This window comes from Alcanivorax xiamenensis, assembly GCF_009846745.1.
GTDB classification, from domain to species: Bacteria; Pseudomonadota; Gammaproteobacteria; order Pseudomonadales; family Alcanivoracaceae; genus Alloalcanivorax; species Alloalcanivorax xiamenensis.
Map to the genome: position 1 here is coordinate 171,684 of NZ_AQPF01000001.1, position 57,671 is coordinate 229,354.

Genomic DNA, 57,671 nt, shown 5'->3' on the forward strand with positions numbered 1-57,671 from the left:
GCAGTGTCATACTCCGTGGTCTTTTGTATCGAATGTAAGTGCTCCTGAACCCCGAACGGGTTCCCGGGTCCGATCCACGGAGTAACGCTCAAGCCCTGGAAGGCCAAGAGCAGCCATTACGGAATACAGAACAATCCTTCCTTACCGGCCTGTAGCAGAGCCGGTACCTTCGGTTGCCTGATCTTTTTATGGGCGCCGGCCCGGTTGCGGTTCCCACCGTGACGGTGTAGTTGCTCGGAGAACAAGATGGTGCGTGTGGGCGCCTTTGTGGTGGTGATCGTGGTGGCAGCGGTGGCGCTGTTCTGGTGGTGGCGGGCTGAAGAGCCAGTGACGGCGGGGACCCGGCCGGCGACTACGGTCAATGTAATTGCGGCTCTGGTACGTCCTCTGACGGAAAAGGTGGAGGTGGTGGGCAATGCCCGTGCTACCCGGGCCGTGGTGCTGTCCGCTGAAGTCGAGGGCCGGGTAATGCAGCTGCATTTCCGGGAAGGGCAGGCCGTTGACGCCGGTGACCTGCTGGTGGAGTTGGATGACCGCCAGGCGAAAGGCGAGCGCGACCGGTTGCGCGCCGAATACCAGCGGGCGCTGTCCGATTATCAGCGTGCTTCCCGCCTGATCAACAGCCGCGCTATTTCCCAGGCCGAGGTGGACAATCTGAAGAATGGCATGGAGGCGGCCCAGGCGGCCTTGCGGGTAGCACGGGCGACCCACGAAAAGCATCAGATTCGCGCGCCCTTCGAAGGCGTGGTCGGGTTGCGCCAGGTTGACCCCGGAGCCTATCTGCAACCCGGCACACCGGTGGTCACCCTGGACAGCGTGCGTAATCTGGAGGTGACCTTCGAGGTGCCGGAGCGGTATCTGGCCCGGGTGAAGCCTGGGCTGGTGCTGATGGTGTCCAGCGACAGCTACCCGGAACGCCTTTTCCAGGGCAAGGTCACGCTGCTGGATTCCCGCGTCAATGCCGCCAGCCGGACGCTGTCGGTAAAAGGCAGCCTGGACAACAGTGACGGTCTGTTGCGACCAGGGCAGTTGCTGCAGATCGATATCCTGCTCAGTCAGCATCAGGCCCTGCTGGTTCCGGAACAGGCGATTGTCGCCCAGGGCGCGCAGAACTTCGTGTTCGTGGTGGCTGAGGACGACACCGCTCTGCGGTTGCCGGTGGAGCTGGGCGGGCGCCGGGATGGCTGGGTTGAAGTGGTACAGGGACTCAGCGATGACGACGCGGTGATCGTTAACGGGCACAGCCGGCTTGGCAGCGGCGCGCCGGTGAAAGTGGTCGAGGATGAGGGGGCGCTGCTGCCGGCCCAGCGGGTTCTGATGGAGACCAGTGCCTGATGATCCTCAGCGATGTCTCCATCAAGCGCCCGGTGTTCGCCACCGTGATCAGTTTGCTGATCGTGGTGTTTGGCATCAGCGCCCTGATGAAACTGCCAGTGCGGGAATATCCGGACATCGATCCCCCCGAGGTGTCGGTGGCGGTGGAATACCCGGGAGCGGCGCCGGAGGTCATTGATACCCAGATCATCCAGGTCATCGAAGGGGCCATCGCGGGCGTGGAAGGGGTCCGCCGCATTGAATCCCGTTCCCGCCGGGGTTCCGCCCGCACCTCGGTGGAGTTCAACCTGGACCGGGATCTGGATGTCGCCGCCAACGATGTCCGCGACGCGGTGTCGCGGGTGCTCAATCGTTTGCCGGAGGAAGCGGAAGCACCGGTTATCGCCAAGACCGACGCTGATGCCCGGCCCATCATGTGGGTCACACTCAGTAGCGACAGTCTGGCGCCGCAGGAACTGACCGATTTCGCTGAACGCTCGCTGGTGGACCGTTTCGCCGTTCTGGGTGGGGTGTCCGAAGTCATTATCGGCGGTGAGCGTCGCTATGCCATGCGGGTATGGCTGGATCGCCAGCGCATGGCCGCCAACGATGTCACCGTCACCGACATCTATAACGCTTTGCGCGCCAACAACGTGGAATTACCGGCCGGCCGCCTGGATTCCGACAGCCGCAGTTTTACCGTTCGCGCCGACAGCCGGCTCGGCTCGGTGGAAGAGTTCAACCACATGGTGGTGCACCGCCAGGGTGATTATCTGTTGCGGTTGGGGGATGTGGCGCGGGTGGCGCTGGGCGTGGAGAACGACGACACCGTGTTGCGCGCCAACGGCAAGACCGCCATTGGGCTCGGGGTGGTGCGCCAATCCAAGGCCAACACGGTGACCGTTTCCAACAATGTCCGCGAAGAAATCGAGGCGGTCCGCAATAACCTGCCCGATGACATCCGCCTGGACGTGAATCACGACGAATCCCTGTTTATCCGCGCGTCCATCAAGGAAGTGCTGGTGACCCTGGCGATGAGCGTGACGCTGGTGATCCTGGTCATTTTTGTTTTCCTGGGCAATCTGCGCGCCACACTGATCCCGGCGGTCACGATTCCGGTATCCATCGTGGGAGCGTTCATTGGTCTGGGGATTCTCGGATTTTCCATCAACGTGCTGACGTTGCTGGCGCTGATTCTGGCCATCGGTCTGGTGGTGGACGATGCCATCGTCATGCTCGAGAACATCCAGAGGCGTATCGACGAAGGTGAAAGTCGTCTGGTGGCCGCTTTTTTGGGGGCTCGGCAGGTGGCCTTCGCGGTCATCGCCACCACCGCCACTCTGGTGGCGGTCTTTGTACCGATCTCTTTCATGGGGGGCGATGTCGGACGTCTGTTTGGCGAGTTCGGTTTTACCCTGGCGGTGGCGGTGATCATTTCCAGCATAGTGGCGTTGTCCCTGGCTCCGATGCTGTGCTCCCGCTGGTTGCACGCGCACACCCCTGAGCAGGAAAAGCAGGAACAGAACAACCTGCTCAACCGGGCGCTGAATGGACTCAACCAGGCCTACGGGACGAGATTGGCTAAGACTCTGCGGCGACCCGCTCCCATTGTGGTGATCTCGGTGCTGATCTGCGTGGCCGCGGGGGGGGTATTCAGCCAGCTGTCCCGGGAACTGGCCCCCACCGAGGATCGGGGTGTGTTCATCGTGTCGGCGAACGCCCCCCAGGGATCCAGTACCGCATACGCCAGTCACCATATTCAGAAAGTGGAGGAAAGGCTGCTTCCTTTGATCGAGGACGGGGTGGCGGTTCGGGTGTTATCCATTGTCGGTTTTCGCGGGCAGACCGAGCGTGGTTTCAGCATCGTGCGTCTGGAGCAGTGGGAAGATCGGGACCGGAGACAGCAAGACATCGTTAACGACATTCGCGGCGAAGTCACCACCGTGCCCGGTCTGCGCGTATTTGCCGTTAATCCACCGGGATTGGGGCAAAGCGGTTTCGATCAGGAGCTGGAGGTGGTGATCGGGGGGCAGGATTACGAATCCGTGGTGGGCTGGAGCGAGACCCTGCGCGCCGCCATGGCCGCCAATCCTCAACTGTTGAGCGTGGACACGGATTACGAGGAAACCCAGCCCCAGATTGAAGTGGTGATCAATCGGGACCGGGCCGCGGACTTCGGCATTTCCGCCGCCGAAGTGGGCCAGACCCTGCAAGCCATGTTCGCCACCCTGACCGCGTCGACCTATATCGATCGTGGCCGCGAGTACGACGTCCTGCTGGAAGCGCGGGAACAGGATGCGCGTATTCCGGATGACGTTAACGCGGTCTATGTTCGCACCGCCGCTGGCGCTCTGGTTCCGCTGTCCGCTCTGGTGGAGCTGCGCACCCTGGGGGCGGCGCCGGAGCTGAGAAGGCTGGACCGTCTGCCGGCGGTGACGTTGTCGGCGAATCTGGCCCCCGGCTATGATCTGGGCAGCGCGCTGGATTTCATCGAACGGACCGTTCAGGAAAGCCTGCCGCTGGAAGCGCGCCTGAGCTATAAAGGTGTGGCCCAGGAATTCACCGAGGCTTCCGCGGCAATCCTGATCACGTTCCTGCTGGCTCTGGTGATCGTCTTCCTGGTATTGGCGGCGCAATTCGAAAGCTGGATCCATCCGCTGATCATTATGCTGACGGTGCCCCTGGCGATCGCCGGCGCCATTCTGGCGTTGCGTGTGACCGGCAACAGCCTGAATATCTACAGTCAGATCGGTATGGTGATGCTGGTGGGACTGATGGCCAAGAATGGTATTCTTATCGTCGAATTCGCCAATCAGCTGCGCGACCAGGGGCTGGCGGTACGTGAGGCGGTCTATCAAGGTGCTATTCTACGCTTCCGGCCCGTATTGATGACGGGTATTTCCACCATCTTTGGCGCGGTCCCCCTGGTGCTGGCCACCGGTGCCGGAGCGGAAAGCCGCATGACCATAGGGGTGGTGATTCTCGGTGGCCTGTTGTTCGCCACTGTGCTGACCCTGTTCATTATTCCCGTGCTCTATCTGTGGCTGGCCCCCTACGCCCGCCCGGCGGACGCGGTGGCTCAGCAGCTGGCGTCGCAAATGCGGCGGGAAACGGATCGCTGATCCGGCCCCGTCCCGCACCGGATATCTCCAGGTAACCCGCATGGATTATCAACTGGTTCGCTCCAAGCGACGTACACTGGCTTTACGAGTGGCGGCCGATGGCCAGGTCGAAGTCCGCGCGCCGTTACGTCTCGGCCGCCGGCACATCGATGACTTCGTGCACGAACACCGGGACTGGATCCGGCGCCAGCAGGCCTATTGGCGCGCCCGGCCTCGCCAGCATTGGCGGGAAGGTGATACCGTGCCGCACCTGGGCCGCCCGGTGCGGTTGCGGGTTACCCATGCGGCCAGACCCCGGGTGGAGCTGGAAGGGGATATTCTGACCGTGGCGGTGCCGCCGCCGGCGTTGGAGGAGACGGTCAGGGAAGCCGTGGAAGCCTGGTGGCGGCGACAGGCGCGCGACCAGTTCCAGCACAGTATCGAACGGCAATTCCACTGGTTTGCGGCCCGTGGCCATGAATTGCCGGTATTGAGGATCAAGAAAATGCGCACTCGCTGGGGATCTTTGTCCCAGCGGGGGTACATCAACCTGAACCTGGCGCTGATGCGCTACGACCTTGAGGTGATCGATTACGTGGTAATGCACGAACTTTGTCACTTGGAGTACGCCCATCATGGACCGCAATTCCATGACCTGATGGATAGACGCATGCCGGACTGGCGGCGTCGAAAACAACGATTGGATCAAGTATTGCCTGAATAAAAGGAGACGGCTTTGACTATAGACATCGATACCCTGATCAATGGACTGCGGGAAAAAGATCCCCATCAAACCTACTTCCACCAGGCGGCCGGTGGTCTGCTTGAAGGGCTGGCGCCGTTCCTGCGGAACCAGCCCCGCTACGCGGATCCGAGTTTGTTTGCGCGCCTGCTGGAGCCGGAGCGGGTGATCATTTTCCGTGTACCCTGGGTGGATGATCAGGGGAGGGTGCAGGTGAACCGTGGCTTCCGTGTGCAAATGAACGGTTCTCTCGGCCCTTATAAAGGCGGATTGCGCTTCCATCCGTCGGTGAATCTCGATGTCCTGCGTTTCCTGGCTCTGGAACAGACCATCAAGAATGCATTAACCGACCTGCCCCTGGGATCCGGTAAAGGGGGGGCGGATTTTGATCCCCATGGCCGTTCCGATGGCGAGATCATGCGATTCTGTCAGGCCTTTATGGCGGAACTGTTCGATCATATCGGTTCCGACGTCGACGTCCCGGCCGGAGATATTGGTGTCGGAGCCCGGGAAATCGGCTACTTGTTTGGTATGTACCGGAAACTGAACCGCTCCCACGACAGCGGTGCCATCACCGGCAAATCGCCGGTCTTCGGCGGCAGCCTGCTGCGCACCGAAGCCACCGGCTATGGGTTGGTGTATTTCCTTCAATACATGCTTCAGGAACAGCAAGAGTCCCTGGAGGGGCGGCGGATAGCGGTGTCCGGCGCTGGTAACGTGGCTCGCTACGCGGCGGAGAAAGCGTTGGCGGAAGGCGCCACGGTCATCACTTTGTCCGATTCCCGTGGTGCCTTGCATGCTCCCAACGGGCTGACTCAGGAACATCTGGAGACTCTTGATCGGCTCCAGGAGGAAGGTGGTCGTCTCCATCAACTGCCGGAACACCACGATGGTCTGACCTACGAAAGCGGCATCAAGCCCTGGCGGTTCCCCTGTGACATTGCCTTGCCCTGCGCCACCCAGAATGAACTGGATGAACAGGACGCCCGTGTTCTGGTGGAAAACGGCTGCCGCTGGGTGGCGGAGGGCGCCAATATGCCCACCACCACGGAGGCGATTGCCCATTTAGTGAGCCACGGTGTCGGTTACGGACCCGGCAAGGCCGCCAACGCCGGCGGTGTGGCGGTAAGCGGTCTGGAGATGAGTCAAAACAGCCTGCGTCATCCCTGGAGCCGTGAAGAAGTGGACCGGCGTTTGCACGACATCATGTCGCGCATCCACCATAAGTGCCTGGAATATGGTGGCCAGGGCAAGCGCCCGGATTATGTCCAGGGGGCCAGTGTGGCCGGCTTCGTGCGGGTGGCGGAGGCGATGCTGCGCCAGGGCGTGGTCTGATCCGCTAAAGGCAGGGCTGTCGCCGCTTGTACGGACGAGCGATTCGGCGGCCTTCAACTCCCGGCTGGTCGCACGGACAATTTGTCCCGGGCCAGTCTTGGCGGGTCTGGAAACTCAATCAAGGCGTCGGCGCCAATCGAACGTAAAAAGGCATCGGCCTGTTCCCGGGCCGCCGGCTCCATTCCCTTCAGGTGATCGCGAATCCGCTGCACCATCCACAGACTGTAGGGGCGCAGGATTCTTTCTCCGTGGCGGCCTTCCAGTTCAAACCCGTGCTTCCCGAGGGTTCGGGGCAGAGGCTCGCCGGGATGTTCCACCATCCAGGCGCTGACCTTGCCGGCGGCGTCCACCAAAGGCGGCAACTGTTCCCGGGCCATACGGCGCAGAACCGGCAGCAGCGTGGCGGGAATGTCATCGCCGTCGTCCAGCGGCTGCCTCAATCGCCGTGGCTGAAACTGCAGCTCCTCCACCCAGCGTGTCACGTTCGGCGCCAGCCCACGCATTAGCTTGCCAGGTGTGGGATCGCGGTAGAGATGGGCATAGAGCGGGCCAATCAGACCAAAGTCGGCCATGGTGGCCTGGTCCCCAAGCAGCGCCGGTGACGAGGCGAAATGGGCATCCAGCTCCGCCAGTAGCGCTTCATAGGCACTTTCCACCGCGGCCATCATGTCCGGCGTGGCGCCCAATAGTGATGCGGCGTTGGAGAAAGGCGTGGCCAGCTTGCTACCAATTTTGTACTGTTCTTCGGCGGAGGCCCGGGGCGCGTTGAGAGCGCCGAATTCTCCCATTGCCCATTCGCGATCATAGTGCCAGCGGTAGTGCATGGCCGGAATCACCAGCCATTCATCCCCGTAGGTTTCCAGCATCAGAGCGACCAGCTTGCGAATCGGAGTGGCGGGATAGACGGAAGGCGGGCTGGTGGCGCGGTCCTGGTCCAGGGTATCAATGATGACTGTGGTGTCTTGCAGGATCTCGCCGCTTTGGGTGCGCAGTACCGGAATCACCGGCACGCCCACGGACGGGAGAATGATCTGTCTGTAAACGTCGGCACTGGCGATCACTTCCTCGAACGGAAGATCCGCCCAGCGCAGGTAGGCGCGGACTTTGCCAGTGAAGTAGCTGACTTCACCGCCATACAGGGTAATCGTCATGGTCTCTGTCCGGCTTTGTCGATTGTCGTTGTTATACAGAGGGGCGTGGCAGGGCCGTCAAGTTGCCGCGGCGGACAGGTTGTCCGGAGCAAAGGAGAGATTGGAAAACAAAAAAGAAGAATCCGACGGTCCGGCTTTTGCCGTCGCCTTGAGTCCTTAATATGAAAACCCCGCGCGAGGCGGGGCTTTCCAGCGTACTAAGAAGCCTTAGCCGGCTTCTACGTTAGCTGCCTGAGGACCTTTCGGGCCCTGCTGGATATCGAAGGAAACTTTCTGACCTTCAGCCAGGGTACGGAACCCGGAGCCTTGGATCGCGCTGAAGTGAACGAATACGTCCGCACCACCGTCGTCCTGGGAGATGAAACCGAACCCTTTGGACTCGTTGAACCATTTAACGGTACCAGTAGCCATGTGAATCTATACCTCAAAACTTTACATAGGGTTTTGCTTGCAAACCGGAGGAGGGTGTTCGGAGACTTCTCAGCTTCGCGCGGGGGAAGGCAACTACCAAAACAAACCACCACTGCCTGAATCTGCAGCCCTTCCGACTCTACTCCCCTTTTCCAGCCGGCACCACTGATTTTTTTGTAACCGTGATCCCAGGCGGGAAGGCGGTTGGCGGCGGCGCCATGTTGGTTTCTATTTGAAACCGGCGGCGATCTCCAGTTCTCGCACGGAATTTTCCAGATAATCCAGCAGGCGCTGCATGGAAGGCAGGGTCCGGCGGCAGGCGATCAGGCCGAATTCCAGCTGATCCTGATAGCTGGTCAAGGTGATATTGAGGGCGATCCGATCCAGTACCACCGATACCGGGTACATGCCGCGCAGGCGGGCGCCGTTCCAATACAACGGCTCCCGTGGCCCGGGGACATTGGAGATAATCACATTGAACGCGCGCCACTTTGGTGCAAGACCGGTGAGCAGGTTGAGACCGGTGGGGGCCATGCTCAAGGCGGTGAAATTGAGAATTTCCTCCGGGCTCATTTGAGCGAAGCGCCGTTTGGCGTCTTTTACCGAGGCCTGGACGATACGGAGGCGATTGGCCGGATCACACACATGGGTGCCCAGATTGGCCAGAATCAAGCCGATCTGATTGCCGCCCGCGCTGTCGTCCTTACGCAAGGAGAGTGGCACCATGGCGATCAGCGGCTGGTCCGGCAGGGCGTTCTGGCCGATCAGATATTCACGCAATGCATGGCCGCACATGCTCAATACCAGATCGTTGATGGTGCAATTGAAGGTGCCGGCCAGCTTGCGCAGACGTGACAAGGGAAAGCTTTGCGCGGCGAAACGACGGGAGCCGGTAATGCACTGATTCAGCATGGTGTCCGGCGCCTGAAAGATGGAAACGTAGTTCGGATCGGTCTTGGCTTTCTGGCTGACCTTGTACAGTTCCCGCGCCAGCGCCGGCACCGTGGCCACCTGCTTGCTCACACCGGCGGTCAGGCGTGCCAGGCTGCTCATGGCGTCCACCGGATTGCTGGGCAGAGAGCGTTGTTTTTTCTCGGGTTTATAGGCCCACACTGGCGGCAGGTCCCGCTCATGCGGATCCTTGGACAGCGCCCGCATGCCCATGCGCATAGCGGAGATACCATCGACCACGGAGTGGTGCACCTTGGTGTAGAGGGCAAACTGGCGTCCGCGAATCCCTTCGATCAGATGGGCCTCCCACAGCGGCCGTTCCCGGTCCAGCAGGTTGGAGTGTTCGGCGGACACCAGTGACAACAGTTCACGAATTCGGCCCGGTTTGGGCAGCGCCTCGTGGCGGAAGTGGTGATCGATGTCGAACTGCTTGTCCTCGGTCCAGAAATACTGGCCGAAACGGCGGGTCAGACGCTGATTGAACGGGGGCTCGGGGCAGCAATAGTCGCGGATCGACTGGGCCAGTTCGCTAACGTACTTGGGCCCGGCATCCTCGGGAAACGAGAACAACTGCAACCCGGCCACGTGCATGGGTTGCTGGCGCTTCTCCAGCCACAGAAAGAGCTGGTCCACGGGACTCAGTGATTTCATGCCATCCCCTTTTTGTTATGCCAGGGCCGTCTGAAGGCGCGGTGATACCACATGGAAACTCGGATCGTTACTAAAAAGATAGTGCCTTAAAACCCGTTATGGATGCGATGCCCAAACCAAAGCGATGTGATGCCCGGTGGGCCAATGAGGAAAATGCAATAATCCTGCCATGCCAATGCCATGGGATGGTAATCGATTCCCCACAGGCTGTAGCAAATTTGTGTGGGAGCGCTAAATGAAACGCCTTTTTCTTAGCCTTGCCGGCGTGCTGGTGGCTCACGCCGCCCCAGCGGATCTGTTGATTAGTGAGTATGTGGAAGGCAGTTCCAATAACAAAGCCCTGGAACTGCACAATATTGGCGAAACCATACTCAATCTGGCTGATTACAAGCTGGAACTTTATTCCAATGGCAATAGCAGTCCCAATGCCTCCATGACCCTGAATGGAAGCCTGGAGCCGGGAGCCGTGTGGGTGATCGCCAATAGCGGAGCCGACCATGATGTGCTGGCTTTGGCGGATGAGACGAGCAACTCGGTGGTGAACCACAATGGTGACGATGCCTTTGTTCTGCGCCGGGACGGAGTCGTGGTGGACAGCTTCGGCCGTGTCGGCGAGGACCCCGGAGAGGCCTGGACCAGCGGTGACATCACCACCAAGGACCGCACGCTGAGACGTCGGGAAACCGTGACCACCGGGGATACCGTCATCGACGACGCCTTCAACCCGGCGGACCAATGGGCTGTTTTCAGTCAGAATGATTTCAGCGGTCTGGGCCTGCCCGGACAAGAGGGAACGGAGGAAGAAGAACCTCCGATGGTGGAACTGGGCAGCTGCGGCGATCCCGCCACCCTGATCTCGCAAATCCAGGGACAGGGAGAGGCCTCCCCTCTGGATGGTGAGGCGCATGTGGTGGAAGCGGTGGTCACCGGAATCTTCCCGGACCTCAGTGGCTTCTTTGTGATCGAGGAAGACAGCGACCGTGACGGGAATGACCTGACGTCCGAAGGTCTGTTTGTCTATACCGGAAACAATGAGGTTTCGGTACAGGCGGGCAATCAGGTCCGCGTCAGTGGCGCCATCAGTGAGTACTACGGTCAGACCCAGATTGCCTGGAACGAGGGTGCGGTGTGCGCCGATCAGCTGGCGGTGGCACCGGTGACACTGACCCTGCCGTTGACCGCGCCGGATCAGTTGGAAGCCCTGGAAAGCATGTGGGTAGTGAGCGATCAAACCCTGACGGTGAGCGAAGTCTATGATCTGGCCCGCTACGGTTCGGTGATGCTCAGCCACGGTCGCCGCATGATCCCCACCCACGCGGCCGAACCCGGAGAAGCCGCGGACGCGGTGGCCGAAATCAACGCCCTCAACCGGATCCTGCTGGACGATGGCAGCAATGACGAGAATCCCGCGACGGTGATTTATCCCGACGGCGGCCTGTCCGCCACCAATACCCTGCGGGTCGGGGACACCATTACCGGATTGGAAGGCATTGTCAGCTACGGCTTCAATGACTGGCGCATCCAGCCGATATTGGTACAGATCGAAGCCTCAAACCCGCGTCCGCAGCCGCCAGCGCGCACCGCTGGCAGCAACCTGCGGGTGGCTGCGTTCAACGTACTGAACTTCTTCAACGGTGACGGCAATGGCGGCGGGTTTGATGATCCAGACTACCGGGGCGCCAATAATCCAGCCGAATTCGAACGGCAAAAAGCGAAGATTCTTACCGCCCTGTCACAGCTGGACGCCGACGTCATCGGCCTGATGGAAATCGAGAACGACGGCTACGGAACCGACGCCGCCATCGCCGAACTGACGGAGGCTTTGGGAACGTCCTGGGCCTTTGTTGACCCGGGGCTGGAGCGGCTGGGCACCGATGTCATCGCCGTTGGTTTGCTCTACCGCACCGATGTGGTGGAGCCGGTGGGCCAGCCGGCCACGCTCGAAGGCGGGCCTTTCACCGACAAAAGCCGGCAACCGCTGGCGATGAGCTTCCGCCATCTCAACAGCGGGGAAGTGGTCACGGTGTCGGTGAACCATCTCAAGTCCAAGGGCAGCTGTCCCGACGACAGTAGCGACAATGCCGAACACGGCCAGGGTTGCTGGAACCCGCTACGCACCGAGTCCGCGCGGATGCTTTCCGACTGGCTGGCGAACAACCCCACCGGATTGCAGGAAGCCGCCGCCGGCACGCTGATCATTGGTGACCTCAACGCCTACGCCAAGGAAGATCCGATCCGCGCGCTGGAACAAGCGGGTTACCAGAACCTGCTGGCTCGCTTTAACGACGATGACGCTTACAGCTATATCTATAAGGGTGAAACCGGCTACCTGGACCACGCTCTGGCGGACGCAGGGCTGGAGAGTGCGATCCTCGGTGCCGGCGAATGGCACATCAATGCGGACGAACCGCGAGCCCTGGACTACAACACCGAGTACAAGAGCGACGATCAGATCGGCAGCTTCTACGCCGCCGACGCCTACCGCGCCAGCGATCATGACCCGGTGTGGGTGGACCTGGCCCTGGACGGTGATGAGGATGATTCCGGCAGTTCAGGCGGCGGTGCCCTGGGTGGCGTGATCACCCTGGCGTTGCTGGTGGGCCTGCGCCGTCGGGTACGCCGTTGAAGGACGATGGTATCGGTCGCTTTACAGTGCCGTCCTGGGTGCCAATAATCCGACATGGTGTGATGTCGGATTATTGCGGATCCGTTCTTCGTGGAGAGGCCGCTATTATGACCGGGGGACCGTTCGAGGCGGTATTGTTCGATCTGGACGGGACCTTGGTGGATACCCGGCTGGATTTCGCTGCTTTGCGGCGTGAACTGGGGTTTCCGGAGGGCGTCGGCGTGCTTGAGCATCTGGCGACCCTGGAAGACCCGGAGCAGGCAGCTTGGGCGAGTACGGTGATTGATCGCCATGAAATGAAAGGGGCGGCCGCTGCCACCTGGATCGACGGCGCCCAATCCCTGCTTGATACCCTTCATCGCCGTGGCGTGCCCACGGCCATTCTCACCCGTAACAGCCGGGCGGCGGTAGCACGGACCAATGAGTTATTGGGGTTGCCGGTGGACCTGATTTTGACTCGCGAGGATTGCGCGCCGAAGCCGGATCCCGAGGGGTTGTTGTTGCTTGCCGAGCGTCTCGGATTGCGACCAGCGACCACGGTGTATGTCGGGGACTTCGTCTTCGATCTCCAGGCCGCCCGCGATGCCGGTATGGCATCGGGGTTGTTGCGCAATGGAAAGAATCGGCATTTCGAGGACCAGGCGGATCTGGTGCTGAATCATCTGGGCGAGGTGCTGTACTGGCTGCACTCCGGCAATGATGCAAATGGCGAGTAACGCCGCACGGAAAGGCCATCACCGTTCTTTTCTGTATTGAAGAGGGCCGCTCCCACAGGTACAGCACAAGTTGCCTGTGGGAGCGGTCGATCGACCGCGCTCAATGCTGCGGGATCGCTTACTCGTAATCGAACGAGAAGTGCTCCGCGCTCATCTGCATGGTGCTGCGGGTGGGTTTGAGTGCCGCGTCGGCGTGGCCTTTGGCGGCGGGCAGCAGACGCTCGAAGTAGAACTCCGCGGTGGCGAGCTTGGCTTTGTAGAATTCCGCCGGCTCGTTACCGCCATGCTCCAGTTTGTCTCGGGCGGTGGCCGCCTGCAGAGCCCAGAAGTACGCCATCATGGCGTAGCCGGAATACATCAGGTAGTCGTAACTGGCGGTGGAGACGATGTCCCGGTCCTTGGTGGCGGCCAGCATGATGCGGGTGGTCAGATAGTTCCACTCGGCGGCGATTTTGAGCAGCTTCCAGGCGTAAGGGCGTAGTTTGGCGTCCTTGAGGTTTTGCCGCCCGAAGTCCACCAGATTCTTGGAGAAGCTACGCACACATTTGCCACGGCTGGTCAGCAGCACCTTGCGGCCGAGCAGGTCCAGTGCCTGGATGCCGGTGGTGCCTTCGTACAAGGTGGCAATGCGCGCGTCGCGGGCGATCTGCTCAATGCCGTGTTCCTTGATATAGCCGTGGCCGCCGAATACCTGCATGGCTTCGTTGGCGGCCTCCAGGCCTTTTTCAGTGAGGAAGCCTTTCAGGATCGGGGTGAGGAAGCCCAGCTCGCTATCCCACTTATCGTACTTCTTCTGATCGTTTTCCAACATGCCGGCGATCATGTGGTCCGCGTACATGGCGGTGAAGTATGCCATGGCACGGCCGCCTTCGGCGTAGGCTTTCTGCTTGAGCAGCATGCGACGCACGTCGCCATGATGAATCAGGGCATCAGCGACTTGTTCCGGATCCTTTTTGCCGGACAGGGCGCGCATGGAGCGACGCTCCTTGGCGTAGGGCAGGGACGCCTGATAGGCGCGTTCGGCGTGGGCCACACCTTGAATCGCGGTGCCGACACGGGCGCTGTTCATGAAGGTGAACATGCACTCCAGGCCCTGATTGGGCGGGCCGATCAGGAACCCGGTGGCCTGGTCAAAATTCATCACGCAGGTAGCCGAGGCCTTAATGCCCATTTTTTTCTCCAGGGCACCACAGCTCACGCCGTTGTCCTCGCCGATCTGACCCGGCAGGTACTTGGGTACGATGAACAGAGAAATACCCTTGGTGCCGGCGGGGGCGTCCGGCAGGCGCGCCAGTACAATGTGGACGATGTTCTCGGTGAGATCGTGGTCACCGGAGGAGATGAAAATCTTGGTGCCGGTGATTTTATAGGAACCGTCTTCCCCGGGTTCGGCCTTGGTTTTAACTTGCCCGAGGTCGGTGCCGCATTGCGGCTCGGTCAGGCACATGGTGCCGGCCCAGGTGCCTTCGGTCAGCCTGGTCAGATAGGTCTCTTTCTGCTCATCGGTGCCGTGCATCTGGATCGTGTTCATCGCTCCCAGGGACAGGCCCGGGTACATGGCGAAGGACCAGTTGGCGGTGCCGAGCATCTCATGCTTGATCAGGCCCAGGGACATGGGCAGGCCCTGGCCGCCGTATTCCACCGGATGGCTCAGGCCTTGCCAGCCGCCGGCGACGAATTCGCTATAGGCCTCGGGATAGCCCTTCGGCGTGAACACCTGCCCGTTTTCAAGGCGGCAGCCTTCCTCGTCGCCGCTCTGATACAGCGGGGCGACGGTGTTCTCGCACAGCTTGGCCATTTCCGACAGGATCGCTTCGACCATGTCCGGGGTGGCTTCTTCCCCGTTGGGCAGCGTCTTGTAGTGGCTTTCAAAATCAAACACTTCATTCATCAAAAAGCGCGTATCGCGCAGGGGAGCCTTGTAACTCGGCATAAACACACCTTCGGTTGGCAAACGGGCCGGATGCCGCATTGTTGGCGAACGGTCGTTGACAGACATTGACGGGAAGGCGTGTAGGGGTCGGCTTTAGGGTAAATAGGCGGGAAATTCCGAGGAAACGTTTATGCACAATATTATTTGCATGCCCTGCGCCTGAACACCGCTTCGCTGGCAAGCCAGCTTCCCGCGGAGGTAACTACGAAGCCGCTGTGGGAAGCTGGCTTGCCAGCGAATCAGTCCCGTTTACCCTTCCAGCTGTACATGGAAGTGGAAACGCCGGTGTATTTGGCTACCTGATCCCAGAGGCGGCGGGGCAGCACGCCTTTGAGCAGTTCCACGGACCGGGCCATGGGGGGCTCGATCACGAAGGGCTCACCAGTGGCGATACCCTTGAGAATGCTGGAAACCACCTTGTCCGGTGTCAGCATGGGGGAGAACAGGGGGGTTTTAACCCCTTTGAACATACCGGTGGCGATGTAGCTGGGGCAGACCGTGGTAACTTTCACATTACGCAGGCCGCGTTCGGCCAGTTCCAGGCGTAACGATTCAGAGAAACCCACCACCGCCCATTTGCTGGCGGCATAGCTGCTGCCGTAGGGCAGGCCGATGAAGGCGGAGGCGCTGGCGATATTCACCAGATGGCCGCGCGGTGCCTGTATCAGATCGTCAAGAAAAGCATGGGTGCAAGCCATCAGCCCTTCGCTGTTGACCTTGAAGGTCTGCAAATGCTGATCCAGAGAGACTTTCTCGAATTCGCCGCCGAACACCACGCCGGCATTGTTGATCAGCATGGTCAGCGGCCCGACTTCCTCATGGATCTTGTCGCGCAAGGTCGCGATCGAGCCGATCTTTCCCACATCCAGGGTATAGGCATGGGCGGTGCCGCCAGCGTTGACGATATGTTTCACCACCTCGCGGGCGGCGTCGATGCGGCGGGCGGTGACAATCACTTCCGCGCCACGGCCGGCCATCCGTTCCGCCATCAGCCGTCCAATGCCGGCCCCGGCGCCGGTGATCAAAACCCGGTGTCCTGAAAATCGCATCGAATCCCTCCAGGGTTCTTGCTCGCTTAAACGCCGATTCGCTGCCAGGGCGGCTTGCCACAGCGGCTCCGTAGCTCCCTCTGTGGGAAGCTGCCTTGGCAGCGATGACAGAGTGAATTCATACCTTCAAGCCCAATAGTTGGCCGCTACCATGGATTCAGTGCTCAAGCGCCCCGTGCTATTTATTGCGGCAGTTTGATCCCCGCCATGATTACCCGCCCTTTTTCCACGGTGCGGGCACGCAGTCTCAAGCCGCCCAGTTTAAGGGTGTCGCCCACCACCGCATGTTGGCCGAAACGATCCTCGAAGGCCGCTTCCACGGTCATGCCTTTCAGGCGCTCCTCCAGCTCATGGATACCGTATGCCGCCACCAACTGATCCACCGGTACGCTGCCGCGCACGATGAAGTCGCCGAAATAGCGCCTCTCCGCCACGGTGATCTTGTGGCACATGTCCGACAGATAGTCCTGCTCGCTCAACGGCGCCAGCCAACTGACCATGTCTCCGGCTTCGATCTGTGGATCCTCGGACAAGTTGAGGAACGCCTTGTCCCGAATGATCAGCACCGGAGTGATGCGCTGGGTGGTGATGGTGCCAAGCCGCTGCCCCTGGGCCTTGGCGCCTTCTTCCACCTCGAACTGCATCAGATAGCGGTTGGCGGAATGCGCCATGGGCACCATCTGTTTCGGCGACGCCGTCGCCGGTACCGAGACTTTCAACAATCGTGCCATGTAACGCAGGCTGGCTCCCTGGGCCAACAGCGAGATCAACACCACCACCAGGGTGATATCAAACAGCAGACGGGTTTCACCCACGCCGGCCAACAGCGGGAACACCGCCAGAACGATAGGTACCGCCCCGCGCAGGCCGGTCCAGGCGATGAACAGTTTCTCACGCCAGGTGAAGATAAAGGGGATCAGGCTCACCCACACCGACACTGGCCGTGCCACCAGCATCAGGAACAAGGCCACCATCAGGGCAGGCAGCAGGTGCTGGCCCAGCTCCGATGGCGTGATCAGCAGACCCAGCATCAGAAACATGCCGGATTGGGCCAGCCAGGCCATGCTGTCCATGGAGCGCAACACGTTGTCCCCGGTACCGCCACGCCGGTTACCGGTGACCAGGCCGGTGAGATAAATCGCCAGGAAGCCGCTGCCGCCGGCAAGGTTGGTGAGTGCGAACACCATGGCGCCGCCGCTGCACAGCAGCAAGGCGTGCAGACCCTCGTTACTGCGCACCCGCAGCAGGATTTCGCTGAGTACCGCGCCCAGCCCCAGTCCGATGATCGCGCCCAGGCCAAACTGCTGGATCAGGGTCAGGATCATGTTGAAACCAAAGGTGGCGTCCGGCTCCACCAGCACACCCACCAGCATCAGGGTGATGAAGATGGCCATCGGGTCGTTGAGACCGGATTCGATCTCCAGGGTGCTGGCCACCCGCTCATTGATGTTGACCCCGGCGCCTTTGATCACACTGAATACCGCCGCCGCGTCGGTGGAGCCGATAATGCCGCCCAGCAGCAGCCCCAGGCGCCAGTCCACGCCCATCAGCCAGGTGGTGAAGGCGCCGACCAGGGCGGCGGAGATGGCCACACCGAGGCTGGCCAGAGTCAGCGCCGGCTTCAGAGCCAAGCGAAAGGTGTCCATGCGGGTGCGCAGGCCGCCGTCCATGAGGATGACCGCCAGGGCGATGTTACTGATGACGTAAGCGGTGGAGAGGTCGTCGAATTGGATACCGCCGATGCCGTCCTCACCGGCGGCCATCCCCACCAGCAGGAACATCAACAGGGACGGCACGCCGATGCGGGTGCTCAGAGAGCCCAAAAGCAGCCCGATGAACATCAGCCCGGTGCCGATCAGCAGATACAGATTCAACGAATCCAAATGCACTCCTGGAATATAAAGGAGAATGGTAGGTCTGGTTCATCATAACAGACCGGTGGGCCTTTCATTTAATTCCCACGGCACTATACTAGCGCGCCCGGACTGATCATATTTTGCACAGCCCTGCATGGGCACGGCATTCTGAGCGAGACACTTCCATGGATTTTCCACAGCGATTTGGCGTGATCGTGATTGGCGGTGGCCACGCCGGCACCGAGGCGGCGCTGGCGGCGGCGCGCATGGGCGTGGAAACCCTGTTGCTCACCCATAATATCGAGACTCTGGGTCAGATGAGTTGCAATCCCGCCATTGGCGGCATTGGCAAGAGCCATCTGGTACGGGAAATCGATGCCCTGGGTGGGGCCATGGCCCGTGCCACCGATCAGGCCGGCATCCAGTTCCGGGTGCTCAATGCCCGCAAGGGACCGGCGGTTCGCGCCACTCGTGCCCAGGCCGACCGTATCCTTTATAAAGCCGCTATCCGCCATGCTCTGGAAAATCAGCCGCATCTCACCTTGTTCCAGCAGGCCGCCGATGATCTGATCGTCGAGCAGGGCCGCTGTGTGGGGGTGGTCACCAACATGGGGCTGCGTTTCCATGCCGATGCCGTGGTGCTGACCGCCGGGACCTTTCTTGGTGGGGTCATCCATGTTGGGATGGAGAATCACCAGGGTGGCCGGGCCGGTGATCAGCCTTCCAATGCCCTGGCCCGCCGGTTGCGCGAGTTGCCGTTCCGTGTCGACCGGTTAAAAACCGGCACGCCACCGCGAATTGACGGCCGTAGCGTGGATTTTTCCATTATGGAGGAACAATGGGGTGACACTCCGACCCCGGTGATGAGCTATCTGGGCCGGGTGGAGGATCATCCGCGCCAGGTGTGTTGTCATGTCACCCATACCAACGAGCGTACCCACGAGATCATTCGTTCCGGCTTCGATCGCAGCCCGATGTTCGCCGGCGTCATCGAAGGCGTGGGCCCGCGTTACTGCCCGTCCGTGGAAGACAAGGTCAACCGCTATCCGGACAAGACCAGCCACCAGGTGTTCGTGGAGCCGGAAGGGCTGAACACCCATGAGCTTTACCCCAACGGCATTTCCACCAGTCTGCCGTTCGATATCCAACTGGCGGCGGTACGTTCGATCCGTGGCTTCGAAAATGCCCACATCACCCGGCCGGGCTACGCCATCGAGTACGATTTCTTCAATCCCCAGGATCTCAAGCACAGCCTGGAGACCAAGCACATGCCGGGGCTGTTCTTCGCCGGCCAGATCAATGGCACCACCGGTTATGAAGAGGCGGGCGCCCAGGGCTTGCTGGCGGGTCTGAACGCGGCGCTGATGAGCCAGGAGAAAGCGCCATGGACGCCGCGCCGGGACGAAGCGTACCTGGGCGTGCTGGTGGACGATCTGATCACCATGGGCACCCGCGAGCCGTACCGTATGTTCACCAGCCGTGCCGAGTACCGCCTGTTGCTGCGGGAGGACAACGCCGACCTGCGTCTGACCGGGAAAGGTCGTGAGCTGGGGCTGGTGGATGATGAGCGCTGGGCCGCCTACAACGACAAACGTGAAGGGATGGCCCGCGAGCAGGCGCGTCTGAGCGCCACCTGGGTGCGTCCGGGAACGGCGGCGGCGGACAAGGTCAATGCCCTGGTGGATAAGCCGCTGCCCCATGAATACAGCCTGTTGGATCTGCTCAAGCGCCCGGAAATCGACTACCACGCCCTGGTTGATGCGGCGGGCCTGGAACCGGAAACGCCGCCGGTGGTGGAGCAGATGGAAATCCTCGCCAAGTACGCCGGTTACATCGACCGCCAGGAAGCGGAGATTGCCCGGCTGCGCGCCGCCGAGCATCAGCGCGTGCCCGTGGACTTCGATTTCGGCCAGGTGCAGGGGCTGTCCAATGAGGTCAAGCAGAAGCTCGCCGAGGTCCGGCCGGAGACCATCGGCCAGGCTGGCCGTATCCCTGGCGTGACGCCGGCGGCTATTTCCCTGTTGCTGATCTACCTGAAAAAGCACCAGCATCGGGCGGCCCGCCAGGCATGACCGAAGACCAACAGCGGTTGGCGCAAGGGCTGGCCGAGCTGAATATCGACCTGGACCGGGAGCAGCAGGAGCGTCTGTTGCTCTACCGGGATCTGCTGGTGCGGTGGAATCGCGCTTACAATCTTACCGCCGTGCGTGACCCGGCCGAGATGGTCACCCGCCACCTGCTCGATTCCCTGGCGGTGCTCCCCCATGTGGAACCAGTGGATACGCTGGATGTGGGCACGGGCGCCGGCCTGCCGGGCATTCCGCTGGCCCTGGCCCGCCCGGACCAGTCCTTCGTGCTGCTGGACAGCAATGGCAAGAAACTCCGTTTCATTCGCCAGGCGCGACGGGAACTGGGTTTGCATAACGTGGAGGTTGTGCACGCCCGCGTGGAACAGTACCGTAAGGCTCCATCACAGATTATCAGCCGCGCTTTCGCCGCCTTGCCGGACATGCTGGAGTTGCTCGGACCCCTGATGCAGGGGGATGTCCGGTTATTGGCGATGAAGGCCGCCGCCGCCGATCAGGAGATGGCTGCCCTGCCGGCCTGCTGGCGGGTGCAGCGCGAAACCCTGAGCGTGCCCGGTCTGGCGGAATCGAGGGTGTTGTTGATCGTGCATCGCCAATGATGCGCGTCGCCAATGAGAGGGAGCGTCGTGACCACCGTTTTTGCCATTGCCAACCAAAAGGGCGGGGTCGGCAAGACCACCAGTAGCGTCAATCTGGCGGCCTCCTTGGCGGCCACCCGCAAGAAGGTGCTGTTGGTGGATATCGATCCGCAGGGGAATGCCACCAGCGGCGCCGGCGTCGACAAGTACGAACCGGAGTACACCATTTTGGATGTGCTGCTCGGCGAAGCCGGGATGGCCGATGCGGTGGTGATTACGCCGGAACAATCCGGTTTTGATCTGGTCGCCGCCAACGGTGATCTGACCGCCGCGGAAGTGCAGCTGCTGGAACTGGATAGTAAAGAGTACCGGTTACGCGATGCCCTGGCCGCAATCCGCGAGCGCTATGACTACATCATCATCGATTGCCCGCCGTCGCTGAATATGCTGACGGTGAACTCCCTGGCGGCGGCGGATTCCGTGATCGTGCCGATCCAGTGCGAGTACTATGCGTTGGAGGGGCTGACCTCATTGATGAACACCATCGAGAAGATTCGCTCGGTACTGAACCCGAAGCTGCATATCGGTGGCCTGTTGCGGACCATGTATGATCCGCGCAACAGCCTGTCCAATGACGTTTCCAATCAGCTGATCAGCCACTTCGGCGACAAGGTTTACCGCACCATCATTCCGCGTAATGTGCGTTTGGCGGAGGCGCCCAGCCACGGCGCGCCGGTGATCACCTATGACCCCAAATCCCGGGGTGCGGTAAGCTATCTGGCGCTGGCCGGTGAAATCCTGCGGCGCGAGCAGACGGTGGCATCGGCGGCACCCTCCCAGCAGCCCCCCGAGACGCCGTGAAGGCGGTGACGTCGGGCGATAATCTCCGGTGGCGGAATGTCACCGTAACCGAACATGAGCGAGTTTGAATCATGGCGGCAAAGCGTAAACGCGGTCTCAGCAAAGGACTCGATGCCCTGCTCAGCACCAGTGCGAGCTATCAGCAACATCAGGAAGAAGTCGCCGTCGGCGCCGCCGCCGGTCCCGCCGAGCCTGCTCAGGAACAACGTCCGCCCCGCGATGGCGAACTGCGCCATCTGCCAGTGGAGTTCATGCAGCGCGGCCGTTACCAGCCCCGCAAGGACATGTCCGCCGATGCGCTGGAGGAACTGGCGGAATCGATCCGGGCCCAGGGTGTGATGCAGCCGATCGTGGTACGTCCGCTGGGCGAGAATCGTTACGAGATTATCGCCGGTGAGCGCCGCTGGCGTGCCGCGCAGATGGCGGAGTTGGAAGCCATTCCCGCGGTGATCCGTGATGTGCCGGACGAAGCCGCCATCGCCATGGCGCTGATCGAGAATATCCAGCGGGAAAACCTCAATCCCATGGAAGAAGCGCTGGCGTTGTCCCGGCTCAAGGACGAATTCGGGCTGACCCACCAGCAGGTGGCCGATGCCGTGGGCAAATCCCGGGCCATGGTCACCAACCTGCTGCGCCTGATGACACTGGAACCGGACGTGAAGAAGTTGCTTGAGCACGGTGACCTGGAAATGGGGCACGCCCGGGCGCTGTTGGCGCTGGGCGGCGACAAGCAGGTGGAAGCGGCCCGCGTGGTGGTGGCCAAGGGACTCTCCGTGCGCCAGACCGAAGTGCTGGTGCGGGAATTCGAGAAGCAGAAGCCGGCCAAGCCGGCACCGAAACGGGAAGACCCCAACGTTCGTTCCCTGATTACCGATCTGTCGGATCGTCTCGGCGCGCCAGTGCAAATCCAGCAGGGCTCAGGAGGAAAAGGCAAGCTGGTGATCAGCTATAACAATCTGGACGAACTTGACGGCATTCTGTCCCATATCAAGTAACTTGACGTTTACCGAAAAAAGGAGGAGGCTTTATTCGTCCTGGGTGGATACGAATAAAGCCTATTTGTATACAAAAGAGCAACCGTCTGTTTTTGGGGCTCTTTTTTATCAAATTGGGCCAAACTATCGCGCTCAGCCGGTTGATACCAGATAGCCTTCCCCATATACTTCCCGCGCCAAGATCAGGGGGTACCCGCGACCTTCGCCTGGTGGATCGTGTTTTTCACCAGCAGCCAAACACGGGAGCATGGTGATCAGTTTCGACTTACGAGCCCGCAGAACCTTGTTCTGGGGCTTGATGCGCGCCCAAATCATCACTTTGATGATTGTCGCCATACTGACCACGGTGCTGGCGGATGTCACCGCGGGCTTGTTCGCAGCCTGGGGTTCGGCCATCAGCCTGATCGCATACGCCTGGGGTGGCTACCAGGTATGGCTTCACCCGGGCAATATCAAGCCCGACCGCATGGCGGGTGCCGCCATTCGGGGCGAAGCCGGAAAAGTTTTGATAATGCTCGCGCTCTTCGGGCTGACCTTCGCCGAAGTGCGGCTTTCGCGCGAGTTCAGGAATGTAACGGTCCTGCTTCTGGGGTTTCTGCTGACGCAGATTGTCGGATGGATTCAGGTGATGCGCCTGGATCGTCGCCTGGGAGCGGAGCGGGACGGGCAAGACGACCAGACTGACGATTAGGTAGGTATCGATATGGCAGCGAGCTCCACCGGCGAGTATATCAAGCACCATTTGGGCAACCTTACCTATGGCCAATTGCCCGCCGGCTATGAACGTACCTGCCATGGTCATGAGCAGACGCTGACCGAATCCACCTGGACCTTCGCCTGTAACGGCCAGGAAGCTGTCGATATGGGCTTCATGGCGTTTCATGTGGATTCTCTGGCCTGGTCCGGAGGTCTCGGTATCCTGATGTGTCTTCTGTTCTGGCTGGGTGCCCGCAAAGCCAGCGCCGGCGTACCGTCCGGTTTCATGAATTTCGTCGAAGTCATCATCGGTTTCATCGATACTCAGGTGCGTGACTCTTTCCACGGCAAGAGCAAACTGATCGCCCCGCTTTCCCTGGTGATCTTCTGCTGGGTCTTCCTGATGAACCTGATGGACCTGATCCCGGTGGATTTTGTTCCCAAGACCTTCGAATGGGTAATGGTGACCTTCGCCGGTTGGGACGCGCATGAAGCTTACTTCAAGATCGTGCCGACCACGGACCCGAACATCACGCTGTCCATGTCGATCACGGTGTTTTTCCTGATTATTTTCTACAGCCTGAGATCAAAGGGCCTCGGTGGCTTCATCGGTGAACTGGCCCTGCACCCCTTCAACGCGCCGAACAAGCTGGCCATGGTGATCCTGATCCCGATCAACCTGGTACTGGAAACCGTATCCCTGCTGGCTAAGCCTGTTTCCCTGGGCATGCGGCTGTTCGGCAACATGTACGCTGGCGAATTCGTCTTTATTCTTGCCGCCGCCATGCTGGGTACCTGGCAGGCGGTGGGTGCCTGGCCCTGGGCCGTGTTCCACATTCTGGTTATCACGCTGCAGGCCTTCATCTTCATGGTGTTGACCATTGTTTATCTGAGCATGGCCACCGAAGAGCACTAAGCACTGTTTTTACCTTAACTGAAAAGCACTTAACGGGAGTGTAATGATGGAAGATATCAACCTTCTCGCTGCTGGCATCATGGCTGGCCTGGCCGCACTGGGCGCCGGTATCGGCTTTGGTCTGATGGGCGGTCGGTTCCTGGAATCCGTTGCGCGTCAACCCGAGCTGGGCCCGATGCTGCAAACCCGCATGTTCATCATCGCTGGTCTGTTGGACGCCGTGCCGATTATCGCAGTGGTACTGGGTATGTATCTGATGTTCGCGGCCTAAATCGATTGCTGCCGCACCCGATTTAAGGAGGCGCAATGAATATCAACCTGACACTGATCGGCCAGGCCATCTGGTTCGCTCTGTTCGTCGCCTTCTGCATGAAGTTCGTCTGGCCGCCCATTTCACGGGCGCTGGAAGAACGAAAACAGAAGATCGCCGAAGGCCTGAGTGCCGCTGATCGCGCCGAGCGTGATCTGGAACTGGCCCAGGAAAAAGCGACGGCTAATCTCAAGGAAGCAAAAGAGAAAGCGGCCGAAATCATTGAGCAGGCCAACCGTCGAGCAAATCAGATTGTGGAAGAAGCGAAAGATCAGGCCCGCACCGAAGGTGAGCGTCTGATTGCCAAAGCCCAGTCTGAGATTGAACAGGAAGTCAATCAGGCTCGCGAGCAGCTGCGTAAGGAAGTGTCCGCGCTGGCGTTGAACGGTGCCGAGAAAGTCCTCGGTGGCGAAATCAACCGCGACACTCACAAGCAGCTTCTGGACCAGTTGGCGGCTGAACTCTGAGTAAACGGGTAAACCATGGCTGAATTGACCACCATCGCACGCCCCTACGCCAAAGCGGCTTTTTTGTACGCTAAGGAAGCAGGGGGCCTGGACAAGTGGGAACAGATGCTGACCACGATGGCGGCTGTGGCGCAGGACGCCACCATGCACGCCTTTCTGGATCGGCCCCAACTGGACGACGCCGCTAAAGTCGACGCTTTTGCCCAGGTTTGCGGCGATGTGTTGGACCAAAGCGGCCGTAACTTCATTGCCCAACTGGCGCGTTACAAGCGCCTGTCGCTTCTGCCGCTGATTTTGGCGTTGTTCCACGAACTGCTGGCTGAACAGCAAGCGTTCACGGATGTGGAACTCATCTCCGCTTACGAGATGGAAGACGCCGATATCAGCCGACTGGTCGATGCTCTGAAAAGACGTCTCGGCGGCGAAGTGAAAATCAGCACTTCCGTGGACCCCGCCCTGATTGGCGGCGTGCTGGTTCGAGCCGGTGATACCGTAATTGATGGCAGTGTGCGTGGCCGACTGAACCGTCTGGCAGAGCAACTGAACTCTTGAGTTTGAGGGACTAGAGATGCAGCAACTCAACCCGTCCGAAATCAGCGAGATTATCAAGTCCCGCATTGAAAAACTTGATACCTCCACCGAGGCACGCAACGAAGGTACGGTGGTATCCGTATCCGATGGTATTGTGCGCATTCATGGTCTTGCCGACGTGATGTTCGGTGAGATGATCGAGTTTGAAGGCGGCATCTACGGCATGGCCCTTAACCTTGAGCAGGACTCTGTCGGTGCCGTGGTCCTGGGTGACTACCTGGGTTTGGCCGAAGGCCAGAAGGTCCGTTGTACCGGCCGTATTCTGGAAGTGCCCACTGGTCCGGAACTGCTGGGTCGCGTGGTGGATGCCCTGGGTAACCCGATCGATGGCAAGGGCCCGATCAATGCAGCCCAGACCGACGCGGTGGAAAAAGTAGCTCCCGGCGTTATCTGGCGGAAAGAGGTGAACGAACCGGTGCAGACCGGTTATAAGTCCATCGACTCCATGGTGCCGATTGGCCGTGGTCAGCGTGAGCTGATCATCGGTGACCGTCAGATTGGTAAGACCGCTGTGGCGGTTGATGCCATCATCAACCAGAGAGACTCCGGCGTCCGCTGTGTCTATGTGGCGGTTGGTCAGAAGCAGTCCACCATCGCCAACGTGGTGCGCAAACTGGAAGAACACGGAGCGATGCAAAACACCATCGTGGTGGCGGCTTCCGCCTCCGATCCGGCTTCCATGCAATTCCTGGCGCCGTTCGCCGGTTGTGCCATGGGCGAGTACTTCCGTGATCGCGGTGAAGATGCCCTGATCGTCTATGATGACCTGACCAAGCAAGCCTGGGCGTATCGTCAGATCTCCCTGCTGCTGCGTCGTCCGCCGGGTCGTGAAGCTTATCCTGGTGACGTGTTCTACCTGCACTCCCGTCTGCTGGAGCGCGCCGCCAAGGTAAACGAAGAATACGTGGAAAAATTCACCAACGGTGAAGTGAAAGGCAAGACCGGGTCTCTGACCGCGCTGCCGATCATTGAAACCCAGGGTGGTGACGTTTCCGCGTTCGTACCGACCAACGTGATTTCCATCACCGACGGTCAGATCTTCCTGGAAACCGACCTGTTCAACTCCGGCATCCGTCCGGCGATGAACGCCGGTGTGTCCGTATCCCGTGTGGGCGGCGCGGCCCAGACCAAGATCATCAAGAAGCTGGGCGGCGGTATTCGTCTGGCACTGGCTCAGTATCGTGAACTGGCGGCTTTCGCCCAGTTCGCTTCCGACCTGGACGACGCTACCCGCGAGCAGCTGGAGCATGGTCAGGCGGTTACCGAGCTGATGAAACAAAACCAGTACAGCCCGATGAGCATCGCCGAAATGGGCGTGGTGCTGTACGCCGCCAACGAAGGCTACCTGAAAGGTATCGAAGTCGAGAAAATCGGCGCCTTTGAAGCGGCTCTGCTGGACTATATGAACAGCGAACAGAAAGCGTTGATGGACAGAATCAACGAGAAGGGTGACTACAACGACGAAATCGAAGCCGGCATCAAAGAAGGCATCGAACAGTTCAAGGCCACCCAAACCTGGTAATTCGCTAAAAAAGGATTAGTCCTATGGCTAGCGGTAAAGAGATCAAAGGCAAGATCTCTAGCGTCCAGAGCACGAAGAAGATCACCCGTGCAATGGAGATGGTGGCGGCCAGCAAAATGCGCAAGGCGCAGGACCGCATGGCTGCCAGCAAGCCCTACGCCACCCGCATTCGTCAGGTGGTGGCGCATCTTGCCAACGCTGATCTGGAATACCGGCACACCTACCTGCAAGAGCGGGAAGTGAAAAGCGTGGGCTACATCGTGGTGACCTCTGATCGGGGTTTGTGCGGTGGCCTGAACGTGAACCTGCTCAAGAAAGTGGTGCAGGGCGCCCGTGAATGGCAGGAGCAAGGTGCCAAGGTGAGCTATTGCCTGGTGGGTTCCAAGGGGATCAGCTTCTTCAAGAGCATGGGCGGTGACGTGCAAGCCACCGTCAACGGTCTGGGCGATACCCCGCATCTGGAAGACCTGGTGGGCTCCATCAAGGTCATGCTGGAAGCCTATGAGTCCGGTGAGATCGACCGTCTGTACATCATGTACAACGAATTCGTGAACACCATGACCCAGCAGGCCAAGCAGATCCAGTTGTTGCCGCTGGAGCCGGGCGACGATGAAGAGCTCAAACGCCATTGGGACTACATCTATGAGCCGGCGCCCAAGGAGCTGCTTGATGAACTGCTGGTGCGGTTCATCGAGTCCCAGGTATACCAGGGTGTGGTAGAGAACAATGCCTGCGAACAGGCGGCGCGGATGGTGGCGATGAAGGCGGCCAGTGATAACGCCGGTGACATCATTCGTGATCTGCAACTGGTGTACAACAAAGCGCGCCAGGCAGCCATTACGCAGGAAATTTCCGAAATCGTTGGTGGTGCCGCCGCGGTATAACGGCTTGGCGACAATACCGGTAAACGCGGCGAAAAACGCAAGTTTAAGAGGATGCAAGCATGAGTAGCGGTCGTATTGTTCAGATCATCGGTGCTGTGATCGACGTCGAATTTCCGCGCGATAATGTACCCAAGGTGTATGACGCGCTCACCGTGGACGGCACCGAAACCACGCTGGAAGTTCAACAGCAGTTGGGCGACGGTGTGGTGCGCTCCATCGCCATGGGCTCCACCGAAGGTCTGAAACGGGGTCTACCCGTGACCGATACCGGAGAAGCGATTCAGGTTCCGGTCGGCACCAAGACCCTGGGCCGGATCATGGACGTGCTGGGGCGCCCCATCGACGAGGCGGGCCCGATCGGTGAAGAGGAGCGCATGCCCATTCACCGTAAAGCACCTACTTATGCGGATCAGGCAGCCACCAACGAACTGCTGGAAACCGGTATCAAGGTTATCGACCTGGTTTGCCCCTTCGCCAAGGGCGGCAAGGTCGGCCTGTTCGGCGGTGCCGGCGTGGGCAAGACCGTGAACATGATGGAACTGATCCGGAACATCGCTATCGAGCACTCCGGTTTCTCCGTGTTCGCCGGTGTGGGGGAGCGTACCCGTGAAGGTAACGACTTCTACCACGAAATGAAGGACTCCAACGTTCTCGACAAAGTATCCCTGGTTTACGGTCAGATGAACGAGCCGCCGGGTAACCGTCTGCGTGTGGCACTGACTGGTCTGACCATGGCCGAGAAGTTCCGTGACGAAGGTCGCGACGTGCTGTTCTTCGTCGATAACATCTACCGTTACACGCTGGCCGGTACCGAGGTATCCGCACTGCTGGGCCGGATGCCCTCCGCGGTGGGTTACCAGCCGACTCTGGCGGAAGAGATGGGCGTTCTGCAGGAACGGATCACCTCCACCAAGACCGGTTCCATCACCTCCGTGCAGGCGGTATACGTGCCCGCGGATGACTTGACCGACCCGTCTCCGGCCACCACCTTCGCCCACTTGGACGCGACCGTGGTACTTAGCCGTGACATCGCCTCCAAGGGTATTTACCCGGCGATCGATCCGCTGGACTCCACCTCCCGTCAGCTGGATCCGCTGGTGATCGGTCACGAGCACTACGAAGCCGCCCGTGGCGTGCAGACAGTGCTGCAGCGCTACAAGGAGCTCAAGGACATCATCGCCATTCTGGGGATGGACGAACTGTCCGAGGAAGACAAGCTCACCGTGGCCCGGGCCCGTAAGATCGAGCGTTTCCTGTCTCAACCGTTCTTCGTGGCGGAAGTGTTTACCGGCTCTCCGGGTAAATATGTATCCCTGAAGGATACTATTCGCTCCTTTACCGGTATCCTGAAGGGCGACTATGACCATATCCCCGAGCAGGACTTCTACATGAAGGGGTCCATCGACGAAGTTGTAGAGGCATACAACAGTCGCGGTGGCAAATAACCTGCACGGGGAGGAACCGAAATGGCGATGACCGTGCATTGCGATATTGTAAGCGCTGAAAGACAGCTCTTCTCCGGTCTGGTGGAGATGGTGGTAGCGGCGGGTATCGAAGGTGACCTGGGTGTTCTACCCGGCCACGCTCCGTTGCTGACCCGCCTCAAGCCAGGCCCGGTGAGAGTGAAGCTGCAGAACGGTGAGGAAGAAGTGTTCTACGTGTCCGGTGGCTTCCTGGAAGTCCAGCCGAAATTGGTGACGGTGCTGGCCGACACCGCCGAGCGCGCCCAGGATATGGACGGTGCCCAGGCGGAGCAAGCCAGACAGCGTGCCAAGGAAGCGCTGGAAGGGAAGAACTCGGAAATGGATTACACGCGTGCCGCCGCTGTTCTGGCGGAGGCCTCCGCCCGCCTGCGGACCATTGAGCAGATCAAGAAAATGGCCAAGCGCTGACGCTTGCGTTGGCACCATTTTCAAAGAGATGTAAAAAAGGGTGGCCCTGTGCCGCCCTTTTTTTATTTGCAATGGTCGAGGGATAGGATAAATACCCTTTCGACCCTGTTATGGAGCCCGGAACAGACATGAACCTAGCGGTAGTGATCCTTGCCGCGGGTAAAGGAACCCGCATGAAGTCCGCCCTCCCCAAAGTGCTTCACGGCATCGCCGGGCGGCCGATGGTACAGCATGTTGTCGACGCGGCGGCGGCACTTGACCCGTTGAATACCGTGCTGGTGTATGGCCACGGTGGCGAGAAGGTGCGCGAAGCGGTGCAGGGAATCAATCTGCGCTGGGCGGAACAAGCCGAACAGCTCGGTACTGGCCATGCCGTGGCCCAGGCGCTGCCTTATCTGGAAGAGGACGTGGTATTGGTCCTCTACGGCGACGTTCCGCTGATCCGCCCGGAAACCCTGCGGGAGTTTGTCGCCCGGGTGAACGATCGGACCCTGGCGTTGATGACCCTGACCATGGATGACCCTTCAGGTTACGGACGTATCGTTCGTGGCGAGGACGGTAAGGTGCGGCGTATTGTTGAGCAAAAAGACGCCAGCGAAGACGAAAAACGCATCTCGGAGATCAACACCGGTATCCTCGCCTGTACCCGCCAGTTTCTGGCGGAAAGTCTGCCGGCGCTGTCCAACAACAACGCTCAGGGCGAATATTACCTGACCGACCTGATCGCCATGGCGGTGGAGAAGGGAATGATGGTGGAAGCCGCCCAACCCGCTTTTCCGTGGGAAGTGGATGGCGTCAATGACCGCGTGCAGCTGGCGCGGCTGGAACGGGTCTATCAACTGAACCAGGCCGAGGCGCTGATGCATGCCGGCGTCACGCTGATGGACCCGGCCCGTCTTGACGTGCGCGGTGATGTTCAAGTGGCCGGTGACGTGATGATGGATGTCAACGTGGTCCTGGAAGGCAAGGTCACCATCGAGCCCGGCGTGCGTATCGGCCCCAATTGTTTGATTCGGGATGCCCATCTCGGCGCTCACACCGTGGTGGAAGCCAACTCCGTCATCGACGGCGCACGGGTGGGTGAGCATTGCCAGGTGGGGCCGTTTGCCCGCCTGCGCCCGGGCACGGAACTGGCGGCCAAAGCGAAGGTCGGGAATTTCGTCGAGACCAAGAAAGCGGCCATCGGCGAAGGGTCGAAGGTAAATCACCTGACCTACATCGGTGACAGCCGGATCGGCAAAGGCGTGAATGTCGGCGCGGGTACCATTACCTGCAATTATGACGGCGTTAACAAATACCAAACGATCATGAAGGATGGCGCATTCATCGGCTCCAATTCTTCACTGGTCGCGCCGGTCACCATTGGCGAAAATGCCACCATCGGCGCGGGCAGCACCATTACCCGGGATGTGGAAGACAACGCTCTGGCAGTGGCGCGCGGTAAACAGCGCAACATTATGGATTGGCAGCGTCCTGTAAAAAAACAGGATCAGTGAAGCAAGGAGTAAGACCGTTATGTGCGGAATTGTCGGAGCTGTGGCTCAGCGCAACGTCAGCAACATTTTGATCACCGGCCTGAAACGCCTGGAATACCGGGGCTACGACAGTGCCGGTGTGGCTCTGATCAATGATCAGGGTTTGCAGCGCGTGCGTCGCCAGGGGAAAGTGGCCGGATTGGAGCAGGCGGTCCGTGAAACCAATGCCAACGGCTTCACCGGTATTGCGCACACCCGTTGGGCTACTCATGGCCGCCCTTCCGAAAAAAATGCCCACCCTCACCTGTCCGGTGAGGAACTGGCCCTGGTGCATAACGGTATCATCGAGAACTTCCAGGAATTGCGCGAGGAGCTGGAAAGCGAAGGCTATCAATTCGCTTCCGACACCGATACCGAGGTGGTGGTGCACTTGGTACACCGCGCCATGGCGGAAACCGGCGACCTGTTCGGGGCATTGCAAAGCGTGGTCAAGCGGCTGCGCGGCGCCTATGCCCTGGGCGTGGTCCATGCGCGGGAGCCCCATCGTCTGGTTGCGGTCCGCTCCGGCTCCCCGCTAGTGGTGGGGTTGGGGATCGATGAAAACTATGTGGCATCCGATCAATTGGCACTGCTGCCGGTGACCAACCGCTTCGTGTTCCTCGATGAAGGGGACATGGTGGATGTGACGCTTGAAGGCGTGCGCATCTTTGATGTGGACGGCAATGAAGTGAACCGTGAGGTGCACGAGTTGGACGGTGCGCACGAGGATGCGGAAAAGGGCGAATACCGCCATTACATGCAGAAGGAAATCTTCGAGCAGCCGGCGGCCATCCAGCGCACCCTGGAAGACCGCATCGACTCACCGCAAAGTGTGAGCGCCGCTTTTGGAGAGCGGGCGGCGGCGGTGTTCGACCAGGTGCGCACGGTGCAGATCGTTGCTTGCGGCACCAGCTACCACGCGGGGATGGTGGCCCGTTACTGGCTGGAAGCGCTCGCCGGTATCCCTTGCCAGGTGGAGGTGGCCAGTGAGTTCCGTTATCGTCAGCACGTGGTGCCGGAAGGCACGCTGTTCGTCACCATCTCCCAGAGCGGGGAAACCGCTGATACCCTGGCGGCTCTGCGTGATACCGACTCCAGTAACTATGTGGGCCGGCTGGCAATTTGCAATGTGGACGGTTCCTCCCTGGTGCGTGAATCCGAATTGGCGTTCCTGACCAAGGCCGGCCCGGAAATCGGGGTGGCTTCCACCAAGGCGTTCACCACCCAGCTGGCTGCCCTGTTGATGCTGGTGATGGCTTTGGGCCGTCGTAAAGGCCTGGACGATGAGAAGGTCGAGAGTATTCTCAACGAACTGCGTCAGCTACCGAACCTGATCGAACAAGCCTCGGCTCTGGACAAGCCGATCGAGCAACTCTCCCGGGCCTTTGTGGAAAAACATCACACCCTGTTCCTTGGGCGCGGTGTCCAGTTCCCCGTGGCCATGGAAGGGGCGCTCAAGCTCAAGGAAATTTCCTACATCCATGCCGAAGCTTACCCGGCCGGTGAATTGAAGCATGGGCCACTGGCGCTGGTGGACAAAGACATGCCGGTGGTGGCGGTGGCGCCCAACGATGAGTTGCTGGAAAAACTGAAATCCAACCTGCAGGAAGTGCGCGCCCGCGGTGGAGAGCTGTATCTGTTCGCGGATAAGAACGCGCGTGTAAAAGAGGGCGAAGGGATCCACGTGCTCAATCTGCCGGCGGTGCCGGAAATCATCGCTCCCATCGTCTATACCGTGCCGTTGCAGCTGCTCAGCTATCATGTGGCGGTGCTGCGGGGGACCGATGTGGACCAGCCACGCAACCTGGCCAAGTCGGTAACGGTGGAGTAATAACGCCGGCAGCCCGCCGCCCGGACCAAGCTCCTATATAGCATAGCGGCTTCGTGGCCCATTACTGTGGGAAGCGGCCTGGGCCGCGAATACCCCCCGGGCCGTTGGCCATTCGCTTGCAAGCAAGCTCCCACAGCGGCTTCGTAGCATTATCCGTGGGAGTCAGCCTGCTGGCGAGTGGTGTACTAGCATGGCGGAGTGAGCGGTGACGGTTATCCGTCGCCGTCCTTGTTTAAGCGGAATGGCGCGCTGCCGTTTTCGTTATTGGCTTCCACCAGTCTGATCAACTGCAACATGAAGACATCACGCTGATCTTTCGGGATGGCCTCGATGGTGCGCTCATGTGCCCGTTGCACGGCGGCCTCCATCTTCTTCAGCAAATACACCCCTTTGCGGCTCAGCTTGACAAGCTTGAAACGCCGGTCTTCGTCGCTCTGCCGGCGTTTAAGCAAACCACGGGCTTCCAAACGGGGAATCACCTCCGCCACGCTGGTGCGCTCCAGCCCGATTTCGTGCGCCAGGCTGTTCTGATCCATTTCTCCATGGGTGCTCAGCGTGGTCATCAGGCTGTACTGAACCGGCGTGATGTTGTGCTCCCGGGTTTCATCCAGAAACAGCCCGCAGTGGATCTGGTGCAGACGGCGAATGAGAAAACCCGGACGGCCAAGCAAGGCGGACCGTTCGACCGCGGTGGCCAGTTGAGCGGCGGCCACTTTCCTGGATGTCTTAGAGGAATTACCCATAAAAAATGTGGAGAAATATCCAGTGAGAATAAGAAGAAGTAAAGACCAGCGCCCTTCAGCTTGTCAACCAGGGTTGCAGCGTGACGGGAGAATGGAAAGGAGGGCGTGATGATAGCCTTTTTTTCATGCTCAACTAAGAGGCATACCACATAAAGATGCCTTGCCCCGTGGCACGCTTCACCTTCGACCTCGCATTTTCATGGCCGTTATATGAACGCAGGATTTATCTAGTATGAACAAGGAAATCAGTAACTTAAGTCAAGGCGGGAAGGGGCTGGAAAGGCCGAGGGTGATTTGCAAAAGGGTGGCATACAACTTGCTTTTCAAAGGTATTAATCCGGCCGCTGTAATCGAGGAAGATACCGATGAACTGCAGAGAACAGCTGAACCAGCAGGACTTTACCCTGGAGCCCGCCTTGTTGAACGACTGGCACGTGGTGGCGGCTTCCGACGAAATAACGGAAGGTAATTTGATACCCTCCACCCTGTTTGAGCGCGATCTGGTGATCTGGCGTGATTCCAGTGGCCAGGCCCATGTTTGGGAAGACCTGTGTATCCACCGGGGAGCAAGGCTCTCCAAAGGGTTTATCGCCAGCGACCGGGTGGTGTGTCCTTACCATGGCTGGAACTACGATGGCACGGCTCAGTGCCGGCTGATCCCCGCTTCCCCGGGGGAAACACCGATGAAAAAGGCCAAGGCCATCAGTCATCACGTCAGGGAAGCTTATGGCTTCATCTGGACCAGCCTGGGCGAACCGGAGCACGATATTCCGGAATTTCCCGAGTGGTACGATGACAGCTACAAGAAAGTGGTGTGCGGGCCGTATCGCTTCAAATCCGGCTACCGGGCAGTGGAAAACTTTATTGATCCCACTCATTTCCCGTTTGTGCACGCGGGTGTGAATGGTCTGATGGACGATCCGGATCCGATCGGCGCCTACGATGTTTGGGAGGAGAATGGTGGTCTGGCCTCTTCCGAAGTGCAGGTGACCCAGCCTTATGGTGATCCGCGTAATGTCCCGGTGATGGCTTTTTACGCCTACAAGTGTCTGCGCCCGTTGGTGGCCTACTTTAAAAAGCGGGTTCTGATCACGGATCCGGACCGTGCCCACGAAGGTAATCCCAGCGACCGATTCTGCACTTATCTGGCGGTTCAACAGGTGAGTGAAACCGAGAGTATTGTCCGAATCTGTTGCGCTATGAACTTTGATCCCATGCCGACGGACGAGGAGGTTCGTCAGCGTCAGGATCTGGTTTACGCACAGGACAGTGATATCGTTGATACCCAGCGTCCGGAGCGGATCCCCACGGATCTACGCCAGGAACTCCACCATCGCACTGATCTGCTCGGTATGAAGTACCGTTCCTGGCTGCAGAAGATGGGAGTGCGATATGGCACGGTCTGAACCCTCGACCTTGCCAGTTCGTCTTCAGGCCATTCGTTATGGTGCCGAGGAAATCGTTCTCTATGAATTTGAACCGACGACACCGGCGGCATTACCGCCTGTGACCGCTGGATCACATGTGGATATTGGTCTGCCCGGCGGCCTGTTGCGACAGTACTCACTGATCACACCGCTGTGTTCGCGGCGGCGTTACGTGATCGCGGTAAAGCGCGAAGAACATGGCAGAGGCGGCTCGCGCTGGTTGCACGATAGTGCTCGCGTTGGCCAACTCTTTGAGCTGAGTTCACCTCGCAATCACTTCGAGGTGGCACCGGGAGATTCGCCTGTATTGTTACTGGCCGGGGGTATCGGTATTACCCCTATCTATTCCATGTACGAACAGACTCGCGCTTGTGGCCGCCCGGTGCATTTGCACTACTGGTGTCGTTCGCAAAAACACGGGTTGTTTCTGGAGGCGCTGGCTGATCGCGGCGACGTCACCGTGCATTACGCTGCTTCCGCGGAGGAAAGCGCGGGGCAGTTTGCCACGGTGGTTCAAGGTCTATCAAAACAAACCGAAATCTACTGCTGTGGCCCTCAGGGTATGCTCGATCATCTGGAGCAACTGGGAGAGGATCTGAATGTGATGCCTCGTATTCATCTGGAACGCTTCCAGGCCGCCCCCGCGTCAGCAGCGTCGAACAATGCATTCGAGGTGACTCTGGCGCGCTCGGGTACTCAGGTGAGGGTCGCCTCGGGGCAAACCATTCTCGACGCCCTGCGCGATGCGGGAGCCGACGTTATGTATTCCTGTGAACAGGGATTGTGCGGGGCCTGCGAAGTGAGGGTACTGGAAGGATGCCCGGACCATCGGGACACGGTGTGTTCCGCCGAAGAGCATGATCGTCGTGGCACTATGATCATCTGCTGCTCCTCAAGCCAGTCGGCCCGTTTGGTGCTGGATATCTGATCCTCCTCCGATGCTGTTATGGACGCCTTTCAGGCGCTTGTCCCAAGCACCTCGGCCAGGGTAGTGATGTGCCTGAAGTGATGTCGCCAAAGCCGAATACCGAGCTCGCCTGGGGGATCCAGTGATGAACCCACGGTCAAATCCGTAACCAGGGTCGGGCGCAGTCCCAGATCAAACAGTGCGAAGCCGGCGGCGAGCACACAGGTCTCGGTCTGGATGCCGCACACCAAGACCCTTTCCGGGACCAATCGGATAAGATGGTTCAGCACCTCGTCGGTGGGCCGGTAGCCGTGTTTGACGAATTGCCGGTCGGCTGCGATCAGACTGCGTTCCCGTTCCGGAGGTCGCCAACCCAATTGCGCCTGGAAGGGGGTAATCGCTTCGTCATGGCACTCGACGGTCGCTACGGTCGGCATATGGCCGAGCAGGCGGTCAATGTCCCGAAGAAGCCAGGTCGGCGGAGAAAACGAAGGTTGCACGTCGACAATCAAAAGAGCCTGTCGCATACCATAGTCTCCAGGCCGATAACGCGGTTCAGTCTGGCCGACGGTGGCGCCGTCTGACCTGACCATGGGGGCCTTATCCGCCCAGATAAGCTTTGCGGATATCCGGATTATCACGCATTTCCCGGGCGGTGCCTTGTAGTACCACCCGTCCGGTTTCCAGGAGATAGGACCGGTCACACAGTTCCAAAGCGGCGTAGGCGTTCTGTTCCACCATCAATACGGTGGTGCCGCTGGCGCGGATTTGCGCGGTCAGCTCAAAAACCTGCTCGACAAAGTTGGGTGCCAGACCCAGGGAAGGCTCATCGAACATAACCAACCGTGGACGGGACATCAGGGCCCGCGCAATGGCCAGCATTTGCTGTTCCCCGCCGGAAAGGGTGCCCGCGGGTTGTTCGATGCGTTCTCGCAGACGTGGGAAACGGTTCAGCATCGCTTCCAGATCGTCGCGGATGCCGACGTGATCGCTGCGGCAGTACGCGCCCATCTCCAGATTCTCGCGCACGTTCAACTGAGAAAATACACGGCGCCCCTCCGGACAATGGGCAATGCCATGCTCGACGATCTGCTGTGGCCTGGCGTTGGTAATGGGCCTGCCTTCAAAGCGGATTGAGCCGGAAACCACGGGCTCCAGGCCGCTGATGGCTCTGAGCGTGCTGGATTTGCCGGCACCGTTGGAACCGATGAGAGTGACGAACTCCCCTTCATTTACCTCCAGCGATACCCTATCCACCGCAACGGTGGCGCCATAGAGCACGGTAATATCATCAAGCTTCAGCACGTTGCAATCCTGATCCCAGATAGGCCCGAATCACCTCCGGGTCGCTTTGAATGTCGGCGGGGCCGCCGTCGGCGATGCGGTGTCCCTGGTTCAACACCATGATGTAATCGGAGATTGACATCACCATGTGCATGTCATGCTCCACCAGGAGAATGGTGATGCCGCTGTCGGCCACCCGTCGCACCATCTGCTTGAAGTCTTCGGTTTCCGATGGGTTCAATCCCGCGGCGGGTTCGTCCAGCAGCAACAGCTTGGGTCGGGCCGCCAGGGCGATACCGACGCCGAGCAGACGTTGTTCGCCGTAAGACAGATTGGCAGCGAGATCGTCAGCGCGATGTTCCAGTTCCAGAAAACAGAGCATTTCCCGTGTACGCGCCTGCAACGCTTGCTCTTCCCGCTGAAACGCGGGCAGCCTGAATATGGCGCCAAAGAGACCGCTACGACCTTGCATGTGGAAGGCGGTAAGCAGGTTTTCGAACACGGTGCAGTTACCGAAGATATTGGTTCTCTGGAAACTGCGGACCAGGCCCAGTTTGGCTATCTCATGGGGTTGCCTGCCGGTAATGTCCTGACCTAGAAAATGCACGGAACCGGCACTGGGCCGCATATAGCCGGAGATAATGTTGAATGCCGTGGTTTTGCCGGCGCCATTGGGGCCGATCAGACTGACGATGCGGCCGGGTTCAATCCGGAGATCCACGTCACTGAGAATCTGCAGGCCGGCAATGCGCAGACTGATACCGGACAAGGACAACAAGGTGTCCGGCTGTGTTGCCGCGGATACTGTCATGGGTTGACTCCTTGGGTAGCGGAGGGGCGGCGGCGCAAGGAAATCCTGTGGCGCTTGATTAATCCACCGAAGGCGGGAACGATGCCTTTGGGCATGAATAGAAGAATAAGAATCATCAGGGCGCCGTAGATGATCCATTGCACTTCCGGAGCCACCACGCCTCTAAGCACCTCCGGTAGGAGTCCGAAAATCAAGCCACCTACCACCGGGCCAGCGAGGGTGCCCTTGCCGCCCGCGATCACCATGATCACCATGGTGATGGTGTAGATGAACAGGAAAACATCCGGGTCGATGATCCGCACGGTATGGGCGTAGAGACCGCCGGCGGCGCCAGCGATACCGGCGGAGAGAACTGAGAAGACGATCAGGCACCGGGTTACCGGAATTCCGATGGACTTAGCCAGTACCTCGTTTTCCCGTAGCGCGATGGCGGCACGGCCGATGCGGCTGCGCACAAGATTGGCCACGATCACGTAGGCGAGCACACCAGCGGCCAGCACCAGCCAGTACGTTGATGCTTTGCTGACCAGGCGGACAACACCTTCGCCGGGGACCCAGAGACTCAACGGCGGAATGGAAACCAGAGCCATGGGGCCTTCGGTCAAATCCACCCAGTTGAGCGCCACCATGCGCATGACCTGAGCAAAGCTGATGGTCACGATCACGAAGTAGGCGCCACGTACGCGAAAAGCGACCTTGCCCAACAGCCACCCGAACAGTGATGCCATGACGATAGCGCCGACGAACGCCACCCATACTGGTTTGGGTTCCACTACCAAAGGGGATGAAAAACCCAGATCGACGTCAAAGCCCAGGGACAGTAACGCACTGGTATAAGCACCGATGCCAAAGAAGGCAGCGTGTCCGAGACTGAGCTGGCCGGTGAAGCCGAGTAACAGATTCAGGCTGATCGCGGCAATAATCATGATGCCGGCGGCGGCCACCACCGAGAGCAAATAAGGATCGGGCCATAGTACCGGCAGCGAGGCCAGTGCGGCTACAGTGATTAAAAACGACAATCTTCGCATGATTAACCCACCCTCTCCCTGGCCGCGAACAGCCCTTGTGGACGGGCGATCATAACGGCCAGAATCACCAGGAAACCGAGCGCGTCGCGATAAGCGGTGGAAATGTAAGCCGCTCCGAATTCTTCAATCAGTGCCAATGCGAAGCCGCCGAGGGCGGCCCCGCGTATGTTGCCCAGACCGCCAAGAATAACGATGGCGAAGGCCTTCAGGCTGGCCAGGTCTCCCATCGTCGGTGTGACTACGAAAACCGGTGCCAACAATGCTCCTGTAATTGCTGCCAGCGATGATCCAAGACCGAACGTGAGTGTGTAAATCCGGCCCACGTTGACGCCGACGAGACGGGCCGCGTCCTCATCCTGAAAGGTGGATCGCATCGCCAGCCCCAGACGGGAACGCTCAATCACCAGATAGAAGACCAACAGCAGCACGATGGCCGCGCCAAGAACGAACAGTCGTGTTGGTGACAGGTAAATACCGCCGACAATGATGGACTCCTGCGGGAGGGGGGTCGGAACCACTTTGGCGACCCCACCCCAGGCCAGCAGTTCGGCGTTCTGCATAATGATCATGACACCAATCATGATCAGCATGACTTCGTCAATGTTCTCCAGACGGCAACGCCGTAACAGCAGGAACTCGATGGCCGCGCCCAATATCAGACCCAGGCCCGCTGCCAGAACAAGCGCCACGAAATAATCCATCTGCAGCAGTGATACCAGAGCGTAGGCCACGTAGGCACCGAAGGCGTATAACTCGCCATGGGCAAAGTTCACGACTTTCATGATGCCGAAGATAAGCGTGAGCCCGATGCCAAGCAGCGCGTAGGTGGCACCGAGCACCGTGCCGTTGACGAGGTGCTGGAGGAATTGGTCCAAAATAATCTCCCTGACTTCCCGGCCCCTATTGAGATGTTTGCCGTTACAGCGCTGAAACTTCGCCGTCTTGTAATTGAATGATGTAGATATTGGGCGTGTTCTGGCCGCTTTCCCGGCCTTCAGGACCCTCCTTGTGGAAGGCGATATCGCCGTTCACGCCGGCCAGCTTGACCTTCCAAAGCGCGTCGCGGATGGCTTCCGGTTCAGCTTTGCCGGCCACACGAATGGCTTCCGCGATGGTAAGAATGGCGTCATAGCCGCGAAAGCCTTCGGTCAGGCCCGGGAACGGGTAATCCTTTGCTTGCCAGGCAGCCATGTAAGTCTTGGCGATTTCCGGATGAAGAGCTTGGTCCGCGGTCCAGGGTGAGAAGAACAGCAGGTGCGTGCTGACGTATCCCTCGGGGCCCGGGTTCTTCACCAGGGGTTCGGGAAAAGAGCCTCCGGTGGTGATCAGCCTTTGTTTTATGCCTTGCTCGGCTGCCTGGCGAATCGCCAGAGTCAGCTGTTCCACACCTGATGTGACGATAATGCTATCGCTGCCGCTGTTCTTGATGGCGGCCAGTTGCGCGGACAAATCAGTGGCATCCGGAGCGATGATTTCGGAGCGGCCTACTTCAATCCCCTTGTTTTCCAGCACCTTCTTGAAGGCGCTGGCCGCGCCCAGGCCCCAGTCGTTGTTCACCGACAGGAAATCCACCTTCTTGATAGCGGGAGTGAAGGAGGAGAGCTGTTTGGCGAACGCCTGGGCTTCCATCATTGAAGTCGGGCTGATACGGAAAACCCAGGGGTTACCGGAAGTGGTAACCTTGGATGAAGAAGCGGTTTCCACCACCATGGGAACACCGTACTCCTCCAGCTTAGGCATCGTTGCCAGGGTGAAAGTAGAACCCCAGGCCCCCATCATGACCGGCACTTTATCGCGCAGGATCAATTTCTCAGCCGTGTTCACCGCCTCCCTGGGGTTGGACTTGTTGTCCTCAATAACCAGTTCCAGAGATTTGCCCAGTACACCGCCTTCACTGTTGATGTATTCCACGGCCAGGCGTGCGCCGTTGGTGACATAGGTTCCGGAAGCGGCCACGGATCCGGTTAGCGGCTGTGAAACCCCGATCTTGATGGTGTCATCGGCCTGCGCCTGAGATGCCAGTAATGCTCCCCCGAGCAGCATCGCATACAGCGGTTTGGTCAACATAAAGCGCTCCTGAAATACGATTGGATTTATCGCCAGAAGGCAGCAAGTCCTGTGCCATCGTCGTCAAAGGCCACACGATACAAGGGTAACGTTATGATTTTATTAACTAAATTTTGTATACATAAAAGTGGTATACCACATGAAAGTGCGATAGTGAGTGCCTGTGACGGTGCCGAAAAAGAGCTTGCGCACCACAATGCGGCAATATGTGGTATACCAATCATATGAAGATAAAAGAAAGAAAACGTTCTTTCCTGGAGCGGCGCGCACCGTCGGTGCACAGCCCATGATCCGAGTTGGTGCCGGGTCTGTTCAAGCGGCTTGAAGAACATCTTCTATTTTTCAATATAAATGGTATACCACATAATTATTGAAGAAAGTAAATCCATGAATAACAGAGAGTTATAGCATTGGGGACGAAATAATAAGTGTGGATTGGCATGCGTATTGCTACCGGGTCGTCATCAGTAACGTTTACCTGGAAGGTTTTCATGCAAGCATTACTACTGCACAGCGGTCGTGTGATCGATCCCGCCAACGGCATTGATGAGATTTGTGACGTTCTTGTGCGCGACGGACGTATCGCCGCCGTTGGCCGATTAGAGGGCGATGACATACCTGGGGAAGTGGAAAGAATCGACTGTAGTGGGCGACTGGTACTGCCCGGGCTGATCGATACTCACAGCCATGTCTATCAGTATGTCACCGGGCGGTTTGGACTGAATGCGGATCTTTGCGGTGTGCATTCCGGTGTCACAACGCTGGTCGATCAGGGGGGCGCCAGCTGCATGACACTGCCGGGCTTTCGCAAGCATGTGATCGAGCCTTCTCACAGTCGGGTGTTGTCCTTTATTTCCGCCTATCTGGTGGGGGGGCTGGAAGGCCATTTCTATCCACAGCTGTACCGGCCGGATTGCGCCGATATTGCCGCCACCGTCAAGGCGGCCAAAGCCAATGCCGATGTGGTGAAGGGTATCAAGGCTCACGCTGAATTGGGCGGTTTTGCTCGTTGGGGAACGGAAGTGATGCAAAAGGCCGCCGCCATCGGCGAGCAGACAGGGCTGCCGGTCTACATTCATTTCGGCCAGCTTTGGCCGGAGCCCGAAGAGGGCGGTAGGGATGTGGACCCGGACTCCATCTTTACCCAGGTGGTGGATCTGCTTAAACCCCGTGATGTGCTGGCTCATCCTTTCAGCCGCCACCCCGGCGGGTTCGTTGAGCTGAATGGAGAGGTGCACCCGCTGGTACGGGATGCCATTGATCGCGGGCTCAAGGTGGATGTGGGGCACGGTTCCCATTTCAGCTTCAAGATGGCGGAAAAGGTGATGAGCGCGGGCATCGTGCCGCATACGCTCGGTTCCGATATGCATGGCTATAACACTTCGGTACCGGCGCCGGCCGGTACTCCCGATGAGCATGAGCACCCGGATGAGGAGCATATGTTCAAGGGCACCTCCCGATTCAGCCTGGTATCGGCGATGACCAGCATGATCGCATTGGGTCTGAGTCTGGAGCAGGTGATTCCGATGGTGACGGTGAACGCGGCGCGCATGGTGGGTATGAGCAATGAGATTGGCTCTCTGGGCGTTGGCCGGGTAGCGGATATCAGTGTGCTGTCCGATCAAAGCGGTCGTTGGTTGATGCGTGACAATGAAGGTACGGAGGTGATTGCCGAACGTATGTTGCAACCCGTGTTCTGTCTGCGGGAGGGCCGGCGTTTTGACGCCACCGCATCGATTCTGCCCATACCGGAGGTGGCCTGAATGGTATCCGGCCGGAGGGTCGGGATGGATGCCGTGGAGAGCGCCAATCGGGCGGCGCTAACGAAAGTTCGGCAGGTTCGGCCGCAATGGTCTGGTGTGGTGGAAGCGCGGCGAGTGTTGCCGTTACCGGACCGAACCCTGTTGCACGCTGGTCCGCCATTCGAGGACCCACGGCACCCCAGCCCGCCGATTCTGTCTTCGGCGGTTCTGTGCTGCCTGTATGAAGGTTGGGCACGAAACGAGCAGGAAGCGGAACGATTGATCAGCACGGGCCGGGTGAGAATGTTGCCGGCTCAGGGATTCTCTGTCGTCACACCGCTTGCCGCGGTGATCTCGCCATCGACAACGTTGGTGGAAATCAGTGACGCCGTGGATCCCGGGCACCGTTGCTGGTCTTTGCTGAGTAGCGGAAGCGGGCCTCAGATCCGCTTCGGTAGCCGGGATCCGGCGATCCTGGAGCGGTTGTGGTGGCGCGACCGGGTCCTGGCGCCGGCACTGCGAAAGGGGCTGGCGACCCGGCCGGTCGCGTTACTGCCGTTGGCCCGTCTGGGGCTTGAAGAGGGTGATGATTTGCATGCCCAAACCAGCCATGCCAATACGGCCTTATGCGCGGCGATGCCATCCACGTTGCCCGTTGAGGCTGTTGAGTGTTTGGGCAATACGCCGCTGTTTTTTCTTACTTTATGGATGGGTGCCTGTCATCTGATGCTGAACGCCGCCGCCGGGGAAGCCGGCTCCAGTTTGGTGTTGGCGTTGGCGGGCAATGGCCGCCAGGTGGGACTTCGAGTGGCCGGAGACCCGACTCGTTGGCATACCTGCCCCGCGCCTGCGCCCGAGGGGCCGCGAGTATCGGCCTCCGCGGTGCCGGCCAGCCCCATGGTCGGCGACAGCGGCGTGATCGATGCTTTCGGGTTGGGGGCCCAGGCGTGGAGGTGTTGTTCCGGAGTGGCCGAGGCACTGGCGCCATGGTGGCCAAATCCGGCGGACGTGTCACCGGACTGGCTGATCGGAGCGCATCCTTTATTCGAGGACTTGCTCTTGCCGGTGGGGCTCGCACGTCATCGGGTCACGGCTGAAACGGCCTTGCCCAGGGTGGCCATCGCCATGGTTGGCGGTGACGGGCGGGCTGGTCTGTTGGGGCGCGGACTTTGTGTGCCTCCGGCGGCGCTGTTCGTGGACTAAGAGCCGGTTTCGGCATTCCGAATTTCCCCCTACACTGGACCGTCAGACTTCTTGGACCGACAGGCCGGCCAGTATGACGCGAACTCCCGCCCGGGCATGGGCGCTGATCCCCCTACTGTTTTTTTTGATCGTCTTTCTCGGTAGTGGACTTTACTTCAGTGCCGCGGGGGCGGAGCTTGCGTTCTATCAAATCAAGGCGCCAGTGGTGGCGGTTGTCGCAATTGTATTGTCATTCCTGCTGGCACGGCAGTCTTTCCATCACAGTGTCGAACGCCTGTTGGTGGGGGTTGGCCATCCCAATATTATTCTCATGTGCCTGGTATTCCTGTTGGCCGGGGCTTTTGCCAGCGTCAGCAAGAGTATCGGCAGTGTTGATGCCACCGTCCAATTCGGGTTGCAGATCATGCCGGCCAGTTGGGTGTTGCCGGCCCTGTTCCTGATCTCCGCTTTTATCGCCACCGCCATGGGTACTTCCATGGGAACCATCGCCGCCACCGCGCCGATCGCGGTGGGGTTCGCCGAGGCTACCTCGTTGTCGTTGCCCTTGTCCTTGGGAGCGGTGGTGGGTGGCGCCATGCTGGGCGACAACCTGTCGATGATCTCTGACACCACCATCGCCGCCACCCGCAGTCAGGGCGTCTCCCTCAAGGACAAATTCCGGGTGAATGTCTGGATAGCATTGCCGGCGGCGTTGGCGACGGTGGTGTTGCTGGCACTGCTGGGCGACGGCGAACACACGGTGCCGTCGGAAGCCGTATCCTATTGGCGGGTCATGCCCTACCTGCTGGTATTCCTGCTGGCGCTGTCCGGATTGAATGTCTTGGTGGTATTGGTCATTGGTATCGTCACCGCCGGGCTCACTGGCGTGATACTGAGTCCGGAATACGGTCTGGTCGACGTCAATGGGGCGATCTACCAAGGCTTCGAATCCATGTTCGAGATCATGCTGTTATCGATGCTGATTGGCGGATTGTCGCAACTGATGAATGATCAGGGGGGCACGCGCTGGCTGATCGAACGTATTCATTCGCTGACCTGCCGGCTGAAGCTGTCCAGTCAGCGCGCCGGTGAAATCGGTATCGCGCTGCTGGTGGTTACCGCCAATCTGTTTGTCGCCAACAACACGGTGTCGATCGTACTGTGTGGTGAAATGGCCAAGGAGATCGCCGCGGAATATGGCGTCGATCCGAGGCGCTCGGCCAGCGTTATGGATATCTTTTCCTGCGTGGTGCAGGGACTGATTCCTTACGGCGCCCAAGTCCTTCTGGCCTGCTCCATTGCCTCACTGTCGCCGTTGTCATTGATCGGCGCCATTCACTATTGCTGGGCGCTGGGACTGGCGGCGCTGCTGGCCATTGCCTTCAACTGGCCACGACTGAAAGCGCGCCGCCCGGCACCGTCGATTTAGAGAGTAAAGGCGGTTTTCAGCCATTGACGTAAGGTGTCGATGGTGTCGTCCTTATCGGCTTGGTGGGCCCAGACCAGATAATAGCGATGTACGTCGGTTACCTGAGTCTTCCACAATCGAACCAGACGGCCTGCCGCGAGCGCGTCCCGCACCAGATGATGCCGCGCCAGCGCAATGCCTTCGCCGTTCTCCGCCGCTGCCAGCAGGCTGGTCAGGCTGGGGAAGAGCGGACCGTGATCGCTGTTGATCAGTGCCAGGCCCGCGGCTTGGAGCCACAGCGCCCAGGGCTGTGCCGTGTGACGTAGCAAAACGCAATGGTCCAGATCCGCCCGCCTGCGGGGCAGTTTACCATCGCGATAATCCGGACTGGCCACCGGGTATACCCACTCCGAAGACAATGCCTCCGATTGCAGGCCGGGCCAGCCCCCCGGGCCGTAGCGCAGTGCCACGTCGCTGTCCGCGTTACGCCCGAGCTTGACCAGATCGACGTCGGTGGACACCTCCACGCGGATGTCGGGAAAGCGTTGATGGAAATCGGCCAGACGCGGTAACAGCCAGCGTCGCGCGATGCTCGGCAAGGTGCTCAAACGCAACGTGGTGGCGTGGCGCCGGCGACCGGGTGTCTTGAAAGCACGCTCCAGAACGCTCAGGCCCTGGCGCACCTGCAAGGCCAGATGTTGGGCTTCCCTGGTGGGGGCAACGCCCTGACGTTGCCGCTCGAACAACCGCCGTCCCAGACGCTGCTCAAGGGAACGGATGTGCTGGCTGATCGCGCCCTGGGTCAGTGACAGCTCCTGGGCGGCCAGAGTGAAGCTGCGCAGCCGGACGCTGGCCTCGAATGCCACCAGCGTTTGCAGGGGCGGAAGCGAGTTTCTGTCCATGGGCGACATTAATATCACTAATGCCCAGACCCTACAAAGTATCGTTTGTCGGGTTCAGGACGGGCTCCTAGGCTGACACTCCCGATCAAGGAGTCGAACCATGAGTTATCAGTTGTATTATTCGCCCGGTGCCTGCTCCATGGCGGTGCATATTGTATTGGAAGAGCTGGCTTTGCCAGCCGGATTGAAACCGGTGAGGGTTCGCGACGGCGATACCGCCAAACCGGAATATCTGGCCATCAACCCGAAGGGACGGGTGCCGGCTCTGGTCATTCCGGGCGAGGCGGGTGTGCTCACCGAACTGCCGGCGATCCTGACCTTCCTGGCGGAAAGCCATGACAGGCCGGTGTTATTGCCGTCGGATGCTCTATGGCGTGGCCGCGCTCAGGAATGGCTGGCATGGTTGGCGGGCTGGATGCACGGTACCGGCTACGGCCTTATATGGCGTCCGCACCGGTTCAGCGCTGATCCGGACGATGCGCAGGCGCTGCGGGAGCAGGGTTTGAACGTGGTGGCCCAGGCCAATCAGGATGTGACCGCGCGCCTGGCACAACGAGGGCCGTGGGCGCTGGGTGATCAGTACAGCGTCGTGGACCCGTTTCTACTGGTCCTGTTCAACTGGGGAGGTCTGGTGGGGCTGGATATGAGCGAGCATACGGCGTGGATCGAACACACCCGCTGCATGCTCCAACGCCCGGCGGTAAACCGGGTGTTGGAGCGGGAAGCAGTGACGATCCCGTTGTGAGCTCGCCGGGTCAGGGTTGCAGGTCCAGTTCGTACACTGCCTCGCCGTTGTCGTTGGTTTCCAGGAACACGGCCTCCGGCGCTTTTTCCGCGATGAAGTTCCGGGCCCGGTCGGTATTGGGCGCCCGGAACACGATGGTCAGATCGGTGGCCGCGTCAATCGGCGCGAACGACCAGTTGCCGTCGGCGGTGGGGGTGACCGGGCTGTTTTCCCGGATGTAGTCCGCCAGTACCGCGCGGTTTTCGTTGGGGGATTCGATGACGATGTGATCACCGCCGGTGCCCGCGAACTTGCCGCCGCCGGCGCGGTAGTTGTTGGTGGCGATCAGGAATTCGTCGTTGTCCGCCACTGGATTACCCTGGTACTGCAGGTTGACGATACGCTGGCCATCGCTGATTCGCGCGCAATCGCGGTCGTAGCGAGCCGGTTGGGTCACATCTATCTGGTAAGTCACACCATCGATCACGTCGAAGTTGTAAGTGGGGAAGGCGCTGTAGTCCACCAGCTCCTGCGGCTCGCTGGTGCCGGTATCGATCTGGAAGAACTGGGAAGCGGAACATTCCAGCCATTGGGTCAGCTCGGTGCCGTCGGCTTTCACCGCCATCAGGGTGTTGGGATAGAGGTAGAGGTCGGCGACATTCTTCACCTTGAGCTCGCCCTCCGGTACCACGGTGAAGGCGCTCTCATCGGCGCAGATACCTTCCCGGTTACAGGCCTTGAAGGGCGCGGCGGCGGACAACACCGGCAGACTCTGCAGATTGACGTCACCCTGAATATAGTTTTCCACGTAGGCTTTTTGGGCATCGGCCACGATTTGGATGGACGGATCATCCTTGACCAACGCCAGGAAGCTGTAGATATCGTCGGTGGATTCACCGATGGGCTGATTCATGTAGTCAATGGTGGCCTGGTGATCTCCGGCCATCCTGGCCACCAGGGCCGCGTCGGCTTCCACCGCGGGGGCGTCGTCGGCGAAGATCGGTTGGGCCTGGACCTGGGAGCCGGCGATGGTCCACTGATCCGCCCCGGTATCATAGGACAGAGTCATATCGATAACGCCCAGATGGCTGCCCCAGTAGCCTGGCATCACCGCCGGAACACCCTTGATGGTACCTTTTTCCACGTCCACATTGGGGGTGGCGGCGAAGCTGTCGGATGGGAACAGCAAGTGGCTGTGGCCGAACATGATGGCGTCAATGCCTTCCACGTCCGCCAGATACCAACTGCTGTTCTCCGCTTTATCCGCTTCGGAATAGGCCGTGGTGCTGATACCGGAATGGGGAATGGCGACGACGACATCCGCGCCCTCTGCCTTCATTCGTGGCACATAGCGTTCGGCCATGGCCTTGATGTCCTTGGTGATCACCTTGCCTTCCAGATTGGCTTTGTCCCACTGCATGATCTGTGGCGGCAGGAAGCCGATGAACCCGACCGTGATGTCATGGCTGTCGCCGTCTCGATCCCGGACTGACTTGGTTACCAATTGGTAGGGTTCGAAGTACAGCTGATCGTTGGCTGGATCCGTATCGCCATCGTCCTTGAAGATGTTGGCGCTGATGTAGGGAAATCCGGCATCGTTGACGCTTTCGGCCAGGAACTCCAGGCCATAGTTGAACTCATGGTTGCCGTAGTTGGCCACGTCATAGCCGAGTTCGTTCATGGCCTTGTAAACCGGGTGAACCTCATCGGCGGGCAGGCCTTCGGCGTGACGCCAGTCGCCCATGGGGCTGCCCTGGATCAGGTCGCCGTTGTCCACCAGAAAGCTGTTGTCCGGAAAATCGAGGGCGGCACGCGCCTGTTTGATCAGGGTGGCGGTGCGGACCAGGCCCACCTTGGGATCGGCCTTATCGCCATAATAGTTGTAATCCATCACGTTGGCGTGGATATCGGTGGTTTCCATCAGGCGGATATCCACCAGAGGCGGATCGTTATTATCGTCGCCGCCACAGCCGGAAAGCAGGACACCGCTGGAAATTATACCCAGCCAGAATGCTTTTGAAGAAACAGACATGACATCCTCGTCGTCATAAAAAGAATGGCCGGAAAGTCCGGGTCGGCGAAACGAGGGTGAAAACGGAACGTGACCGGGGGATAACGAACAGATTATGGTTTTGTGATGGCCGGTGAGGGTGTTAACCGGTTTGACTTCCGGCGATGACGGTCATCGCCGGACGGATATTGCTCTGGCAACGTTATTCAAACAATGTCAGGTACTGACCGTAACCAGCGGCGGGCATGTCTTCCTTGGGAATGAAACGCATGGCGGCGGAGTTCATGCACCAGCGCTCTCCGGTGGGCTGTGGGCCGTCCTTGAAGACATGCCCCAGGTGAGAGTCGGCATAACGGCTACGGACTTCGGTGCGAACCATCCATAAAGTGCTGTCTTCGCGGGTGGTCACCGCATCGGGGGTGATCGGCTTGGTGAAGCTGGGCCAGCCGGTGCCGGATTTATATTTGTCCGTGGATGAGAACAAGGGCTCGCCACTGACCACATCCACATAGATGCCCTGTTGTTTGTTATCCCAGTAAGTGTTCTTGAAGGCCGGTTCGGTATCGTCTTCCTGGGTCACCTGAAAACTCAACGGGGACAGTTGCGCCCGCAGAGTGGTTTCATCGGGCTTCTTGAAATGATCAGGCCCCTGCCAGCTCATCGGGGCTTGTGCGTCTGCCTTTTTGTCACCGGGCAGGTGATCCGGATCATCCCAGTGTTTTTCAAGAAACTGGTCCCGGCCGGAGTTGTAGCGATAGAACTTATAGCGCAACGGGTTGCGCTTATAATAATTCTGATGGTATTCCTCGGCGGGATAGAACGCTTTTAATGGCGTGATTTCGGTGACGATGGGTTTCTCGAACCGGCCACTCTTTTCCAGTGCCGCCTTGGAGGCTTGTGCCTGTTCTTCCTGCTCTGGTGTCTCGAAGAAAATGGCCCCCCGATACTGGTGGCCACGATCAACGAATTGACCATCGGGGTCGGTGGGGTCCATATGACGCCAGAACCAGTCCAGCAACTGAGCGTAGCTGACCTGGTCGGGATCATAAATTACCTTGACCGATTCCGTGTGGCCGGTGGTGCCGCTGGAGACTTGCTCATAGGTGGGGTTTGCCTCGTCACCGCCAGCGTAGCCGCTGATGGCCTCGCTGACGCCGTCGAGTTTCTCGAAGTCCGATTCTGTGCACCAGAAACACCCCCCGGCGAACACCGCCGTGGCTTGCGCCGCCAGGGCGGGGCCGGTGATCAGGGTAATTAGAAGCGCGGCGATGACCCGCATGGCCTGTTCCTCCTGCTTGTAGAAGCTGCCTGAAGAATTGGATGCCTGAATGCCCTCTATGTTACGCCGATGAAGAGAAAATTTTAGGCTCATCGCGGAATGGCGGAGGTGCGTTATGCCTTCGCTGGCCTTGGAGACCTAAACTCGGAGGTCGCTACAGTGCCATTGTGGGAGCTTGTCCGGGCGGCGGGCCGTTGCAAGCGAATGTTAAGACCCGGAAGCCCATTCGCTAGCGAGCGGGCTCCCACAGCGACTTCGAAGCCCTTCCATGCCAGCGATCGGACAGCGCTGGTGCTAGCCCCTCACCTCGAAGCGGAGCCGTGTTACGCCTTTGCGGAACCTGTTTCACGACGTTCCCGCCAAGGCGTAACACGGCTCCGCTGTCCATGCTGGAAGGTAAGACCGTTTCCCTCCAAACCGCGATGAACCAAATTTAGGGAAGGGTCCCGGGGGCATTTCATGGATGATCGCCAAGGGTCATTATTTTCATAGCGGTGATCTTGTGCTTTGTCGGTATTATCGAACCATCCGCTCACGCATGGTGCGCGCGGAAATCACCTGGGGAGAAAGCCCGTGGGTATGATCAAGGAATTTCGTGAGTTCGCGATAAAGGGAAACATGGTCGATATGGCGGTGGGCATCATTATCGGCGGGGCGTTCGCCACCATCGTGAAAAGTCTGGTAGCCGACGTCATCATGCCCCCCATCGGGTTGCTGCTGGGCGGAGTGGACTTCGCCAATTTGTTCGTGGTGCTGCGTGGTGCCGGCGAGTTCGCCACCCTGGCTGAAGCGCAAGCCGCCGGTGCCGTGACGATCAACTATGGCGTGTTTCTCAACAATGTCATCAGTTTCCTGATCGTTGCCTGGGCTGTGTTCTTCCTGGTGCGCGCCATTAACAGGTTGAAGCGGGAAGAAGAAAAAGCAGAGCAAGCCGCCCCGCCGCCGACAACCCCGGAGGATATCTTGTTGTTGCGGGAGATCCGTGACAACCTTAAACAACGTTGAGGGAATAACCAGGCACGGAAGAGGTCTTTTGTCCGATACCACCAGATCCAGATCGCGGTCGTCCCTGGTGCCGGGTGCCGGCGTCGATTCCGACTTCGCGTTGGTTGCCGACGCCGGCGAAGCCTTCTTGCTGCGCATGGCGACGGCCCGAACCGCCAGACGTTCTCTGGATCTGCAGTATTATATCTGGGACAACGACCAGGTCGGACGGCGCTTGATATGGCGTGTACTCGAGGCGGCACGCCGCGGTGTTCGAGTGCGTTTGCTGCTCGATCATATCAATCAGTTGGGCCGGGACCGGAATTGGGCGACCTTGAACGCCCATCCCAACGTGGAAGTCCGTCTGTTCAATCCTTTACGCGGTCGCGGCCTTAATTTGCTGCGCTGGCTTTACCGGGCGCCCAAACTCAATCGCCGCATGCATAACAAAGCCTGGATCGTCGATGGTGAAGCCGCCATCGTTGGCGGGCGCAATATCTCTGAACACTACTTTGGCGTCAACGCGGTCACCAACTTCCGTGATCTGGATATCTACGCCGATGGCCCGATCGCCGCCGACACGCAGGACGCCTTTGATCGATATTGGCACAGTCCTTTGTCGGTGGGCCTGAGGCAGTTCTGGCGCCGTTCCAGTGATGACGCGGAAGCATTGTGGATGAGCCTGGATACGGAACAGCGTGCCCGGCATCGGGATGATACCGTGTTATCCGAGAGGGCTCTGCGGGCGGTACGGGCGAGGCGCGTTCATGCCCCGGCGGCATTGCTGTTCGATAGCCCGGAAAAGGTGCACGGTTCTCCTCAGCGTCTGATGGGAACGCAACTGGCCCGGCTGCTTGGCCGTCATTCCGCCCGGGAGATTCTGATCGAAGCCAGCTATTTTATTCCCGGTGATGATTTCACCCGGGCGTTAAGCGGTTGGCGCAAACGGGGGTGCCGGGTGGCGGTACTGACCAACAGTCTGGCCACCAACGATGTCATCGCCGCACATGCCGCCTATCAACGCTATCGCCCGGCACTGGTGGATGCCGGATTGGAATTGCACGAGCTGCAGCCCAATGCCCGCAGCATGATGCGTCAGGCCCGGCTGCTGCGTGGGCGGTCCAAAGCCAGCTTGCATACCAAGGCCATGGTGCTGGACCGGCGTGAGTTGTTTGTCGGGTCGTTTAACGCCGATCCCCGTTCCGTGCACTTCAACACCGAGATGGGGTACTACATCTACTCCCCGTCATTGGCGGCATCGGTGGCCGCGTTTATCGAGGAAGGCATGGCGCCACAGAACAGCTACCGGCTGTCTCGTGAAGAGGGGCGGCTGACATGGGCCGGGGGGAGCGACCAGGGGCCGGTGGTCTGTCACCGGGAGCCCCTGGTATCGATACCGCGCCGGTTGGCCAGCGCGGTGTTGGCGTTGCTGCCGATCGAGAATCTGCTGTAACCGGAATCAGCCGCGTTCTTGCTGTTGTTGCTCTTTCCAGTAGGGGTCACGCAGTTCCCGCTTCAGAATCTTGCCAATAGTGCTGCGTGGCAAATGATCCCGAAGTTCCACGTCGTGCAGACGCTGAGCTTTGCCCAGTTGCTGGTTGGCCCAGTCACGGATCTGGTCGGTGCCAGTGTCACTGTCCTCGCGACGCACCACCAGGCCCAGCGGCGTCTCACCCCATTGCTCGCTGGGGATGGCGATTACCGCCGCATCCACCACATCGGGGTGCTTGAGCAGCATCTTTTCCAGGTCTTCGGCATAGATGTTGAAGCCACCGGAAATGATCATGTCCTTGCGGCGATCCAGCACGGACAGGAAGCCGTCCTCGTCGAGCCGCCCCATATCGCCAGTGCGATAGAACACGTCCCCTTCCGGGCTGGTCCAGAGCATCTCGTTGGTTTTGTCTTCCCTTTTGTAGTAACCGCGCATCATGGCGCCGGCACGGCCGACAATTTCGCCAATGGTGCCGGGGGGCACTTCCTTGAGATCTTCGTCGATGATGCGCAGCTCACAGCCTTCACCGGCACGGCCGACGGTATCCCATTTATCGGGGAACTCGGCACAGTTTAGGATAGTGCTGACGCCGCCTTCGGTGAGGCCGTAGAACTCGATGATGTTGCCTGGCCAGCGTTGCATCACCTCGGCGATGACATGGCCCCGCAAGGGGGCGCTGGTGGAGAACTTCACTTTGAAGCTGCTCAGATCGAAACGATCGAATTCGGGATCGGAAAGGATCCGCTGATACTGGACCGGTACCAACATGGCATGGGTGACGCGGTGCTTCTCGCACAATTCGAGGAATCTGCGCGCGTCGAATTTGCCCATGGTGACGATGGTGCCGCCGCCGAACAGAGTAGGCAGTACGGAAACCAGAGTGGTGTTGGAGTACAGTGGTGTGGATACCAGGTTGATCGCGGTGTTGTCGAATCCCAGCGTGGTGAAACGGTCCATCTGCCGGGACCGCAGGCGGTGGTCGTGCAAAATGCCCTTGGGCACGCCGGTGGTGCCGGAGCTGTAGATAATATTGAATGGATCGTCCGCGCCGGGTTCGCGATCCGGTCTGGTACCGGGGGCGTCGCCAACCCAGTCCATGAAGTTGTTCCAGCCCTTATCCTGGAAGTCCAGGGCGATGCGCTGTTGTGGAGAGACATTCCGCAACTGGTCGAGCAGCGGCGTGATCAGTTCCTGATTCTTCCTGGAGATGAACAGGAAGCGGGCATCACAGTCGTTGATCATCAGCGCCAGGGTGTCCCCGGCCGCCATGCTGGACAGAGGGACCATGCAGCCGCCGGCGGTAAGCACGCCCATGAACAGGGTAAAATAGGGAATGCTGTTTTCGGACAGGCCGGCCACGGTATCGCCGGGTTGCAGACCGGCGTCGATCAGGCGGTTGGCCACGCGGTTGACCTGATCCACGAACTGCCGCCAGGTCAGGTTGCCGCTGTCATCGTAAATGGCTGGATGATCGCCCTGCTCCGCGGCCAGCTCCTGGAGCCGGCGTGGCAGACAACGGAACTCTTCATCGTCGACTTGCGGTGCGTATTGGGGCATGGCGTTACTGACTGCGGTCATCGTCCTCTCCCGTGGTCCGGAACCGGGTCCCGGAGCTTCTGGTTATTTTGAAAAACGGTTTACAAAACGCATTTGAAATTTGGCAGGCAGAATACTACCAGGTATGTTGGCGAACAATACCGGCCGGTCACGGCTTGCCTGGGGCGGCCTGTAGCCCTCTTCATATAAGGGGGTTGAGCGATTTCTCCGCCGCCCATGAATGTTAAGAATACAAACCAAGGAGTGTTTCATGAGTGAGCCTTTCCGTTACCGGCTGCGCGTGCGTTACAGTGAATGCGACGCCCAGCACGTGGTGTTCAACGCCCGTTACGGTGACTATGTCGATCTGGCCATGACCGAGTTCATGCGTGCTCTGGGGCGGGATTACGGTGCCCTGCTGGCGCGTGGACTGGATAACCAGGTGGTGAAGCTCACCCTGGAATGGAAAGCATCCGCCCGTTTCGACGACGTGCTCGAGATTCAGGTCAGACCATTGTCGTTGGGCAACACCTCGTTCTCGCTGGAATTCCTTATTCTGAATGCGGAGAGCCAGCAGCTGCTGTGCCGGGCGGAATCGGTGTACGTGATGATGACCACGGAACCGTTCGAGAAAACCCGGGTGCCCGACGATCTGCGGGCCGCGTTGCAGGAAGGCGCGGTCGGTAAGGTGTGCGATCAGAGCGGTTGAAAGCGGACATGGCCCGGCGGTGCCGCCGGGCCAATACTGAAATAGTCGGGATCAACCGACTTTCAGCACCACCTTGCCCTTGGCGCGACGAGAGCTCAATGCCGCCAGGGCCTGCTCATATTCCTCGAACGGGAACACCTCGCTGACCTTGGGATTGATCTTCCCTTCCGCGAACATCCGCATCAGATCCTTCACGTTCTGGATGTGCGCTTCCGGCTCTTTGCGGGTGAACGTGCCCCAGAACACACCGACCACGCTGCAACCCTTGAGCAGAGGCAGGTTGGCGGGGATCTTCGGAATCTCGCCGGCGGCGAAGCCGATGATCAGGAAGCGGCCATTCCAGGCCATGTTGCGCAACGCCGGCTCGGTGAAGCGGTCGCCCACCGGGTCGTAGATCACGTCGATGCCCTGCGGATAACGGCTCTTCAGCACGTCCTTCAGGTCTTCCTCGGTGTAGTTGATCAGATCGTCGGCGCCGGCTTCACGGGCCACTTCCAGCTTGTCGGCGGTGCTGGCGGCGGCGATCACCTTGGCGCCCATGGCTTTACCCAGTTCCACCGCGGCCAGACCGACGCCGCCACTGGCGCCCATGACCAGCAGGGTTTCGCCCGGTTGCAGATTGGCCCGCTGCTTCAGCGCATGGTAGCTGGTGCCGTAGACCATGCTGAAACCGGCGGCTTGTTCGTCGGACATACCGTCCGGAACCGGGATCACGCGATCAGCGGTGACCACCATTTCCTCGGCGAAGCTGCCGTAGCCGGTAAGGCCCATCACGCGCTGACCCGGCTTATAGCCCTTGACGTTTTCACCCACCTCGACGATCTCGCCGGACATTTCACCACCCGGAGAAAAGGGCAGTTCCGGTTTGATCTGATACTTGCCCTCGATGATCAGAGTGTCAGGGAAGTTCAGGCCAGCGGCCTTGACCCGGACCTTGATGCCGTCGGCGCCGACGGCGGGGGAAGGAACGTCCTCGATGACCAGCTTGTCCGCCGGCCCCAACTCCTTGCAGAGAATGGCGCGCATGCATCTCTCCCGAATAATACTTATTGAGACCGACACGCTACCCCCGGTCCATGCATTAGACAAATGCATAAGACTCATCAAAGGGCATAAACAGTATGAATAAACAGGAGGGATTTCTCCGTCGTGACAGGCAAGCCCGTTCATATTGACATTGTTCAATGTAAAGATTGATCATGAATTGACCGGGCGTGGGCGAGGACGAATAACGATGAAGACCGTAACCATGCAGACTCAATCAGGCGAAATACAAGAATGGCGGGACGGCCGCCGCTACCTGTGGTTGCTCAGCACCCTGACCATGCTGTTGCCCCTGTTCACGGTCTGGCTGGCCAGCAGTACCGGCTGGGCCTTGTTCTGGTGGTTTGGATTCCTGTTCGTATTCGGGGTGATCCCGCTGCTGGACATGCTGCTTGGCGAAGAGACCGAAAATCCGCCAGAAGCGCTGGTGCCACGGTTGGAACAGGACCGCTACTACCGCTGGGCGGTGTATGTGTGCCTGCCGTTTCTCTATGGCGCCTTTATATATGCCGCCTGGGTGGCCGCCACCTGGAGTCTGCCCTGGTACAGCTATCTGGGGCTGGCGATCTCCACGGGCTGCGCCACCGGTATCGCCATCAATACCGCCCATGAGATGGGGCACAAGACCGACCGTCACGAGAAATGGATGGCCAAGCTATGTCTCGCTCCGGTGTTCTACGGGCACTTCTATGTGGAACATAATCGCGGGCACCACGTGAGGGTCTCCACACCGGAAGACCCGGCATCCTCCCGGTTCGGTGAGACGTTCTGGGAGTTCCTGCCGCGCACCGTGATCGGCAGCCTTAAATCCGCCTGGTCGCTGGAGAAGCAGCGGCTGGAGCGGCAGGGGCTTTCGGCATGGAGCCGGCATAACGACAATCTGCAAGCCTGGGCATTGTCGGTGGTGCTTTGGGGTGCCCTGGGGCTGTGGTTGGGCTGGGCTGTGGTGCCGTTTCTGCTGATCCAGAGCCTGTTCGGCTTTCAGTTGCTGGAGGTGGTTAACTATCTCGAGCACTACGGATTGTTACGGCAAAAAAAAGACAATGGGCGTTATGAACGATGCCTGCCGGAGCATTCCTGGAACTCGAACCGCCGGGTAACCAATATTTTCCTTTATCAGTTGCAACGGCATTCCGACCACCACGCCTATCCCACGCGCAGTTATCAATCGCTGCGGCATTTCGATGAGTCCCCCCAGTTACCGGGCGGATACGCCTCGATGATCCTGCTGGCGTGGGTACCCCCTCTGTGGTTCCGGATCATCGACCCGATGGTGGTGCGTCATTATCAAGGCGATATGAGTCGCGCCAACATCAAACCGGGGATCCGGGACGAGGTATTGGCCCGGTATGGTGACCGGGAGCCGAAGAACTGATATCCAATTGTGGGGGGCGCGAGGCTGTTGCGGCAG

At 59.5% G+C, this 57,671-nt stretch carries 49 protein-coding genes; 31 read left to right on the forward strand and 18 right to left on the reverse strand.

Going from position 1 to position 57,671, the window contains the following annotated elements:
• Nucleotides 1–246: 246 nt before the first annotated feature.
• Genes A6D6_RS00790 through gdhA form a run of 4 tightly spaced genes read left to right on the forward strand, consistent with a single transcriptional unit; the run spans nucleotide 247 to nucleotide 6,492 of the window.
• Complete coding sequence (locus tag A6D6_RS00790) at nucleotides 247–1,335, forward strand: efflux RND transporter periplasmic adaptor subunit (protein ID WP_133491126.1); 1,089 nt, start codon at nucleotides 247–249, stop codon at nucleotides 1,333–1,335.
• On the forward strand, nucleotides 1,335–4,436 hold the full coding sequence (locus tag A6D6_RS00795; RefSeq protein ID WP_133491125.1) for an efflux RND transporter permease subunit: 3,102 nt from the start codon (nucleotides 1,335–1,337) through the stop codon (nucleotides 4,434–4,436). Before A6D6_RS00790 ends, A6D6_RS00795 begins: the two co-directional genes overlap by 1 nt.
• Before the next feature lie 40 nt (nucleotides 4,437–4,476).
• A complete protein-coding gene (locus tag A6D6_RS00800; RefSeq protein ID WP_022997383.1) occupies nucleotides 4,477–5,139 on the forward strand; it encodes a M48 family metallopeptidase in 663 nt (220 codons plus the stop codon).
• Between the two features lie 18 nt (nucleotides 5,140–5,157).
• Nucleotides 5,158–6,492 (forward strand): NADP-specific glutamate dehydrogenase, encoded by a 1,335-nt coding sequence (gdhA, locus tag A6D6_RS00805; protein ID WP_201303675.1) that lies wholly within the window; start codon nucleotides 5,158–5,160, stop codon nucleotides 6,490–6,492.
• A gap of 53 nt (nucleotides 6,493–6,545) precedes the next feature.
• Here the strand turns inward: gdhA and A6D6_RS00810 are convergent, their stop codons facing one another.
• From A6D6_RS00810 to A6D6_RS00820, 3 genes are all read right to left on the reverse strand, one after another.
• Nucleotides 6,546–7,643: a glutathione S-transferase gene (locus A6D6_RS00810; protein WP_159659662.1), complete on the reverse strand. Its 1,098-nt coding sequence runs from the start codon at nucleotides 7,641–7,643 to the stop codon at nucleotides 6,546–6,548.
• 207 nt (nucleotides 7,644–7,850) lie between these two features.
• A complete protein-coding gene (gene cspE / locus A6D6_RS00815) occupies nucleotides 7,851–8,054 on the reverse strand; it encodes a transcription antiterminator/RNA stability regulator CspE (protein WP_014996745.1) in 204 nt (67 codons plus the stop codon).
• Between the two features lie 228 nt (nucleotides 8,055–8,282).
• Nucleotides 8,283–9,656, reverse strand: coding sequence for a WS/DGAT/MGAT family O-acyltransferase (locus A6D6_RS00820; RefSeq protein WP_133491121.1), 1,374 nt, complete (start codon nucleotides 9,654–9,656; stop codon nucleotides 8,283–8,285).
• A gap of 235 nt (nucleotides 9,657–9,891) precedes the next feature.
• On the opposite strand from A6D6_RS00820, the gene A6D6_RS00825 reads away from it, so the two are divergent.
• Both A6D6_RS00825 and A6D6_RS00830 read left to right on the forward strand, forming a co-directional pair.
• Nucleotides 9,892–12,282: an ExeM/NucH family extracellular endonuclease gene (locus A6D6_RS00825; RefSeq protein ID WP_159659663.1), complete on the forward strand. Its 2,391-nt coding sequence runs from the start codon at nucleotides 9,892–9,894 to the stop codon at nucleotides 12,280–12,282.
• Nucleotides 12,283–12,389: 107 nt separating this feature from the next.
• On the forward strand, nucleotides 12,390–12,998 hold the full coding sequence (locus tag A6D6_RS00830; protein WP_133491119.1) for an HAD family hydrolase: 609 nt from the start codon (nucleotides 12,390–12,392) through the stop codon (nucleotides 12,996–12,998).
• A 118-nt stretch (nucleotides 12,999–13,116) separates the two neighbouring features.
• Here A6D6_RS00830 and A6D6_RS00835 read toward each other — a convergent pair whose 3' ends face one another.
• From A6D6_RS00835 to A6D6_RS00845, 3 genes are all read right to left on the reverse strand, one after another.
• A complete protein-coding gene (locus A6D6_RS00835) occupies nucleotides 13,117–14,931 on the reverse strand; it encodes an acyl-CoA dehydrogenase C-terminal domain-containing protein (RefSeq protein ID WP_159659664.1) in 1,815 nt (604 codons plus the stop codon).
• A gap of 239 nt (nucleotides 14,932–15,170) precedes the next feature.
• Complete coding sequence (locus tag A6D6_RS00840) at nucleotides 15,171–15,980, reverse strand: SDR family NAD(P)-dependent oxidoreductase (protein ID WP_133491117.1); 810 nt, start codon at nucleotides 15,978–15,980, stop codon at nucleotides 15,171–15,173.
• Nucleotides 15,981–16,162: 182 nt separating this feature from the next.
• On the reverse strand, nucleotides 16,163–17,863 hold the full coding sequence (locus A6D6_RS00845) for a potassium/proton antiporter (protein WP_133491116.1): 1,701 nt from the start codon (nucleotides 17,861–17,863) through the stop codon (nucleotides 16,163–16,165).
• A gap of 158 nt (nucleotides 17,864–18,021) precedes the next feature.
• Between A6D6_RS00845 and mnmG the strand changes: the two genes are divergently transcribed.
• The 15 genes from mnmG to glmS all read left to right on the forward strand — a co-directional run bounded on the left by mnmG (nucleotide 18,022) and on the right by glmS (nucleotide 32,980).
• On the forward strand, nucleotides 18,022–19,908 hold the full coding sequence (gene mnmG / locus A6D6_RS00850; protein WP_133491115.1) for a tRNA uridine-5-carboxymethylaminomethyl(34) synthesis enzyme MnmG: 1,887 nt from the start codon (nucleotides 18,022–18,024) through the stop codon (nucleotides 19,906–19,908).
• A complete protein-coding gene (gene rsmG, locus A6D6_RS00855) occupies nucleotides 19,905–20,522 on the forward strand; it encodes a 16S rRNA (guanine(527)-N(7))-methyltransferase RsmG (protein ID WP_159659665.1) in 618 nt (205 codons plus the stop codon). The genes mnmG and rsmG overlap by 4 nt, the downstream gene beginning before the upstream one ends.
• A 27-nt stretch (nucleotides 20,523–20,549) precedes the next feature.
• Nucleotides 20,550–21,362, forward strand: coding sequence for a ParA family protein (locus tag A6D6_RS00860; protein ID WP_133491113.1), 813 nt, complete (start codon nucleotides 20,550–20,552; stop codon nucleotides 21,360–21,362).
• 71 nt (nucleotides 21,363–21,433) lie between these two features.
• On the forward strand, nucleotides 21,434–22,357 hold the full coding sequence (locus A6D6_RS00865; RefSeq protein ID WP_133491112.1) for a ParB/RepB/Spo0J family partition protein: 924 nt from the start codon (nucleotides 21,434–21,436) through the stop codon (nucleotides 22,355–22,357).
• Nucleotides 22,358–22,604: 247 nt separating this feature from the next.
• A complete protein-coding gene (locus tag A6D6_RS00870; RefSeq protein ID WP_236563930.1) occupies nucleotides 22,605–23,048 on the forward strand; it encodes an ATP synthase subunit I in 444 nt (147 codons plus the stop codon).
• 12 nt (nucleotides 23,049–23,060) lie between these two features.
• A complete protein-coding gene (gene atpB / locus A6D6_RS00875) occupies nucleotides 23,061–23,969 on the forward strand; it encodes a F0F1 ATP synthase subunit A (protein WP_133491111.1) in 909 nt (302 codons plus the stop codon).
• 43 nt (nucleotides 23,970–24,012) lie between these two features.
• Nucleotides 24,013–24,240 carry a F0F1 ATP synthase subunit C gene (atpE, locus tag A6D6_RS00880; protein WP_014996732.1) on the forward strand — a complete coding sequence of 76 codons (228 nt, stop codon included), beginning with the start codon at nucleotides 24,013–24,015 and terminating at the stop codon, nucleotides 24,238–24,240.
• Between the two features lie 35 nt (nucleotides 24,241–24,275).
• The gene (locus A6D6_RS00885) at nucleotides 24,276–24,746 is read left to right on the forward strand and encodes a F0F1 ATP synthase subunit B (protein WP_022997367.1); all 471 of its coding nucleotides are present in this window, start codon (nucleotides 24,276–24,278) and stop codon (nucleotides 24,744–24,746) included.
• Between the two features lie 15 nt (nucleotides 24,747–24,761).
• A complete protein-coding gene (locus A6D6_RS00890) occupies nucleotides 24,762–25,298 on the forward strand; it encodes a F0F1 ATP synthase subunit delta (RefSeq protein WP_159659666.1) in 537 nt (178 codons plus the stop codon).
• A gap of 16 nt (nucleotides 25,299–25,314) precedes the next feature.
• Nucleotides 25,315–26,859 carry a F0F1 ATP synthase subunit alpha gene (gene atpA / locus A6D6_RS00895; RefSeq protein WP_133491109.1) on the forward strand — a complete coding sequence of 515 codons (1,545 nt, stop codon included), beginning with the start codon at nucleotides 25,315–25,317 and terminating at the stop codon, nucleotides 26,857–26,859.
• Between the two features lie 23 nt (nucleotides 26,860–26,882).
• Complete coding sequence (gene atpG, locus A6D6_RS00900) at nucleotides 26,883–27,743, forward strand: F0F1 ATP synthase subunit gamma (RefSeq protein WP_022997364.1); 861 nt, start codon at nucleotides 26,883–26,885, stop codon at nucleotides 27,741–27,743.
• A 59-nt stretch (nucleotides 27,744–27,802) separates the two neighbouring features.
• Nucleotides 27,803–29,188 (forward strand): F0F1 ATP synthase subunit beta, encoded by a 1,386-nt coding sequence (gene atpD, locus A6D6_RS00905; protein WP_133491108.1) that lies wholly within the window; start codon nucleotides 27,803–27,805, stop codon nucleotides 29,186–29,188.
• Nucleotides 29,189–29,209: 21 nt separating this feature from the next.
• The gene (locus A6D6_RS00910) at nucleotides 29,210–29,635 is read left to right on the forward strand and encodes a F0F1 ATP synthase subunit epsilon (protein WP_133491107.1); all 426 of its coding nucleotides are present in this window, start codon (nucleotides 29,210–29,212) and stop codon (nucleotides 29,633–29,635) included.
• Between the two features lie 128 nt (nucleotides 29,636–29,763).
• Nucleotides 29,764–31,131 (forward strand): bifunctional UDP-N-acetylglucosamine diphosphorylase/glucosamine-1-phosphate N-acetyltransferase GlmU, encoded by a 1,368-nt coding sequence (gene glmU / locus A6D6_RS00915; protein WP_159659667.1) that lies wholly within the window; start codon nucleotides 29,764–29,766, stop codon nucleotides 31,129–31,131.
• A 19-nt stretch (nucleotides 31,132–31,150) separates the two neighbouring features.
• Entirely contained in the window at nucleotides 31,151–32,980 is a 1,830-nt protein-coding gene (glmS, locus tag A6D6_RS00920) for a glutamine--fructose-6-phosphate transaminase (isomerizing) (protein WP_133491105.1), read from the forward strand.
• A gap of 212 nt (nucleotides 32,981–33,192) precedes the next feature.
• Here glmS and A6D6_RS00925 read toward each other — a convergent pair whose 3' ends face one another.
• Complete coding sequence (locus A6D6_RS00925) at nucleotides 33,193–33,693, reverse strand: MarR family winged helix-turn-helix transcriptional regulator (RefSeq protein ID WP_236563931.1); 501 nt, start codon at nucleotides 33,691–33,693, stop codon at nucleotides 33,193–33,195.
• Between the two features lie 395 nt (nucleotides 33,694–34,088).
• Here A6D6_RS00925 and A6D6_RS00930 point away from each other — a divergent pair, with 395 nt between their 5' ends.
• Nucleotides 34,089–35,129, forward strand: a complete 1,041-nt coding sequence (locus tag A6D6_RS00930; protein ID WP_159659668.1) for a Rieske 2Fe-2S domain-containing protein — start codon at nucleotides 34,089–34,091, stop codon at nucleotides 35,127–35,129.
• A complete protein-coding gene (locus A6D6_RS00935; RefSeq protein ID WP_159659669.1) occupies nucleotides 35,116–36,078 on the forward strand; it encodes a PDR/VanB family oxidoreductase in 963 nt (320 codons plus the stop codon). Before A6D6_RS00930 ends, A6D6_RS00935 begins: the two co-directional genes overlap by 14 nt.
• 29 nt (nucleotides 36,079–36,107) lie before the next feature.
• Here the strand turns inward: A6D6_RS00935 and A6D6_RS00940 are convergent, their stop codons facing one another.
• The 6 genes from A6D6_RS00940 to A6D6_RS00965 form a co-directional block, all read right to left on the reverse strand.
• A complete protein-coding gene (locus A6D6_RS00940) occupies nucleotides 36,108–36,584 on the reverse strand; it encodes a cysteine hydrolase family protein (protein ID WP_159659670.1) in 477 nt (158 codons plus the stop codon).
• 73 nt (nucleotides 36,585–36,657) lie between these two features.
• Entirely contained in the window at nucleotides 36,658–37,362 is a 705-nt protein-coding gene (locus A6D6_RS00945) for an ABC transporter ATP-binding protein (RefSeq protein WP_159659671.1), read from the reverse strand.
• Nucleotides 37,349–38,152, reverse strand: a complete 804-nt coding sequence (locus A6D6_RS00950) for an ABC transporter ATP-binding protein (protein WP_159659672.1) — start codon at nucleotides 38,150–38,152, stop codon at nucleotides 37,349–37,351. Before A6D6_RS00950 ends, A6D6_RS00945 begins: the two co-directional genes overlap by 14 nt.
• Entirely contained in the window at nucleotides 38,149–39,180 is a 1,032-nt protein-coding gene (locus A6D6_RS00955; RefSeq protein WP_159659673.1) for a branched-chain amino acid ABC transporter permease, read from the reverse strand. Before A6D6_RS00955 ends, A6D6_RS00950 begins: the two co-directional genes overlap by 4 nt.
• A gap of 2 nt (nucleotides 39,181–39,182) precedes the next feature.
• A complete protein-coding gene (locus A6D6_RS00960; RefSeq protein ID WP_159659674.1) occupies nucleotides 39,183–40,055 on the reverse strand; it encodes a branched-chain amino acid ABC transporter permease in 873 nt (290 codons plus the stop codon).
• A gap of 43 nt (nucleotides 40,056–40,098) precedes the next feature.
• Nucleotides 40,099–41,247: an ABC transporter substrate-binding protein gene (locus A6D6_RS00965; RefSeq protein WP_159659675.1), complete on the reverse strand. Its 1,149-nt coding sequence runs from the start codon at nucleotides 41,245–41,247 to the stop codon at nucleotides 40,099–40,101.
• Nucleotides 41,248–41,738: 491 nt separating this feature from the next.
• Here A6D6_RS00965 and A6D6_RS00970 point away from each other — a divergent pair, with 491 nt between their 5' ends.
• From A6D6_RS00970 to A6D6_RS00980, 3 genes are all read left to right on the forward strand, one after another.
• Nucleotides 41,739–43,010, forward strand: coding sequence for an amidohydrolase/deacetylase family metallohydrolase (locus A6D6_RS00970; RefSeq protein ID WP_159659676.1), 1,272 nt, complete (start codon nucleotides 41,739–41,741; stop codon nucleotides 43,008–43,010).
• 24 nt (nucleotides 43,011–43,034) lie between these two features.
• Entirely contained in the window at nucleotides 43,035–44,192 is a 1,158-nt protein-coding gene (locus A6D6_RS00975; RefSeq protein ID WP_159659677.1) for a YlbE family protein, read from the forward strand.
• Nucleotides 44,193–44,265: 73 nt separating this feature from the next.
• Nucleotides 44,266–45,600 (forward strand): Na+/H+ antiporter NhaC family protein, encoded by a 1,335-nt coding sequence (locus A6D6_RS00980; RefSeq protein ID WP_133491104.1) that lies wholly within the window; start codon nucleotides 44,266–44,268, stop codon nucleotides 45,598–45,600.
• Here the strand turns inward: A6D6_RS00980 and A6D6_RS00985 are convergent.
• Nucleotides 45,597–46,481, reverse strand: a complete 885-nt coding sequence (locus tag A6D6_RS00985) for a LysR substrate-binding domain-containing protein (RefSeq protein ID WP_159659678.1) — start codon at nucleotides 46,479–46,481, stop codon at nucleotides 45,597–45,599. The two genes, A6D6_RS00980 and A6D6_RS00985, sit on opposite strands and share 4 nt — an antisense overlap.
• Nucleotides 46,482–46,581: 100 nt before the next feature.
• On the opposite strand from A6D6_RS00985, the gene A6D6_RS00990 reads away from it, so the two are divergent.
• The gene (locus A6D6_RS00990; protein ID WP_133491102.1) at nucleotides 46,582–47,226 is read left to right on the forward strand and encodes a glutathione S-transferase family protein; all 645 of its coding nucleotides are present in this window, start codon (nucleotides 46,582–46,584) and stop codon (nucleotides 47,224–47,226) included.
• 10 nt (nucleotides 47,227–47,236) lie between these two features.
• Here A6D6_RS00990 and A6D6_RS00995 read toward each other — a convergent pair whose 3' ends face one another.
• Both A6D6_RS00995 and msrA read right to left on the reverse strand, forming a co-directional pair.
• The gene (locus A6D6_RS00995) at nucleotides 47,237–49,237 is read right to left on the reverse strand and encodes a bifunctional 2',3'-cyclic-nucleotide 2'-phosphodiesterase/3'-nucleotidase (RefSeq protein WP_159659679.1); all 2,001 of its coding nucleotides are present in this window, start codon (nucleotides 49,235–49,237) and stop codon (nucleotides 47,237–47,239) included.
• A gap of 181 nt (nucleotides 49,238–49,418) precedes the next feature.
• A complete protein-coding gene (gene msrA, locus A6D6_RS01000) occupies nucleotides 49,419–50,495 on the reverse strand; it encodes a peptide-methionine (S)-S-oxide reductase MsrA (protein ID WP_133491100.1) in 1,077 nt (358 codons plus the stop codon).
• 579 nt (nucleotides 50,496–51,074) lie between these two features.
• Between msrA and mscL the strand changes: the two genes are divergently transcribed.
• Both mscL and A6D6_RS01010 read left to right on the forward strand, forming a co-directional pair.
• Nucleotides 51,075–51,500 (forward strand): large conductance mechanosensitive channel protein MscL, encoded by a 426-nt coding sequence (mscL, locus tag A6D6_RS01005; RefSeq protein WP_439647233.1) that lies wholly within the window; start codon nucleotides 51,075–51,077, stop codon nucleotides 51,498–51,500.
• Between the two features lie 28 nt (nucleotides 51,501–51,528).
• Nucleotides 51,529–52,932: a phospholipase D family protein gene (locus A6D6_RS01010; protein WP_133491098.1), complete on the forward strand. Its 1,404-nt coding sequence runs from the start codon at nucleotides 51,529–51,531 to the stop codon at nucleotides 52,930–52,932.
• Between the two features lie 6 nt (nucleotides 52,933–52,938).
• Here A6D6_RS01010 and A6D6_RS01015 read toward each other — a convergent pair whose 3' ends face one another.
• The gene (locus A6D6_RS01015) at nucleotides 52,939–54,549 is read right to left on the reverse strand and encodes a class I adenylate-forming enzyme family protein (RefSeq protein ID WP_159659680.1); all 1,611 of its coding nucleotides are present in this window, start codon (nucleotides 54,547–54,549) and stop codon (nucleotides 52,939–52,941) included.
• Nucleotides 54,550–54,778: 229 nt separating this feature from the next.
• On the opposite strand from A6D6_RS01015, the gene A6D6_RS01020 reads away from it, so the two are divergent.
• The gene (locus tag A6D6_RS01020; RefSeq protein ID WP_133491096.1) at nucleotides 54,779–55,216 is read left to right on the forward strand and encodes an acyl-CoA thioesterase; all 438 of its coding nucleotides are present in this window, start codon (nucleotides 54,779–54,781) and stop codon (nucleotides 55,214–55,216) included.
• Nucleotides 55,217–55,267: 51 nt separating this feature from the next.
• Here the strand turns inward: A6D6_RS01020 and A6D6_RS01025 are convergent, their stop codons facing one another.
• Nucleotides 55,268–56,242, reverse strand: coding sequence for an NADPH:quinone oxidoreductase family protein (locus tag A6D6_RS01025; RefSeq protein WP_022997338.1), 975 nt, complete (start codon nucleotides 56,240–56,242; stop codon nucleotides 55,268–55,270).
• 208 nt (nucleotides 56,243–56,450) lie between these two features.
• On the opposite strand from A6D6_RS01025, the gene A6D6_RS01030 reads away from it, so the two are divergent.
• The gene (locus A6D6_RS01030) at nucleotides 56,451–57,635 is read left to right on the forward strand and encodes an alkane 1-monooxygenase (RefSeq protein WP_133491095.1); all 1,185 of its coding nucleotides are present in this window, start codon (nucleotides 56,451–56,453) and stop codon (nucleotides 57,633–57,635) included.
• Nucleotides 57,636–57,671: the final 36 nt, after the last annotated feature.

Excerpts from the sequence above, each read along its gene's own strand:
- A6D6_RS00790 (WP_133491126.1), top strand. The coding sequence starts at position 247 with ATGGTGCGTGTGGGCGCCTTTGTGGTGGTGATCGTGGTGGCAGCGGTG.
- A6D6_RS00795 (WP_133491125.1), top strand. The coding sequence starts at position 1,335 with ATGATCCTCAGCGATGTCTCCATCAAGCGCCCGGTGTTCGCCACCGTG.
- A6D6_RS00800 (WP_022997383.1), top strand. The coding sequence starts at position 4,477 with ATGGATTATCAACTGGTTCGCTCCAAGCGACGTACACTGGCTTTACGA.
- A6D6_RS00810 (WP_159659662.1), bottom strand. The coding sequence starts at position 7,643 with ATGACGATTACCCTGTATGGCGGTGAAGTCAGCTACTTCACTGGCAAA.
- cspE (WP_014996745.1), bottom strand. The coding sequence starts at position 8,054 with ATGGCTACTGGTACCGTTAAATGGTTCAACGAGTCCAAAGGGTTCGGT.
- A6D6_RS00820 (WP_133491121.1), bottom strand. The coding sequence starts at position 9,656 with ATGAAATCACTGAGTCCCGTGGACCAGCTCTTTCTGTGGCTGGAGAAG.
- A6D6_RS00825 (WP_159659663.1), top strand. The coding sequence starts at position 9,892 with ATGAAACGCCTTTTTCTTAGCCTTGCCGGCGTGCTGGTGGCTCACGCC.
- A6D6_RS00830 (WP_133491119.1), top strand. The coding sequence starts at position 12,390 with ATGACCGGGGGACCGTTCGAGGCGGTATTGTTCGATCTGGACGGGACC.
- A6D6_RS00835 (WP_159659664.1), bottom strand. The coding sequence starts at position 14,931 with ATGCCGAGTTACAAGGCTCCCCTGCGCGATACGCGCTTTTTGATGAAT.
- A6D6_RS00840 (WP_133491117.1), bottom strand. The coding sequence starts at position 15,980 with ATGCGATTTTCAGGACACCGGGTTTTGATCACCGGCGCCGGGGCCGGC.
- mnmG (WP_133491115.1), top strand. The coding sequence starts at position 18,022 with ATGGATTTTCCACAGCGATTTGGCGTGATCGTGATTGGCGGTGGCCAC.
- rsmG (WP_159659665.1), top strand. The coding sequence starts at position 19,905 with ATGACCGAAGACCAACAGCGGTTGGCGCAAGGGCTGGCCGAGCTGAAT.
- A6D6_RS00865 (WP_133491112.1), top strand. The coding sequence starts at position 21,434 with ATGGCGGCAAAGCGTAAACGCGGTCTCAGCAAAGGACTCGATGCCCTG.
- A6D6_RS00870 (WP_236563930.1), top strand. The coding sequence starts at position 22,605 with ATGGTGATCAGTTTCGACTTACGAGCCCGCAGAACCTTGTTCTGGGGC.
- atpB (WP_133491111.1), top strand. The coding sequence starts at position 23,061 with ATGGCAGCGAGCTCCACCGGCGAGTATATCAAGCACCATTTGGGCAAC.
- atpE (WP_014996732.1), top strand. The coding sequence starts at position 24,013 with ATGATGGAAGATATCAACCTTCTCGCTGCTGGCATCATGGCTGGCCTG.
- A6D6_RS00885 (WP_022997367.1), top strand. The coding sequence starts at position 24,276 with ATGAATATCAACCTGACACTGATCGGCCAGGCCATCTGGTTCGCTCTG.
- A6D6_RS00890 (WP_159659666.1), top strand. The coding sequence starts at position 24,762 with ATGGCTGAATTGACCACCATCGCACGCCCCTACGCCAAAGCGGCTTTT.
- atpA (WP_133491109.1), top strand. The coding sequence starts at position 25,315 with ATGCAGCAACTCAACCCGTCCGAAATCAGCGAGATTATCAAGTCCCGC.
- atpG (WP_022997364.1), top strand. The coding sequence starts at position 26,883 with ATGGCTAGCGGTAAAGAGATCAAAGGCAAGATCTCTAGCGTCCAGAGC.
- atpD (WP_133491108.1), top strand. The coding sequence starts at position 27,803 with ATGAGTAGCGGTCGTATTGTTCAGATCATCGGTGCTGTGATCGACGTC.
- A6D6_RS00910 (WP_133491107.1), top strand. The coding sequence starts at position 29,210 with ATGGCGATGACCGTGCATTGCGATATTGTAAGCGCTGAAAGACAGCTC.
- glmU (WP_159659667.1), top strand. The coding sequence starts at position 29,764 with ATGAACCTAGCGGTAGTGATCCTTGCCGCGGGTAAAGGAACCCGCATG.
- glmS (WP_133491105.1), top strand. The coding sequence starts at position 31,151 with ATGTGCGGAATTGTCGGAGCTGTGGCTCAGCGCAACGTCAGCAACATT.
- A6D6_RS00930 (WP_159659668.1), top strand. The coding sequence starts at position 34,089 with ATGAACTGCAGAGAACAGCTGAACCAGCAGGACTTTACCCTGGAGCCC.
- A6D6_RS00935 (WP_159659669.1), top strand. The coding sequence starts at position 35,116 with ATGGCACGGTCTGAACCCTCGACCTTGCCAGTTCGTCTTCAGGCCATT.
- A6D6_RS00940 (WP_159659670.1), bottom strand. The coding sequence starts at position 36,584 with ATGCGACAGGCTCTTTTGATTGTCGACGTGCAACCTTCGTTTTCTCCG.
- A6D6_RS00950 (WP_159659672.1), bottom strand. The coding sequence starts at position 38,152 with ATGACAGTATCCGCGGCAACACAGCCGGACACCTTGTTGTCCTTGTCC.
- A6D6_RS00955 (WP_159659673.1), bottom strand. The coding sequence starts at position 39,180 with ATGCGAAGATTGTCGTTTTTAATCACTGTAGCCGCACTGGCCTCGCTG.
- A6D6_RS00965 (WP_159659675.1), bottom strand. The coding sequence starts at position 41,247 with ATGTTGACCAAACCGCTGTATGCGATGCTGCTCGGGGGAGCATTACTG.
- A6D6_RS00970 (WP_159659676.1), top strand. The coding sequence starts at position 41,739 with ATGCAAGCATTACTACTGCACAGCGGTCGTGTGATCGATCCCGCCAAC.
- A6D6_RS00975 (WP_159659677.1), top strand. The coding sequence starts at position 43,035 with ATGGATGCCGTGGAGAGCGCCAATCGGGCGGCGCTAACGAAAGTTCGG.
- A6D6_RS00980 (WP_133491104.1), top strand. The coding sequence starts at position 44,266 with ATGACGCGAACTCCCGCCCGGGCATGGGCGCTGATCCCCCTACTGTTT.
- A6D6_RS00985 (WP_159659678.1), bottom strand. The coding sequence starts at position 46,481 with ATGGACAGAAACTCGCTTCCGCCCCTGCAAACGCTGGTGGCATTCGAG.
- A6D6_RS00990 (WP_133491102.1), top strand. The coding sequence starts at position 46,582 with ATGAGTTATCAGTTGTATTATTCGCCCGGTGCCTGCTCCATGGCGGTG.
- A6D6_RS00995 (WP_159659679.1), bottom strand. The coding sequence starts at position 49,237 with ATGTCTGTTTCTTCAAAAGCATTCTGGCTGGGTATAATTTCCAGCGGT.
- msrA (WP_133491100.1), bottom strand. The coding sequence starts at position 50,495 with ATGCGGGTCATCGCCGCGCTTCTAATTACCCTGATCACCGGCCCCGCC.
- mscL (WP_439647233.1), top strand. The coding sequence starts at position 51,075 with ATGATCAAGGAATTTCGTGAGTTCGCGATAAAGGGAAACATGGTCGAT.
- A6D6_RS01015 (WP_159659680.1), bottom strand. The coding sequence starts at position 54,549 with ATGACCGCAGTCAGTAACGCCATGCCCCAATACGCACCGCAAGTCGAC.
- A6D6_RS01020 (WP_133491096.1), top strand. The coding sequence starts at position 54,779 with ATGAGTGAGCCTTTCCGTTACCGGCTGCGCGTGCGTTACAGTGAATGC.
- A6D6_RS01025 (WP_022997338.1), bottom strand. The coding sequence starts at position 56,242 with ATGCGCGCCATTCTCTGCAAGGAGTTGGGGCCGGCGGACAAGCTGGTC.
- A6D6_RS01030 (WP_133491095.1), top strand. The coding sequence starts at position 56,451 with ATGAAGACCGTAACCATGCAGACTCAATCAGGCGAAATACAAGAATGG.